Genomic DNA, 57,671 nt, shown 5'->3' with positions numbered 1-57,671 from the left:
CCCACAGAATACAACCACCTTCCAGGTATGCCATTTCCGTTTCCTAAAGGGTACTACCCCAATAAATATGAAGTGGCAGACTACTTAAAAAGTTATGTTGAAAAATTTTCGATGCCGATTGAATTCAATCAAAGAATCACCTCGGTAAAGAAAGTTGATGGTATTTTTGAAATAATCAGTGGTACGGCAAGCTATCAAGCCAAACAGCTCATTATCGCCACGGGCCCCTTCCATACGCCCTATACTCCCGCTTGCCATGTTGATATCGCGGACAATATTACTCAATTACACAGTGAAAACTATAAAAGTCCTGAACAGCTGCAAGAGGGTGACTGTTTAGTGGTAGGTGCCGGTGATTCTGGGGTGCAAATTTTATCAGAAATTGCAGATACAGGACGTAAAGTGCACTTCTCCGGTACTGATAAAATCACCGCTATCCCACAGTCATTTTTAGGTAAAACCCTGTGGTGGTGGTTCACTAAAATCGGCTTTTTATCCGTTACCCGTTTTAGCAAAATGGGCAAATGGTTGAGCAAGGGTGTGCAGCCCGTTATTGGCACTGACGTGAAGTCACTTCTAGCCAAAACTAATGTGATTCATATGGGAAGAACATTGTCAGCCGATGAAACCAGTATCAAGTTTCAAAAAGGCAGCATCAGCAGTATCAAAAATATTATTTGGGCGACAGGCTTCAAACCTAACTTCTTTTGGATTGAAGATATCTCTTTTGATGAAATGAACTACCCGAGCAATTATCGTGGGGTCAGTAAAGACGTCGATGGATTATATTTTATTGGCCTACCTTGGCTATACACCCGAGGTTCAGCGACACTCGGCGGCGTATGGAAAGATGCCAAATATTTGATGACACATATTCAGGGAAACAAATAGGGCAATAACAAAGCCCCTCAGATCATGTGGGGTTAGAGTAAGCTTTAGCAACTACAAACACTGCTGCAGGTTACAAGACTCCCCGTTGGAAACTCTTTGCTTTTCAGAAGGGGGTCGCCGGGCGTCATGGGATATTCCTTCGCGGCTAAAGCCGCTCCTACATCAAGCTTGAGCAATTATGTTCGACGAATATTTAGGGTCAAAGCAAACTTTAGCAACTCCAAACACCGCTGCAGATTACAAGATTCCCCGTTGGAAATTCTTCGCTTCTCAGGTGGGTTTCGCCGGGCGTCATGGGACTTTCCTTCGCGGCTAAAGCCGCTCCTACATCAAGCTGAGCAATTATGTTCCTCAAATATGTGGGGATTGAGCAAACTGTAGCAACTCCAAACACCGCTGCAGGTTACAAGATTCCCCGTTGGAAATTCTTCGCTTCTCAGAAGGGTTTCGCCGGACGTCATGGGATATTCCTTCGCGGCTAAAGCCGCTCCTACATCAAGCTTGAGCAATTATGTTCCACGAATATACGGGGGCAGAGCAGACATTATCAACTCCAAACAACGCCGCAGGTTACAACATTCCCCGTTGGAAGTTGCCCAAATACGTAGATGAAAATGCCGTATAGCCATCATGGATGATGGCTAAGGCTCGGGGGGACATGGATGTCCCATCTGAGCCGTTAGGTGATTTTCATTGGAGTATGAGGGCCGTACTCAATGCATGTAACTTCGCCGGGGCGGCAAGGGGAGATGCAAGAGGGGGATTGCTGTTGATCCCCTTCTTGCCCTACTCTATATTGCGAGAAGGGAATGGAATTCCACGACTTTCTCCAAACGGAGTTTGGAAAACCTACAGAGATAGATTCCGGCTAAAAGCATCGCCGGAATGACGATGTCGTCACCGGGATGATAATCAAAAATTAAAGAGTAACCCTATGATTACTCAACATCATAATCCAACACTGGTGCCAGCCACCTTTCGGTGTCAGCCACACTCATCCCCTTACGCGCCGCATAATCCTCTACCTGATCGCGACCAATATTGGTCACGCCAAAGTAACGCGACTTAGGATGGGCGAAGTACCAGCCGGATACCGCTGCCGTTGGGAACATGGCATAGCTCTCGGTGATATTAAGATCGATCGTCTCATCGGGCTTAAGCAGGTCCCAAAGCAGTCCCTTCTCCGTGTGGTCTGGACACGCAGGGTAACCCGGTGCAGGACGTATGCCCTTGTACTTCTCGCGGATCAGCGCTTCGTTATCGAGTGCCTCATCACTGGCGTAGCCCCAGAACTCCTTACGTACCCGTTCGTGCATACGCTCGGCGAAGGCTTCGGCCAATCGGTCGGCGAGACTCTTGAGCATGATGGCGTTGTAGTCGTCGTGATCGGCTTCGAAGCGTGCAACATGTTCGTCGATGCCATGACCTGCGGTGACTGCGAAGCCGCCCATGTAATCAGCAACGCCTGAGTCTTTTGGCGCGACAAAGTCGGCGAGACAGAAGTTGTCGTTACCCACACGCTCTATCTGCATACGCAGGTGATGAGTGGTCATCTCAAGCTTACTGCGGGTTTCGTCTGTGTAGAGCTCGATATCGTCATGGTTTACCGTGTTGGCCGGGAACAGGCCGATGACGGCCTTGGCGGTGAGCCACTTTTCACTGATGATTTTCTTAAGCATGGCCTTGCCATCATGGAACAGCTTACGCGCCTCTTCACCGACCACTTCATCATCTAAAATACGTGGAAAATGTCCATGAAGCTCCCAGCTTCGGAAAAATGGCGTCCAGTCGATACGCTCGACTAAGTCCTCTAATGGGTAGTCATCGAACACCTGACGGCCGAGCTGGTTAGGCACGAACGGAGTGTAGTTTTCCCAGTCGTGCTGACAGCGATTTTCACGGGCCGCCGCAATGGTGGTGATCTCTTTGCGTTTCGCCTGTGACAGACGCTTTTCGCGCATCATGTCGTATTCTTGATAGGCCTCATCTATGGTCGCCTGGCGAGTCTCGTTATTGATGAGTTTCGATACCATAGGCACGGCGCGGGACGCATCGGCGATATAGATGGCACCTGTTGGCGCATGGGGCGCAATCTTGACCGCGGTATGGATTTTCGAACAGGTCGCCCCGCCGATAATCGATGGAATGGTTAAGCCTGCTTTGTGGAACGATTTTACGTTATGCACCATCTCATCGAGACTCGGGGTGATAAGCCCTGACATGCCGATGATATCGACGTTTTCTGCAACGGCGACTTCGATAATCTTCTCAACCGGCACCATCACGCCTAAATCAATCACTTCATAGCCGTTACAGGCCAGCACCACGCCGACAATGTTCTTGCCGATATCGTGTACATCGCCCTTTACCGTGACCATCAAGATCTTACCGTTCGACTGACCAGGGGTCTTTTCGAGTTCGATATAGGGGTTGAGGTAAGCCACGGCTTTCTTCATCACCCTCGCCGATTTCACCACTTGGGGCAGGAACATCTTACCGGAGCCAAATAGATCGCCGACCACGTTCATGCCATCCATCAAGGCACCTTCAATCACATCCAACGGACGGCCTGCTGCGGCTCGCGCCTCTTCGGTATCTTCATCAATAAAGTCGGTGATGCCTTTAACCAATGCATGGGACAAACGTTCATTGACCGGCCAGCTGCGCCATTCCAGATCTTCCTTCTTCACCGTTTGGCTGCCGTCACCACGAAACTTCTCGGCAACCTCTAATAAGAGTTCGGTGTTGTTACTCGGTTCACCATTGGCATCGAGGGCTGTGCAAGCTAGGTTTTGGACGATGGCCTCGACTCTCTCCTTTAGCTCAGGGTCGATATCATCATAAATCGCCAGTTGACCGGCATTGACGATACCCATGTCCATCCCCGCCTGAATCGCGTGATAGAGGAACACGGCGTGAATCGCTTCTCGCACCGGATTGTTACCACGGAACGAGAACGACACGTTCGACACGCCGCCGGAGATCATTGCGTGGGGCAGGGTGCGTTTAATCTCGCGCGTGGCTTCGATAAAATCGACCGCGTAGTTGTCGTGTTCTTCGATACCGGTGGCAATGGCAAAGATGTTGGGGTCGAAAATGATATCTTCCGGTGGGAAGCCCACCTTGTCTACCAGCACGCGATAGGCACGGGTACAAATATCAATTTTACGCGCCTTGGTGTCGGCTTGACCCTGCTCATCAAACGCCATGATGATGGCGGCGGCGCCGTAGCGTTTAACCAGCTTGGCCTGCTGAATAAATTTATCTTCACCCTCTTTGAGGGAGATAGAGTTAACGATACCTTTACCCTGAATACATTTAAGGCCCGCCTCGATCACCTCCCATTTAGAGGAGTCGATCATTATCGGTACCCTAGAGATATCTGGCTCTGAGGCGATAAGGTTGAGGAATTTGTGCATCATCTCGACGCCGTCGAGCATGCCTTCATCCATGTTGATATCGATGACCTGTGCACCACTTTCAACTTGCTCTCGGGCGACAGATAGCGCCTCTTCATACTCGCCGGTTTTGATCAATCTTAGAAACTTTGCCGAGCCGGTGACGTTGGTACGTTCACCCACGTTCAGAAACAGCGAGTTCTCATCTATGGTGAGCGGTTCGAGCCCGGACAGGCGGCAAGCAACCGGAATATCAGGCAGTGGACGGGCCTGGTGTTGAATGACTGCGTCGCGGATAGCCCGAATATGAGCCGGCGTGGTACCACAACAGCCACCGATAATATTGAGGAACCCTTCTTGGGCCCACTCGCCAATAATATCGGCCATCTGCTTGGGCGTTTCATCATAACCACCAAACTCGTTTGGCAGACCCGCATTGGGGTGCGCAGAGACATAACACTCGGATATTTTTGACAGCTCTTCGACGTAGGCGCGCAGCTCTTTTGGTCCAAGGGCACAGTTAAGGCCGATAGAGAGGGGTTTTACATGGCGCAGCGAGTTGTAGAAGGCTTCGGTCGTCTGGCCTGTCAGGGTTCGACCCGACGCATCTGTGATGGTGCCTGAGATCATGATGGGCAGACGCGCACCTAAGTTCTCGAACACAGTTTCGATGGCAAACAGTGCGGCCTTGGCGTTCAGGGTATCGAAGATGGTTTCCACCATGATGATATCCGCGCCGCCTTCGATAAGCGCATCGATAGACTCGATATAGGCCTCGACCAGCTCGTCGAAGCTGACATTACGAAAGCCGGGGTCATTCACATCGGGGCTGATGGAGCAGGTGCGGTTGGTCGGGCCTAATACGCCGGCCACGTAACAGGCTCGGCCTGTCTCGGATTCGACCTCATCGGCAGCTTCGCGGGCGAGGCGGGCACCGACAAGGTTGATCTCCGCCGAGAGCTCCTGCATGTCGTAATCGGCCATGGCGATACGGGTCGCGTTGAAGGTGTTGGTCTCGATAATATCGGCACCGGCGAGCAGATAATCTTTGTGAATGCGCTTGATGGCGGCGCTCTGAGTGAGCACTAACAGGTCGTTGTTGCCTTTGACATCGCTTGGCCACTCTTTGAAGCGCTCGCCACGAAAGTCGGCTTCTTCAAACTTGCGGTCCTGGATCATGGTGCCCATGGCGCCGTCAAGGATCAGAATATTATCTTTTAGCTGTTGGCTGATCTGTGGGCCAATATCTCTTATTTTTCTTGAGTTACTTAGGGTGCCAGTGGCCATAAATTCTACCTGCCTTCGAATACGAGTTTTAGATGTTTATACGTGTAGATGTATAGACGTCTATAATAGAACAGACTCACACGATAGTCGAGTCGACTTTTTTATACCATTTTTATTGAATATCTGCTCCTTTTATCAGCTTAATGAGCGGCGTGTCGGTATTGATTTTTCCACTCTTTGTGGCTCTGAACTATGCTTTAAGCAGAACCTTTGCTGGAGAGAAGATGGTGTGGAGGAAGATCAATAATCAGCCTGCTTTCAGAATATTAACTTTGGTGTTGGCCATTTTTATAACTTCTTGGCCTGTCTTAACTTATTTCACTCTGAGCCTGTCAGACACGCTGCTGAGTATTACACTGATCTGGTTGTGTTTAATTCTGCTTTTGTTTGCTTTTGTTTGCTTTGGTTAAGTAGGTTTTGGTTGTGAGTTGCTTAGATGATCAGGCTCTTGCCCCGTTTGTTGCACGTTGCAGAGCTGAATTTACGGCCTCAGAAACGCTAATAGGGGGTGGCTTATGATGAGCGCCTCCAGCCTCTTGATGGTAATTTTTTCCTATGTGGCTCTCCTGTATATACTGGCATCATGGGCCGAGTCCGGCAGCGAGCGAGCCAGAAAGCTGACAACCAGTGCCGTCGTCTACGCGCTATCACTCGCCATCTTCTGTACCAGTTGGACCTTCTTCGGGAGCGTCGGCTTCGCTACCCGATCCAGCATATTGATGCTCTCTATCTATCTGGGACCCACGCTCTTGATGATCGTCATTTGGCCCCTGATGCAACGAGTGTTACTGATAAAACAGATCTACAGGGTCACCAGCATTGCCGATTTTCTCTCGGCCCGATTCAACCGCAGTATTTTCCTTGCTGGCCTTGCCGCGACCGTCGCCATGGTGGGGATCGTTCCCTATCTGGCGCTACAACTCAAAGCAATCAACACCGCTATCGATCTCGTTCTGGAGACCGAAGACGGCATCGCTGCCAATGAGATTGCCTGGTTGGTCTGGTTGGGCGTTGCCCTGTTTACCATTATCTTCGGTATTCGCCACCTTGACCCGACCGAGAGGCATCCGGGTATGATGCTGGCGCTCGCCGTCGAAGGCTTGGTTAAACTGCTGGCCATGCTGTGTGTGGGCGTGTTTGTCGGTTTCGTGATGTTTGACTCTCCCCTAGCCATCCTGGAGCAGCTGGAGCATAAGATGCCCGAGGCAGCAAAGGGGATGTCGTCTAAGCCCGAGTTTGTCACCTGGTTTAGTTATCTGCTGCTCGCAGGCTCCGCCTTTATGTTACTGCCGCGCCAGTTTCATGTCATGGTGGTTGAAAACCCCGATGCCAGACACATCAAGAGAGTGCAGTGGTGGCTTCCCATCTATCTGATATTGATGACAATTTTTATTACCCCCATCGCCGCTGCGGGCATGTTGCTGCTTGGGCCCGAAACGGCGGACAGTTATATGCTCTCCCTGCCTATGCTTGCCGGGCAGGATCTGCTCACCGTGTTCGTCTTTATCGGCGGTTTCTCTGCCTCTATGGCCATGTTGATGGTGTCAGGCATGACGCTCTCCACCATGTTCAGTAACCACTTGGTCTTGCCGCTGCTGCAATGGTTCAGCCCGGGTAGCGTCTTAAAGAGGTACCTGCTTCAGTCCCGGTGGCTCGCGGTGTTTATTGTGTTGGGCGCCGGGCAGATGTTCTATCTCTACCTGGGTGAGTCATACATGTTAGTGAACATGGGAATGATCTCCTTCGCCGCCGTATTGCAATTTCTTCCCCCGGTGTTGGCTGGGCTCTATTGGCCTAAGGTCACCACCAAGGGGGCGATTGCAGGCCTGATGGTCGGCTTCATTGTCTGGTCTTACTGTTTGATATTTCCGGCGATAATGAAGAGTGGCTGGATAGATGCGGATATTCTTGAGTTGGGGCCGTGGGGGCTCTATTGGTTGCACCCCGAGCACCTGCTGGGTACCGAGATGGATAAGATAAGCCACGGAGCCTTGTGGTCTCTGGCGGGAAATTGTATCGCCTTAGTCTTCGGCAGCCTGTTCTCGAAGGTGACGGGAGAGGAGCAAAGATATAACGCCGAGTTTATGGATGTGATGGCCGAACGTGTGGTCGAAGATCAGGCGATTATGGATACCTTACCCAGTAATATCGAGCTCAAGCCTAAACTTCAGTTACTGAAAGGGATATTCAGCCAGTACCTGTCTGCAGAGCTCGCTGAAGCTAAGGTGAGTGCCTGTTTAGTCGAGGCTGAACTCAATGACGATGAGCTGATTAATGTGCAGCAGTTAGCCTACTTAGAGAGGGCGACGGAGAGATTGCTCAGTGGTATCACCGGCGCTGCGGTGGCGCATATGGTGGTGAACCAATCGAACATCTATTCAGAGAAGGAGAGTCAAACTCTGGAAAGGTATTATGCTCAGCTGCTGGCTCAGCTAAAGATCAGTCCCGCCCAATTGAGGCAACAACTGAATTACTCGCAAGAAAAAGAGCAGTTTGCCCAGCGTTACTCGGAGCAGATGGAAAAACTGGTGGAGGAGAGAACCCGTGAGCTTCAATCGACGCTGGATCTGCTTAAGCGTGCTCAGCATCAATTGGTTGAGACTGAAAAGCAGGCCTCGTTAGGTAAGATGGTGGCGGGCATTGCCCATGAGATCAATACCCCTATCGGTGTCTGCGTTACCGCGGCGTCCCACCTTCATGATGAAGTGATCGAGATTAAGAAAATGTTTTCAGATGGCGAGCTCAGTGAAGATGAGTTTGACGGCTTTATGCAAACCTGCACTGAAGCCATGGATATCATTCTTAAGAATAATGCCCGTGCTTCGAAGCTTATTCAGAGCTTTAAACGGGTTGCGGTCGATCAATCCAGTGAGGAGTTGCGGGAATTCGATATCGATGAGTATCTCGAAGAGATATTGATGTCGCTCAGGCCCACACTCAAGAAGGTGCCCCATAAGATCAATATGGAGTGTGCATTCAACTTAAGCTGTAACACTTACCCTGGCGTTTTGTCTCAAATCATAACGAACTTGATTATGAATAGCCTGCTGCACGCATTCCTTCCCGAACAGGTGGGTGAGATCACCATAACCGCTGAAATAAGAGATGACTGGGTGCTTATGGATTATCGCGATGATGGTATCGGACTCGATGACGAGGGCGTGAAGAGCCTGTTCGACCCCTTCTATACCACCAAACGTAATCAGGGCGGGAGCGGTTTGGGCGCACACTTGATTTATAATCTGGTTACCCAGAGGCTCAGGGGAGAAGTTGAGGTCGAGACCTCACCCAATAATGGCCTTTGTTATCACATACGTTTCCCGAGGGATCTGCACAAGCTTGAACGGGATCTGGGTGGGCATATTTAGGAGTGATATTTTTCGCGCTGGGGAGAAGCTGGAGTCGCGATAGGTAAAACTATTCTCTCCGCCTCGAAAAGACGGTATAAATGAGTGAACCGATATTATTTCCGATAATCGACCTGTTCGACAGCCAGATGAACAATGACCATTAAGATGACAATGACGATGAATAACAGCGAAGCGCATCACGAATCACATCACGAAGGTTCGGACCAACCAACGCCTAATCCGGGGGTCACCACGACCTTCTACCTTATGCGTCATGGTGAGTGTGAGGGAGGACAGATCCTGAGGGGGCATACGGATGTCTCCTTGAGTGAGAATGGCCGCATTCAGATGTTTGATGCCATCGAAGTCGCGGATATCAGTTTCGACCACATTATCAGCTCCCCCCTGCGTCGTTGTTGTGAATTTGCCCTTAGGCTCTACCTGAAAAGAGAGGTGCCGCTTAAACTCGAAGATGGGTTTAAGGAGATGAACTTTGGTGATTGGGACGGAGAAACATTAGAGAGCCTGTATCAGACCAGCGCGGGGCCTATCGAAGCCTATTGGAAGAACCCGTGGGCGAGCACGCCGCCTGATGGAGAGACGATGCTGGATTTCGAGGCCAGAATCGATCGCGCCTGGGAGTCGATGCTGAATCAACACCGGGGGGAATCTCTGCTGCTGGTGACCCATGCGGGAGTGATACGTCACTTGATGGCTCGGGCATTAGGTGTCAGCGGTGCGGCGGGGTTTTATACTCAACTCTCTCTGGCCTATGCGGCGATCGTGAAAATCACGGTTTATACCACGGCCCAGGGAACACATTTTCCTCAATTGCATTGGGGATAAACTGTTCTAGGTTCTAGGTTCTAGGTTCTAGGTTCTAGGTTCTAGGTTCTTGGCCGCGGGCTAGGAGGCTGGGGGCAGGGAACAGGGAACAGGGAACGCACTCGTATCTGCCCCTGCTACGCTGGGGGAAACCTCTCTACTACACTGGGATTCATCTTAATCTGAGCGGGAGCTTTTCCTGTGACCCTTTCTTGTGACCCTTTCTTGTAAAAGAGTGAAATTGAGAACCATGAATTTTATCTCTGTCAGATGTCAGGCTTTGCCTTAAGTCATAAAAGCGGCATAATAACCGCTCTCAGACACTCTTCACTCTTAAGCCCGCTCTTGAAACATGAGCGTTGAAGCAAGAGCTAAAGCATTAAGCATTAGACATCAAGCATCGGCTGTTAAGTGGGTGGAGAGGATCGCAAAATCAGGTGTTGAGAGCCACTGTCGCTAAGACAAGGGTAACTCAAACTTAAAAGGGAACCGGGAGCTTTAGCGAATCGAAAGCATGAGCCCGGACTGTACCCGCAACTGTGAGTGTTTTAAAGAAGCTGATAGGGGCTAGAACCTAGAATCTAGAATCTAGGAACTAGGAACTAGAGCCTGGATCCTAAAACCTTCTTTAAACCATAAGTCAGGATACCTGCCTAATTTTGTCGCTAAAGAACTCGAGCGGGTAACTCGAGGGGGTGTATCATGCTATCTTTTTTGCGCTTTGTTGCTGGTTTATTCACCGCTTTACCCTGTCGTATTGATTCACGAAAGCCAGCTCGTGCAGTAGCGTCATGCCTTGAGTTTCTGCGGTATGCTTCGCGTCGCGTGTTCCTCTCCTCTCCTGTTTTTTCTTCGAAATCAGCTAGAACAGTTCGGTCCGTCAAATCATTTCAGACATTTCAGACAATTTTGTTATCGGTGAGGTTATCTGCTTGAAAAAACAGCGTGAAGAGGCTTTAACCTTGGATGAAAATAATAGCGATAAACAGAGTCGCGATGAAAAGCATAGCGCTAACAATGCGTGTGCGTTAACGGTCTGCGACCTTAGCTGGCATGCCGATGACCGGGTGATTCTATCCGATATCAGCTTTTCATTAGCCAAGGGTGAGATGTTAGGCATCATAGGGCCAAACGGTGCGGGGAAATCCAGCCTGCTGCGGTGTCTATATCGCTATATTAAGCCCGATAATGGAACGATTAACCTATTTGGGCAAAATACTTCTTACTTCTCGGCAAAAGAGTTTGCCAGACAAGTTGCGGTGGTACTGCAAGACACTCCCCATCACTTTGAGTTAACCACTGATCAGCTGGTTGCTATCGGATTAACTCCCCATAAAGGGCCGTTCGATCTCACTACCTCGGCGGATAGAAGACTCGTTGCCGATGCGTTAGAAAAGGTGGGATTAACCCATAAGGCCGGCCAAGTCTATGAACACCTTTCCGGCGGCGAAAAGCAGCGGGCACTGATCGCCAGGGCGATAGTACAACAGCCTAAGCTGCTTATCTTGGATGAACCCACTAACCATTTAGATATTCGTTATCAGATCCAGGTCATGGAGCTGCTTCGTGAGATTGGGATCTCGGTGATCACCTCTATTCATGATCTGAATTTAGCCAGTGCCATGTGCGATCAGATATTACTCCTCGATGATGGTCGATGTGTCGCGCATGGGACGCCTAAGTCAGTGCTCACTGAGGAGCGTATCAGCGAGGTATTCGGTGTGTGTTGCAGCACACAAGCTCACCCTCAGCATGGTAACCCTCAGATCAGTTATTTTTATGGGTACTCTCATAGTGAGAACGCTCATGGTAAAAGTGCTCATGATAAGAGTCAGTGGGATGGTATAAAAAGGCATAAACAAGATGAAGACTAGCCCGATAAATTCAGCCTCGACCTCCAGTAGCGGACGAGTCAATATCGGCCATCAATGGGTGGTGCCGGGATTGTCGCTATTGAGTCTGATAACCCTGCTGGCCGCAGCCAGCTTTGGCGCCGCAGATATCTCATTCAATGATGTGATTAATGTCGTATTACACAACACCTTCGGCGTGACCATATTTGGTATGACAGAGGTCTCTGGCATCGCCGAGCGTATCGTTATGGAGTTGAGGTTTCCCCGAATTCTACTGGCCTTTATTGCCGGGGCGGGTCTCTCTGTTGCCGGTAGCGTGCTGCAAACGGTGACGCGTAATCCGCTGGCCGACCCCTATCTGTTCGGTATCTCATCTGGCGCTTCATTTGGTGCCGTGATGGTCATTACGTTTTTCACTGGCTCAGGCGTGGGGGCTGGGTCAGGGCTGTTCGAGTTGCTTAGTTGGATCAGTCTGCCGCTGGGTGCCTTCCTCGGGGCCGGGGTGTCGGTGCTCATGGTGCTGAGCTTATGCGGACGCAATATGAGTAGTCAGATTGAACGCATGTTGCTTTCCGGTGTGGCGATCTCATTCATGTTCGGCGCGTTAACCAGTTTGCTGCTCTATTTTTCCAGTCCTCAGGCGGCCGCGTCTGTACTGTTTTGGAGTCTTGGAAGCTTTGCAAAAGCGAGTTGGGAAGGCTTGTTATTTCCGGCCATCGTTGTCTGTGCTGCTACCGGGATCATCTTGCTGTTTAAGCGTCAAATTATGGCGATGCGGGCCGGTGATGAAACTGCCCATACCTTAGGCATTAATGTCAGTCGTCTGCGACTGCAGATGCTACTGCTTTGCTCCCTCATTACGGCCATCTTAGTCGCTAACTGTGGTGGTATCGGCTTTGTGGGCTTAATGATCCCCCATACGGTACGCATGCTCTTTCCGGGGCGATTCCCGCTAATTACGACCGCCTTAGTAGGCGGCCTGTTTATGGTGTGGATTGATGTTTTAGCGAGAACTCTGCTGAGCAGTCAGGAGTTACCCGTTGGCATCATCACCGCCGTCATAGGCAGCATCTTCTTCCTGTTTATCCTGGGAAGCAGAAGATAGCCATTAGCCATAAGCTGTAAGCGGTAAGTAGAGCCTGCTGGCTAAACGCTCTTGGCCGTCATCCTGAACTCGTTTCAGGATCTATAGGTAAATTCTTCATGTAGGAGCGGCTTTAGCCGCGAATGCTTTATTAAAACAATAACGAAACACGAAAAATAGTTAGGGTGTAGAGATGTTTAATATCAGTCCGGCAAATCATGAGTTTGATGATGAGATTCAAAGTGAAATCGACAATAAAACCAAACCCTTGGGAGCGCTCGGAGAATTAGAGAATTTAGCTAAACAGCTAGCTCGGGTATTAGGAAAAAATAAGCCTGAGATCATTAACCCTAAGCTATTGGTCTTTGCGGCGGATCATGGGATCGCCTCATCCGGTGTCTCAATTGCTCCAAGCGAAGTGACCACACAGATGGTGATGAACTTTGTCGCCGGTGGCGCAGCCATCAATGTCTTCTGTCGCCAGGTCGGCTTGGATATGGAGGTGATCGATTGTGGCATCCTTCAACCATTAGAGGGCGTCGAAGGTGTTATCGATCAGAGATTGGGTGCCGGAACCAGGCCGATTCACAAGCAGGCTGCAATGACATTGGGAGCCGTCAAGCAAGGGATGGAGATGGCGCGTGCACGCATTGAACTTCACCATCAGCAAGGCTGTAACCTTATCGCCTTGGGAGAGATGGGCATAGGAAACACCTCTTCTGCTGCCGCAATTATGGCAACGGTCATGGGGATGAAGGGTGTCGATTGTGTCGGACGAGGCACCGGAATCGATGCCGCTACCCTTAAGCGTAAGCAGATGCTGGTGGAGCAGGCGCTGCATATTCATGAGGCTGAATTAACCGATCCCTATAATATTTTAGCCTGCCTTGGTGGCTTTGAAATAGTACAGATGACGGGGGCTATGCTCGCCGCGGCGGAGAGAAATATGCTGGTTGTGGTCGATGGTTTTATCGCAACGGCTGCGGCCATGGTCGCGGTGCAGATAAATGCGAACGTCCGTGATTATATGATATTTGGTCATCAATCAGATGAGCGGGGTCACTGCTTGATGATGGAGCACCTGCAAGCCAGACCTTTGCTCAGATTAGGGATGAGATTAGGCGAGGGCAGTGGCGCCGTATTGGCGTTACCACTCATTCGAGCCGCCGCCGGTTTCTATAATGAGATGGCCAGCTTCAGCGATGCCGGAATTGAGATCTAACGCCATGTAGGAGCGGCTTTAGCCGCGAATGATTATGGGCCCGTCATCCTGAACTCATTCTTTGTAAAGAGCAGAATCCAGCCTTAGCTTTTAGATTTGTGGGTTCCCAAAGCTGGTTCCCGGCTAAAAGCATCGCCGGGATGACGGGCCACCATGTAGGAGCGGCTTTAGCCGCGAATGTTTCAAAAGGAATTTTATACATATGTTTCGTCGAGAACTGACACTGTTTTTTGTTTCGATGGGCTTCTTTACCCGTATCCCGATGCCAGCCTGGGTAAAGGTAGACAGCGAAAATCTGAATAAATCAAACCGCTACTTCGGATTGGTCGGTATCTTGGTGGGGGTGTTAAGCGCCGCGGTCTATGCCCTGGCCGTTAACTGGTTGCCGGCATCGGTAGCCATTATATTTGCGATGATCACCAGTGCCATGCTTACCGGTGGTTTTCATGAAGATGGCTTGGCCGATACCGCCGATGGTTTCGGCGGTGGCTGGACCGTTGCCGATAAACTATTAATCATGAAAGACTCCCGTCTCGGTAGTTATGGCGCTCTGGCCCTGATATTTATTCTGTTGCTGAAGTGGCAAATATTAACTGAAGTGGCTGCCATTGATACCAACATGGTGAGCGTCATCTTGATAGTGGGCCACTGTTTAAGTCGTGTTTTTGCTGCCAGCTTTATCTTCACCGAACAATATGTCAGTGACTCAGATACCAGTAAGAGTAAGCCTTTAGCCCAGAACCAGAGTGTCAATGAGCTGGTTATCTCGCTTGGGACAGCGGTGATTATTTTACTATTGCTAAGCCTGAGCCAGGCTCTGATCCTTATCGGTGCACTTCTGTTGCTGAGGTGGGGATTAGTGGTGGCCTTTCGTCGTCAAATCGGTGGTTATACCGGCGATACTCTGGGCGCCGGGCAGCAGATATCTGAAATGCTCTGCTATCTTATTATTCTGATCTTGGTGACCTCCCTATGATCCACCTGGTACTGGGCGGTGCTCGCAGTGGCAAAACCCGATATGCGACCGATGCTGCCGCAGCGCTTAGCACGCAAGGTTATGAGTGTATCTATATCGCCACCGCTCAGGCACTCGATGAGGAGATGCGTGCGAGAATCGCACGGCACCGAGAAGACAGAGCCGAGGATACGCTTCGATGGATAACGGTCGAAACTCCACTATTATTAGCTGAGTCTCTGGCGCAATATGCCCGAAAAGACCGGGTCATTATTGTCGACTGTATGACGCTGTGGCTGACCAATCAGCTATTAGCCCATGAGCCACCGGCCGACTCCGTCACTTCTCAAGAATGTGAGAAAGAGCCTGAGAAAAAAGTTGAACAAGAGCCTATGGGGGGAGCTAACAGTGAAAACCTGGATGCCTCACCCTCTGTAGACAGGCCTTGGCCCGAGGCCAAGGCGGCGTTACTGGAGTTACTGCCGACCCTCGAAGGTGAGATCTACCTGGTGAGTAATGAAGTTGGCTGCAGCATCGTTCCTCTGGGAGCCTTGAATCGCCGCTTTGTCGATGAAGCGGGCTGGCTACATCAGGAGATCGCCAGAGTCGCGGACTCGGTCGTCCTGATCTCCGCCGGGCTGCCTATGCGATTAAAAGGCGCTTAATGTAGGAGCGGCTAGATTCTTAATGTAGGAGCGGCTTTAGCCGCGAAGGTTTCAGGGGGGTCATCCTGGACTCGTTTCAGGATCCAGATTTAGGAGTTGGTCATTCTGAACTCGTTCTTTGTAAAGAGCAGAATCTATGTTTTAGATTTGTAGCTTCCAAAGCTGGATCCCGGCTAGGGGCATCGCCGGGATGACGAGCTACTATGTAGGAGCGGCTTTAGCCGCGAAGATTTTTCTTATAAAAAATGTGAAAGAACGATATGAATACCGACAGCAGAGATATTTCAGACATTCCTGAAACGCCAAGAGCCAAAGTGCTGATGGTGCAGGGCACCACGTCCGATGCGGGTAAGAGCACCTTGGCCGCGGGGCTATGTCGGCTGTTTGCCCGTCGGGGTGAGCGGGTGGCGCCTTTCAAGCCACAAAATATGGCGCTCAATAGTGCGGTCACTATCGATGGTGGTGAGATTGGTCGTGCCCAAGCCTTGCAAGCCATTGCCTGTGGTTTGCCTGCCCACACCGATTTTAACCCTATTTTATTGAAACCCAGCTCGGATACCGGCGCTCAGATCATCGTTCAAGGTAAGGCGCTCGATCAGATGGAGGCACAAACTTTCTTCGGCCTTCAAGGGGAGCGGGGAGAAGGTAAACAGGGCTATCGGGTCAAGGCGATGTCTGCGGTTTTGGACTCTTTCTCCCGTTTAACCGATAACTATGAGCTGGTGATTGTTGAAGGGGCGGGAAGTCCGGCCGAGATCAACCTCAGAGAGGGGGATATCGCTAACATGGGCTTTGCCGAGGCCGTCGACTGTCCGGTTATCATCATTGCCGATATCGACAAAGGCGGTGTATTTGCTCATCTTGTTGGAACGCTGGCGTTACTGAGTGAATCGGAGCAAGCCAGAGTCAAAGGATTTGTAATCAATCGCTTTCGCGGTGATATTGCCTTGCTGCAATCGGGGCTGGATTGGTTAGAGGATTACACGAATAAACCGGTATTGGGGGTCTTACCCTATCTGCACGATCTACATCTGGACGCCGAAGATGCCCTTGCACCTACGTTAACTCTCTCTCCTTCTGACCCATCGTCACAGCCGGAGCTGAATAGGTTCAAAGTGTTAGTTCTGGTGTTTCCCAGGATCAGTAACCACACCGATTTAGATCCCTTAAGGCTCAACCCTTTAATCGAATTTAATTATCTCAGTGTGCAGAGCACTGAGCCCGGAAGCGTTAAAGCGTTACCGGACGTTGACTTGATCATATTACCCGGCAGTAAAAATGTACGTGCAGACTTAGATTTTATCCGTGAACAGGGGTGGGATACCGCCATCAAGAAACACCTGCGCTATGGAGGTAAGGTGCTTGGGCTGTGTGGAGGTTATCAGATGTTAGGCCTGCTTATCGATGATCCCAACGGCGTAGAAGGCAAAGTTGGCGAGAGTGAAGGCTTAGGATTACTGCCTCTGGTGACTGAGCTTAAAACCCATAAAATTTTACGTCAGGTCTCGGGTCGTTTATCTCTGTTGGGGGAGCAAGCCCCCCTCGAAGGGTATGAGATCCACTGCGGCCAGTCGCAGGTGTTGAATACTCAAAATAGTGCCGGCGCCCAGCCAATATCACTGTCGGTGAAAGAGGAGCTGAGTAAATCGAGTGCTGGTGAACCCGCTTCCAATGCATTGGCTTATGATGGATTAGTCTCGGATGATGGCCTGATACTCGGGACCTATATACATGGCATTTTCGACTCTCCGCAAGCGTGTGAGCTGATACTGAAATGGGCGGGAATGGCGTGTCCTGAACCGATTGATATCAATGCCACTCGTGAACAGCAACTCGATCGATTCGCCGATCTGATAGAGCAGCACCTGGATATAGATAAATTAGAGAGGATCCTAGATCCTAGAAACTTCTTAGCTTTAAACATACGGAAATACCATGACCGAAAAAAATAAAGTCGCCCGCTCTGCCGATAAGAATGTCGATAAGAATGCCGATAAGAGCGCCGATGAGATAAAAGCCGAGCGACACAAGGCGCGTCAGCAAAAACTTAAAGATGGAGTCGATGCAAAAATAGCTAAGGCTCAGGAGGAGAAAGGCATACTGCTGGTGCTGACAGGCAATGGCAAAGGCAAGTCGACTTCTGGCTTCGGAACGATTGCCCGCGCCGTAGGCCATGGCAAGAAAGCCGCCGTGGTTCAGTTCATTAAGGGCAACTGGGAATGCGGCGAGCGAACCCTGCTCGAAGGCGCCGGAGTCGAGTTTCACGTTATGGGTACCGGATTTACCTGGGAGACCCAAGACAGGGAGAAAGACACGGCAGCGGCACTGGAGGCATGGGAAGCCGCAGAGACGTTACTCAAAGATGAGTCTATAGATTGCATCATGCTGGATGAACTCACTTACATGGTGAGCTATCACTACCTTGAGGTCGATAGAGTGCTTGAGGCATTGATGAATCGTCCGCCGATGCAACATGTCATCGTCACGGGAAGGGCGTGCCATAGAAGTATTATTGAGATGGCTGATACCGTGAGTGAGGTTAAGCCCATCAAGCATGCCTTTGATGCAGGAATAAAAGCCCAGCCCGGCTTCGACTACTAAATTTCTGCCTGCTCAGAATGAGGGCGGTATTGTCATCGTTTTTCCAACCAATCACATAGAGCCTTCAGCGGTTTTAGGTAGAGAGCGCATATGCTCAGGGTCTGGCTCTTTATTTAAGGCTGGGGCTCGACGGCTTACCCCATGATTTTTAATGAGATAGGCGATCAGTTTGAAATTACATTTCTTCGTGTTCTTTGTTGTGACGTTATTGTCTGCGCCGGCTTTTGAACTTATAAAGAGTCCCCAATCACAGAGCCGTCAGCAGTACTTAATTAGAGAGTCTTCAACGTCTCTTAGATAAGAGCCTTCAGCGTCTCTGAGAAAAAGTCGTATGCTCAGGGGCTCTTGTGAAAACAGGGGCTCGATGGGTGGCTAAAGATAATCGTTGAGCAAAAAGTTAAATAGGCTGTTGGGAGCTTAAGATAAAAATTAAATAGAGGGGAAGTAACTTGAAAGATCTTGAAAAGATTTGAATTTTTGGTACAGATGGAGAGACTTGAACTCTCACGCCCTTACGGGCACTAGCACCTGAAGCTAGCGTGTCTACCAATTCCACCACATCTGCAACGACAAACTGTTGAATGACTTAACTAGTTAAAATATCTAGTTTTCAACTGCTTGCACGGCAGATAGTACTGCTCTATCCTACAGCTGTCAACCCGTTTTAGATGATTCTGTGTTGAGAGTGTAAAGTGTGACCAGCTTGAGATAAGCAGAGTCGCTTCCCTCAACAGTTGAACACCTCTCTGATGAGGTTGGGGCGATGCAGTAAGTGTAACTTGTTATTTTTAAACGAGAACCAGATGAAAGCGATAAGAAAAATTTTACCCATATTAGCCATCTTCCTTCCGGCTCTATCTGTGATGGCGATACCGGTAAGCGCGGCGCCTGTTAAGCGAATTATTGCTCTGTCGCCCCATTCGGTGGAGATGCTCTATGCGATCGGTGCCGGCGAGTCCATCGTTGCCACGACAGAGCATGCGGATTATCCACAAGAGGCGCTTCAAATTCCCCGTATCGGTGGCTATCACGGTATACAGATTGAGAGGGTGATTGAGCTCGACCCCGATCTGGTCGTGGTGTGGGGAAGCGGCAACAAGGCCGAAGATATCGAAAAGCTTAAGAAATTGGGGTTCAAGGTTTATAACAGCGACCCTAAGACACTAGAGGCCGTAGCCGCTGAGCTCGAAGAGTTGGGTGGGTTAACGGGGCATCAGGGACAGGCGTCTACGGTGGCCGCCGATTATCAATTGCAACTTAACGCGTTGCGCGCGAGCAATTCGGTTAAACCTAAGGTCAAGGTGTTCTACCAGCTTTGGTCCACACCCTTGATGTCGGTCGCCAAAAATAGCTGGATTCAGCAGATCATCGATGTCTGCCATGGAGAGAATGTATTCTTTGATGCCGACAGCGATTATCCGCAGCTAAGTCTGGAGAATGTGCTCTTGAAGATGCCGGAAGTGATCTTACAGAGTCAGGATAAGGGCAATATTCTCGGCGTAGACTGGAGCCCGTGGCAGGAGATCCCAGCCGTCAAAAATCACCATATTTATCCGCTGAATGCCGATCTTTTACATCGCGCCGCTCCCCGTGCCATCTTAGGAGTTAGATCTCTATGCGATGCTTTGGATAAGGCGCGCTGATAGCTGTTTGCTATCGACTATGGTTTTCTTTGCCTTATCTTGAACTCGTGACTCGTGACTCGTGACTCGTGACTCGTGACTCGTGACTTAAAACTTCATTTTTAAAAAGGATTTTCCCATGACGACATTACTCATCTGCCTGTTTATTGCCATGCTGCTTCCCTACCTTGCGAAGGGGCCGGTTGCGGTGGCTATGGCAAAATTGGGTGGCTACGATAACTCTCACCCCAGAGAGCAGCAGTCGCGGTTAACCGGTTTCGGGGCTCGCGCCGTCGCGGCGCATCAGAATGCCTTCGAGTCCCTGCTAATATTTGGCCTCTCGGTATTGGCCGTCATCGCGACACAAAACGTGACCGACACAACAGTGTTACTGGCGGTTGTCCACGTTATCGCTCGTATGGTATATCAGGTTCTGTATCTTATGGATAAGGGGACACAGCGCTCTTTGTCATGGTTTGTGGCCATCTTCTGCTCGTTCGGCATCTTCTTTCAGGCATTTTGACAGCGTTATTCTTTTGATTTGTAGGTTTCAAAAGCTGGTCGATGATGTTCCATACATCATTCGACATTTCCTCCACTGACCCATAAGGATATGGGAAATGTCTTTAAAGCGTATGGAACGCTTAAGACCATGGAGGTTAGATTCCGGCCAGAAGCATCGCCGGAATGACGGGGACTATGTAGGAGCGGCTTTAGCCGCGAATGCTTTAGGATTACGCTTAGCCGTCATTCTGGACTCATTCTTTGTAAAGAGCTGGATCCAGCCTTAGCTTTTAGATTGTTAGGGTTTAAAAGCTGGTCGATGATGTTCTGTACCTTCGTTGAGGCTTTTTCAATGTGGGTCATATTTTCCATATCGAAGCGAATTTACTTGCCCTTGATCACCTTTTCATATATCTGTTAGCTTTTTCTAATGAAATGAATTCTCATGTACTCAGCGATGTAATAAACTAGGCCGCAGATAAATTGGCTTGCTATGGTATTAGGGTTAAAGATGAAGAAGTTACTGATTATTGGTGGTGTTGCCGGAGGTGCCTCTGCGGCTGCGCGTGCCAGACGATTAAATGAAGAAGCTGAAATTATCATGTTTGAACGTGGTGAGTTTGTCTCCTTCGCCAATTGTGGACTGCCCTACCATATCAGCGGTGAAATAGCCGATAGAAAGGCCCTTATTCTTCAGACGCCTCAAAGCTTTAAGTCTCGTTTCAATGTCGATGTGCGTGTGCGCCAAGAGGTGATAGCCATCGACAGAGTCGCCAAAACCGTTACCGTAAAGAACCATGTGACCGGTGAGCAGTATCTGGAAAGCTATGATGCCTTAGTGCTCTCTCCGGGCGCAGCTCCTGTGGTCCCGCCAATTCCGGGCCTGGATACCCCGTTGACATTTTCACTGCGAAATATTCCCGATATGGACAGGATCTTAACCTTGCTCAAGGAGAGGAAGCCGGTTCATGCCACGGTTGTCGGTGGTGGTTTTATCGGTTTGGAGATGATGGAGGCGCTAGACGAACTGAATATCGATGTCACCCTGCTGGAGATGTCACCTCAGGTGATGGCGCCTGTCGATATCGAGATGGCCAATATGCTGCATCAGGAGATTGTCGATAAGGGCATAGATCTGCGTCTTAACTGCGGTCTGAGCAGTGTCGAACAGGTAGGCTCCGGCTTGAAACTCTTCTTGAGTAATGGCGAGTCTTTAGATACCGAGCTATTAATCTCTGCGGTAGGTGTAAAACCGGAAATATCCTTGGCGGTCAATGCTGGCCTGGCCATCGGAGAGCTCGGCGGTATTGTGGTCGATGAGCAGATGAGAACCAGCGATGCCTCCATCTACGCCGTGGGCGATGCCGTTGAGGAGTTTGATTTTCTCACCGGTGAGAAGGCACTGATCCCATTAGCCGGTCCCGCTAACCGTCAAGGCCGAATTGCTGCGAACAATATCTTCGGAGCAGGTGATAGCTATAATCGAACCCAAGGTACCGCAATTTGCCGGGTTTTCGATCTGGCGGTGGCAAGCACCGGACTGAACGAGAAACGTCTGGAGCGCAGCGGTATTCCTTACGAGAAAATCTATGTACATGGTGCGAGCCATGCCAGCTACTTTCCTGGCGCACACCCGGTTTCACTGAAGCTGCTGTTCAGTACCGATGACGGCACAATTTTGGGCGCTCAGGCCATTGGCCGTGATGGTATCGATAAGCGTATCGATGTAATGGCCGTGGCTATCAGGGCCGAACTTACCGTGTACGATATGCAGGATATGGAGCTGACCTATGCTCCACCTTTTGGCTCGGCAAAAGATGTGCTGAATCAGGCGGGTTTTGTCGCATCCAATAGCTTGAAAGGGGAGACCCGTCTGTGTCACTCAGCCGATATCGATGCCCTGAGCGATCAGCAAATTCTGCTCGATGTCAGAAACCCAGGTGAGCTGATGAAATCCGGAGCGGTTGAGGGGGCTGTTAATATTCCCGTGGATCAGCTCAGAGGACGACTCGAAGAACTGCCGAGAGACAAGGAGATATTGATTATCTGCCAGGTCGGTTTGCGTGGCCATGTGGCCTATCGCATGTTGGTTAACCACGGGTTTACTGCGAAAAATCTTACCGGTGGGTATAAGACCTACCAGACGGTTAACGCTAAATTCTAGTCGTTAATAGGTTCAATCGATAGCAGCTTATTTATAGGGGGATTAATCCATAATTATTAGCTGCTTATTTTGCGAGTTTGTATGATTGAACTTATTTTATTGAGTTTGTTTTTTTAAGCGTGACACCGACGACTCATCGAGTGGTCACGGCCTAAGTTCTGAGGGATAATTTTGGATTTATCATCGTTTGCAGCCGCATTTGGTGGCGGTATTCTCATCGGTCTGTCTGCCATCTTGCTCATGATATTCAATGGGCGTATCGCAGGTATCAGCGGCATTGTATCGTCGGCCATCTTTAGTGATAGAAAGCTTACCGATAAAAAGTTTACTGATAAAAAGTCGTCAGACAACACCGATGATGAGACGGGCCCCAGCTGGCAGTGGTTTTTCATCACCGGCTTAGTGCTGACGGGCGTGATATATGCCTTGGTATATGAGCAGTTAGGTTTACCGGTTTTCGAGTTCGATTCGGTATCCCGGCCTATGCTGTTAATCGGTGGCCTCCTCGTTGGGCTTGGGTGCAGTTTGGGACGCGGGTGTACCAGCGGGCATGGAATATGTGGCATAGGACGGTTATCTCTTCGCTCTATCGTAGCCACTTGCCTGTTTATTGCTGTAGCCGCCTGTACCGCAGTCTTTACCCACTGATAGGCGCTGTGATTAATAATAATGAAAGGATAATGGGCCGTTCTATGATGAAAGCCAGTTCTATGAAGAGGAAAGCATCAGCACTACTCTGTGGTGTGCTGTTTGGCACGGGCCTGTTGGTGTCAGGGCTTGCCGACCCCGCCAAGGTGATAGGGTTTCTCGATGTCAGTCGTATCTCAAACGGCAGCTGGGATCCGTCACTTATGGTGGTGATGACAGGTGCTTTGGCCGTGTATATGTCACTATTTTATCTCGTGGTTAAGCCTCGAATCGGGACTAATCAGGCACCAGTATGTGATGTTAAGTACCACCTCCCGGAAAAGAAAACCTTAGATAGCCAGTTGATTTTTGGGGCTGCTCTTTTCGGTCTTGGTTGGGGAATGGTGGGGATCTGTCCGGGTCCGGCTATTGTGAATCTTGCCACTCTCGATATTAATCTCGGCCTGTTTGTCGTGGCCATGCTGTTTGGTCTCTATATCGGTAAGCTGCTCAAGTCTGCCCAACTGGATCTGGTTAAGGTGAGTTAATTAACCGCTCCTACATGGGTCATATCAAGCTCTGTACTCGAACCTAGAACCCTAAAAGCTTCGCGGCTAAAGCCGCTCCTACATGGGTCATATCAGGCCTCGACCTCGAAACTCGCGACTCGTAACTATTGGTTTAAAAAAACCGGACACTTTCCCTATATCGGACATCTTTTCCTTAAATCGGACACTTTCCCCCTGTGTCCGCGGACACTTTCTGTTGTCTGAAATTAGCTGTTAACGTCTAAGTAGCTGACATTAAGCTGTTAATTGTTTTTGGCACGCTACTTGTAATGTAAGTGTTAATTCAGCGCTATTTAAACAATAGTGACCAAACGGACAGTTAGGGATAGATGATGATTCAGGATACGAGCGGACAGGACACGGTAATAGAGGCGAGTCTGACAAGAAAATTGAAATGGCCTCTGCTGGCAGGTGTCGCCGTGTTGCTGGTATCGGGACTGGTTTGGTCAAGTGTCGGTGGCAGTCAGGTCAGTGAGTCTATTAGCCGAAGTGAGCTTAGATTTGCCACACTGGAGCAGGGCACACTTACACGAGATATCGCTACAACGGGTAAAATCGTCGCCGCGAATGCCCCCATCCTCTATAGCAGCGACCAGGGGACGGTCACACTACTGGCTAAACCCGGTGACCGCGTCGAAAAGGGTGATGTGGTCGCGACTATCGAAAGCCACAAACTCACCAATAGCCTGAAGCAGCAGGAAGCCCTGTTAGAGGGAATGAAGAGCGCATTAGAGCGTGCTCGCCTCGATGCCCGCCGTCAACAGCTCAAGGCACAACAGACTATCGATATGGCTAAGGTCGACCTTGCCGCCGCCGACCGAGAGAGTCGTCGTGGTGATGAGCTTATCCTTAACAAGCTTATCTCTAAGATAGATTTTGAGAAAGGCAAAGACGACCTCTATAAGGCCAAGCTGCTTTCGGCTCATGCAAAGCAGGAAGCCGAGCTGATGAAAGACACACTCACTTTCGAGATTAAAAATAAAGCCGCTGAGGTTAACCGTCAGGCGCTGGTCGTGACAGAGCTTGAGCGTCAGGTTGCCGCCTTGAGTATCGAGGCACCGGTGGGAGGCATTATCGGCAACTGGTTAACGGAGCAGAAAGCGCGTATCGCTCAGAGTCAGCCAATTTTGACCGTAGTCGATTTGAGTGCCTTCGAGGCAGAGCTCGCTGTCCCTGAGTCTTATGCCGATGAGCTGGGTCTGGGTATGAAGGTTGAGCTGAGCTTCGGATCGCTGAGTCTGGTGGGGGAGTTGTCATCGATTTCGCCGGAAGTGAGAAACCGTGAAGTGACCGCCCGAGTGCGATTCGAGCAAGATGATCGTCTTCACCTTCGTCAAAACCAAAGGTTGTCGGCGCGGGTATTGTTGGAGAACAGACCTAATGTCTTGATGGTTAAACGCGGCGCATTTGTTTCAACCGGTGGTGGTAGAGAGGTGTATGCCATTAACGGTGATATCGCTGAGCAAACTTCAATTCAACTTGGTGCCCGCAGTATGAGCCATATCGAGGTGTTACAAGGCGGTAAGGCTGGAGATGTGTGGGTTATTTCGAGTATTCAACCATTTAACAAAGCACAGCAAGTGCTGGTTCGCTAAGGAGAGCAAGATGAACAGAATAAATCAAAGTATGAATGAGGGAAAAGTTCTTAGCGTACAGAAGGTTATAACGGTTACAGCCCTATTGCTGCTGCTCGTTGCGGTACAGGTTTCGACCCAGAATGTCGGTGATTGGTTTGTATTTGGCCTGAATGTTTTAGAGCTGACCGAGCCGTTATCAGAGGTCTCAAATGTCGGTGCTAATGTAGGAACTAATGTTGCTACGAAGGCCCCGGAGTTTATACAGAAAATAGTGATGGCCTTAGTCTGGTAGGACCGGCTTCAGCCGGGAAGGTCCATCGCAGCTAAAGCTGCTCCTACAATTACAAAGATAAAAGAATTAAACGATAAAAAATAGGGAATATTGACCATGTTATCGATGAAGAATATCAGCAAAGTATTTAAAACAGACTTAGTAGAGACCCACGCGCTGCGTGACTTTAATTTAGAAGTGGCAGAAGGCGAATTTGTTGCGGTTACCGGTCCATCCGGTTCGGGTAAAACGACCTTTCTCAATATTGCAGGCTTGCTTGAAGGCTTTACCCAGGGTGATTATTTTCTCGATGGCGTCAATATCTCAAATATGAGTGATAACAAGAGTGCGGCAATTCGTAATGAGAAAATAGGCTTTATCTTTCAGGGATTCAATCTGATACCGGATCTTAATTTAGCCGAAAATGTGGAAGTGCCGCTACGTTATCGTGGTTTCAATGCCAAAGAGCGTAAGCGCCGAGTACAAAAGGCCTTAGAGCAGGTTGGTCTTGCGGCGCGTATGAAGCACCTTCCTTCTCAGCTTTCCGGTGGTCAGCAACAACGTGTGGCCATTGCCCGTGCTTTAGCCGGTGAGCCAAGATTCCTCCTTGCCGATGAGCCAACTGGTAATCTCGACAGCATGATGGCGCGTCAGGTGATGGAGCTGTTAGAGGATATTAACAAGGCGGGAACCACGATTATCATGGTCACTCACGACGCAGAACTTGCCCGTCGTGCCCAGCGCAATATTCAGATTGTCGATGGCCAAGTGTGTGATTTTACTATGTACCAAAGTGGAGAAGGGCATCAAGGAGGCGAGCGAGCCAGTGAAAAGCCGCATCTGGTGACAGAATCTCATGTGTCTTTAAATCAAGACAAAGTGGCGAGCTAAGGAGAAGACTATGTTTTTCTATTATCTGGATCTCGCCTGGCGCAGCATCAAGAAGACGCCCTTGATGTCACTTTTGATGGTGTTAGCTATCTCAATCGGGATAGGAATTACCATCACCACCTTGAATGTGTATCAGCTAATGTCAGAGAATCCTGCGGGTGAACGCTCCGATAAACTGGTTGCAGTGCAGCTTTGGAGCCAAGGTAAAGATGCGTGGAAAGAGTTCAACAACCAATTGACCTACCAAGATGCCTATAATCTGCGTAAGAGTGATGTCCCAGTGCGTCAAACGGCGATGTTTATCACTGGATTAGCACTACAGACCGAGGATCCTGACTTTGTACCTTTGTTAGAGTCTGTTCGAGTGACCGATAGCGACTTCTTCGATATGTTTTCAGTGCCATTTATCTACGGTAAAGCCTGGGATAAGGGAGTCGATACCGAAGCGCTTTATCAAGTCGTGATCAATGAAGTGCTTAATAAACAGTTATTTTCAGGCGAGGACAGCATAGGTAAGACGCTATATCTGGACAGTAAGCCTTATCAAATCGTCGGCGTCACTAAGACCTGGAGCCCAAGTCCACTTTACTTTGATGTGACCACTGGAGCATTTAAAGATTCTGCGCAAATATTTGTGCCCTTTTCGTTAGCGCCTATAGAGGAGTTTCAGAGCTGGGGAAATAATCAAAGCTGGAAAAGAGAGTCAATTAATAACTACAGCCAACGCTTAAATTCTGAGATGCATTGGATTCAATTTTGGGCAGAGGTGCAAGACGATAAACAGCGTGACGAATACGCTCAGTGGTTGAAACGCTATGTGGAGCAGCAACAGCTTATAGGCCGTTTTGATAGTCCGGAAGCGGCTGCGCAGCTGTCCAATGTTGCCCAGTGGCTGGAACTCAATGAAGTAGTGCCTGAAGATAATAAGATTTTGGTTGGCCTCAGCGCCCTCTTTCTGGTGGTTTGTCTGGTTAACATGTTAGGCCTGCTACTGGCTAAGTTTCTTAAGCGAGCGCCTGAAATCGGTGTACGCCGTGCCATTGGTGCGAGCCGTGCGCAGATCTTCTCTCAACATATGGTTGAGGTGGGCTTGATAGGCTTCGGTGGTGGGGTACTTGGCTTAGTGTGGGCATGGGTTTCATTATCGCTGCTCTCTTCGCGTTTCGACTTGGAGCAATCTTTGACTCACTTAGATACCAGCATGTGGTTAATTGCACCTGTTATCGCCATCTTTGCGGCTTTAGTTGCCGGCACTTATCCTGCTTTGAGGATCTGTTCGACGAATCCTAGCGTTCATCTGAAGAGCCAATAAGTAGAGTAAGAGAAAGGAATTCATTATGTTACAGATTAAACCTATTTTGAGTACGTTAATGCGTAATAAGAGCGGCCCTATCTTGCTGCTTATTCAGATCATTCTATCGGTCGCCATCGTGGCCAATGCCAGCTTCATCATCAGTGAACGCATCGCTTTGATGGATAGAGATTCGGGCACGGCCGAAGATCAAGTTTTTAATTTCCGACTTTATACCTTCGATACCAACATTGATCTCGAGTCTCAAATTCAGCGTGATATCCGAGCCATCCGAGACTTGCCAGGTGTCATTGATGCGTCAACAACCAGTATGGTGCCATTGAGTGGTGGTGGCTGGTCATCGGGATACACCGTAGGAAGCAGTGAGGAAACGGCTAAAGATACAGAAGGTGCTGCCATCTATTATGGCGACGAACATATCGTTAATAGTTTAGGTGTGGAGTTGATAGAAGGCCGTAACTTCTATGAGGAGGAGATCTTGACTGGCAGTCCGGACTTGGCGACTCATGGCATAGTGTCAAAAGCGTTTGCTAAAGAGACCTGGGGAGATGAACCTGCGATTGGCCAGATCATGTATGCGGGTGATTTTGGTGAGATGCCAATCAAGATAATCGGTGTGGTAGATAAGTTACAAGGCGCTTGGGTTAACAGTTCATATCTGGATAACAGTGTCATCTTAAATATTCAGCTGGTTAACGTGTTTACTAAGGTGTTGGTACGTGCTGAGGTTGGGACGTTAGCTCAACTTAAAGAGGCTATTCCTGCGACGCTGCATAAAGATAATCGAAATCGCGTTATTGAAGGGTTTACACTTATTAGTGAGCATAGAAAGCGTGTTTATCGTAACCATGAGTTGATGGCGACGGTATTGTCTATGATGGTGGTACTGCTGTTACTTATCACTTCACTGGGTCTGGCGGGGATGGTGATGTTCAACATTGAACGCCGCACTAAGCAGATAGGTACCCGCCGTGCATTAGGCGCGAAGAAGCGTGACATCATTAGCTTCTTTCTGGTGGAAAACTATATTATCTGTCTTGTGGGTGGTGTGATTGGCGGGTTTGTTGCGGTTCTGCTAGGACAACAGCTGATGAGCCTATACAGCTTACCTCAATTAGATCTTATCTATCCGCTGATGACGGTTGCCGGGCTTATTGTGCTAACGACCATTGCGGTTATTTTGCCGGCTCGAAAAGCGGCGAGAATATCGCCTGCAATCGCGACGCGAAGCGTTTAATTATCTGCATGGAAAGCGAAAGAGAATTAATCTTTAATTATCTTTCGCTTTCAGTTAGTTTTAAGCTCATTGAAAACAGTTTAGACAATGTTTAACGATTCACTTTCGACGAAAGTGCTCTCGACGATTAACTATCAACTATTAAACGGGTATAGAGATTATCAAAGAAGATATGGATACGATTCTTATTGTCGATGATAACCAGGCCGTGTGTAATGCATTGGCACTGATGTTGGAGCTTCACGGTTATCGACCGCTCACCTGTTTATCCCCCGATACAGCTTTGGAGTTGATAGAACTGCATGATATCTCTCTGGTTGTCCAGGATATGAACTTCACTCAAGACACCACCTCGGGTGAAGAGGGCAAAGCGCTGTTTTATGCCATCAGAGCACTTCAGCCTCAGTTGCCCATCATATTATTGACCGCATGGACTCAGTTAGAGATAGCGGTAGAGCTGGTTAAAGAGGGCGCGGCAGATTACATGGGGAAGCCTTGGGAGGATGCCAAGTTGCTGACCAGTATCAACAACCTTATCTCGCTACATACACTTTCAAAAGCCAATACTCAGCTTAAGCGCGTCGAAAATGAGCGCATGTCCGCCATCAAGGGAGCGGAATTGTGTGGCATCGTATTTGGCAGTGGCGCCATGCAGCGCTGTGTCGATTTGGCGCTGCAGATAGCACGCTCCGATGTATCTGTACTTATCACCGGCCCTAATGGTGCCGGCAAAGATAAACTGGCCGATATCATTCATGCTAACTCCTCCCTTAAGAGTAAACCCTTTATCAAGGTGAACATTGGCGCACTGCCGATGGAGCTACTAGAAGCGGAGCTGTTTGGGGCTGAGGCGGGGGCGTTTACCGGGGCGAACAAGACCCGTATTGGTCGCTTCGAAGCGGCGGATGGCGGTACCCTGTTTTTAGATGAGATAGGTAACTTACCGCTTTCGGGTCAGGTAAAGTTACTGCGGGTGCTGCAAACCGGTGAGTTTGAACGCTTAGGCAGCCATCAAACCCGCAAAGTGAATGTGCGGGTGTTGAGTGCCACAAATGCCGAGCTGGACGAAGAGATCAGGACTGGGCGTTTTCGTGAAGATCTCTTCTATCGACTCAATGTGATTGAGTTGGCGTTACCGCCACTCAATGCCCGCTGCGACGATATTCTGCCTCTGGTCGGCCATTTTATCGGCCCGAACTTCTCACTGAATAGACAGACTCAGCAGGTGCTGGTTGAGCATCAATGGCCGGGCAATGTCAGAGAGCTCGAAAATGTCTGCAAGCGTGCGGTGATACTGGCGCAGGATAGCGTGTTAACGGTGGAAGATTTCGGCTTGATAACGAGCTCGGGAGCCAGCCTTATGCATAGACAGGCAGAGCTTAGCCAAGTTGAGCATAAGCAAACAGGGGGTGTCGATAAACCCACTGCGGATGAGGCCCACAACACCTATTCAACTCAGGCGTTGGCCGAAATGAACACAGGAAAATCCCTCGATTCGACAAGTTCCCAGCCTTTGAACAAGGAGGCTCTGAACAAGGAGGCTCTGAACAAGGAACCTTTGGACAAGGCGAGCATTGAAGAGGCTTTACTCGAGCACAGTGGCATTATCGCCAGAGTCGCCAAGTCACTCGGCCTCAGCCGACAGGCTCTGTATAGACGCATGGAAAAGTTTGGTATCGATAAATAACGTTTGCAATGGCTGCTCTCATATTAAAGGCTAAGTCGACAAGCCCTCTGTTGATAGGCGTATGGAAAAGTTTGGTATCGATAAGTAACTTGCAAGAGCAACAACATAAAGGAGTGGTTAGTCGCTTATGGCTATAGAGTTGCCTGTTAAATTACCTTTTAACTTGAGGTTGGCATTACGCACTAAACTGATACTGGGTACTGTGATTGCCAGCGTGTCGGGTGTTTTACTCTCTTTACTGTTCTTGTCTGAGCCTGTTCAAGATCAAGGTACGCAGTGGGGGGCGCTGGCACTGGTTTTACTGGCCACCATCTCACTGTCCTGGGCGATGAGTTATTTTGTTACCCGTAAATTAGCCACGAGTCTGATGGCGCTGGAAGTCGGCTTACTCAACTTTAAAGATAATGACTTCAGTGTCAGCATTCCCGTTAGCGGCGATGAGCAACTCAGCGCCCTGGCGACCCTCTTCAATGAATCTGCTGCCAGTCTGCGTCAGGAACGTCAATATATCTACCAGCGCGAACTCCTGCTCGATAAGGTTATCCAGAGTTCACCCAATGTGATGCTACTGCTCGATGATGCGCAGAGGGTCATTTACGCTAACGATGCGGCCCGTCACCTGTTTAACCAGGGAACGCGCATCGAAGGTTTGAACCTGACAACCCTGCTTGAATCCGTGAGTGATGAGCTTGCCCGGGCATTACAAAATCCCAAAGGTGGCCTGTTTAGTCTGGCAGGCCTTGATGAGGGAGAAGATGAAACCTGGCACCTATCTCGGGGTCAGTTCCTGCTTAATGGACAATACCACCACCTGTTGCTGCTGAAGCAGATGACTCATGAGCTCAACAGGCAGGAGGTGGCGGTGTGGAAGAAGGTGATACGCATCATCAGCCATGAGCTGAACAATTCGGTGGCGCCAATCGCCTCTATGGTGAACTCGGGACGTATGATCACCCGGGAGTTAAACGATCCTAAACTTAAGATGATCTTCGATACCATTGAGGATCGCACTAACCATCTGAGCCAGTTTATCTTCAACTACGCGCGTTTCGCCAAGTTGCCTCTGCCCAAAAAGTCTGTCGTAGATTGGCATAAACTCACAGAGCAGCTGGGTCAACATTATGCGTTTAAGTTGGTGGGTAAACTTCCCGAATCCCAGGGGAGTTTAGATCTTATTCAGATGGAGCAGGTACTGCTTAACCTGCTTAAGAATGCCCACGAATCGGGGTCCGCTTCAGAAGGTATAACTTTGAGTGTTGAAGCGTCGATATTGGTCGATGGCACATCCGGGATCTGTATCGAAATTAATGATGAGGGAGCGGGGATGTCTCCGGACGTTCTCAAGCAGGCCCTGTTACCTTTCTACTCGACCAAACAGTCCGGTACCGGCTTAGGCTTACCCTTGTGCCGCGAGATCATCGAGGCCCACGATGGCCGAATTAGCCTGCATAACCGCGACGATGTAGGGCTTTGTGTGCGGGTGTGGTTACCTTCGAATGAAGGTTGATTGCATTTTCTCTGTAGCTTGCTGGTATTTAATGGTGTGTTTGAAGGTCGTACCTTCATTGTCATCTAACGCCTCCGGCTAAGTATGTGCAGATACTTCAGTGAGTCGCCGCAAGCACAATCCCTGTGGGCTCTGCGATGACATCTGATGTGAATGGATCCACGAATGCCGTGGTGACATGGATGTCATTGAACGGCCCTGTCATCGAAGCTCACTGCCGCATCTGCACCGATTGATTTACAAGAAAGTTCTCTCTTCGATTTGGCTTTTGCTCGAAACTCGTAACTCGAGACTATCTTGGCTCTTTCTTAAGCTCGATACTCGAACCCTAAAAGATTCGCGGCTAAAGCCGCTCCTACATGGGGAATATCAAGCTCGTTGATGCACAGCTCGTAGCTCGTAGCTCGTATCTCGCGACTCGAGCCTCAAAACCTTTTCAGCTCTTAGCCATCGCATTCCAAAACAGTGCAAAGCTGGCTTCTTTGTGCTCTGGCTCTTGCCACTTGCAGGGATTATCTAAAAAGTAGCGGGTGGCGGCGAGGTATTGGCCGTGACAGTTATCTTGCATCAGGGTCAGTGGGTAGCTCGCGAGTAGCCCCTGTGTTTGGCCTTGCAGTAGCAGGGCGCCCATGAAACCTAATATGCCATTCATGGCCTGTTCTCGGATCTCTATGGCGATAGACGGTGACATAGAGTACTGCTGAAAAAACTCCTGCTTAAGTGGATTATCCATGGCCCACTGTATGGCACTGCACCAAAGGTGCTCGGCATCCTGCTTGAGATCGCCGCTGTCTTTTATCTGGGCCTGGATCTCGTTGGCGAACTCTTGCTTTATCGTTAAAAAAAGATGATTCATCAGTTCATCTTTCGAAGGGAAGTGATGAAATAGAGTGCCAGTCGCCACACCCGCTTGCTTGGCTATCGAGGCGGTCGAAGTCGCATAGAAGCCTTGGCTGACGAACAGGGTCAAGGCTGTGTCTAAGATGGTCTGTTTTTTATCTGGTTTGCTCATCAATTGCCTATCAATTACCTATTAACTATCTATTAATTAGCTGTGTTTTATCGCTTACGATTTCGAGCATCTTGCTAGAACCTAGAACCTAGAACCTAGAACCTAGAACCTAGAACCTAGAACCTAGAACCTAGAACCTAGAACCTAGAACCTAGAACCTAGAACCTAGAACCTAGAACCTAGAACCTAGAACCTAGAACCTAGAACCTAGAACCTAGAACCTAGAACCTAGAAGCTCTTAACGAATAAACATCTTATAAAGTATTTTCTGAATCGGGTTGCCGTAGGGAGGATGAATAAACTTTCCTGTGTTCAACTTGCCTCGGCTTAATACTGTTTTAGCATGGCTGAGTGTCAGGAACCCCTCCTTACCATGATAGTGTCCCATGCCCGAGGGGCCTATTCCACCAAATGGCGCATCGTCGGCCGCGACGTGAAACACGGTTTCGTTAATACACACGCCACCAGAGTGAGTCTGGTTAAGTATCCTATCTTGAACCTGCTCATCGAAACTCATGATATACAAGGCTAAGGGTCTCGGGCGATCGTTGATGTAAGTGACGGCCTCATCGAGAGTGTCATAGCCGATGATCGGCAGCAGCGGGCCAAATATCTCATCTTGCATCAGCTGCATATCATCACTGACATGGGTAACAAGCTGAGTGGGAATTTTTCGCTTAGCGGTATTGATGACTTCATCGTTGGCCGAAATAACCTTGGCTCCCTTAGACTTGGCATCTTCGAGTACCGAGAGCAGGCGGTCGAACTGACGCTGATTGATGATGGCGCCGTAGTCGTTATTGTCGCTAACCTTGCCATACATGGCGCTAAACTTAGCCTGATAAGCTTGGATAAATTCAGCCTGTTTCTCTTTAGGAACCAGTACATAATCCGGGGCGACACAGATCTGGCCTGAATTTAAGCATTTACCATAGATCATGCGCTCGACAGCCGTTGCTATCGGCATATCCGGCGCGATAACGACCGGTGACTTGCCACCTAATTCTAGAGTGACCGGCGTCAGGTTTGCAGAAGCCGCTCGCATCACGTGATGTCCTACGGTTGTGGAGCCGGTGAAAAGCAAATGATCGAAGGGTAAGGATGAGAACTCTGCCGCTACATCCGCTTCACCTTCCACCACGGCAACCTGCCTGGTATCGAAGATACTTGCCAGCATCTCCTCTATGACCTTATTGGTTTCGGGAGTAAATTCAGATAACTTCAACATGGCATGGTTTCCCGCGCTCAGAGCAGTTATCAATGGCCCGACGGAGAGCATCACCGGGAAATTCCAGGGGACTATGATGCCGACAACACCGACAGGTTGATAATGCACTTTCACCTTTGCGGGAGCGAGCAGTAATCCTGCATGACGTCGACTCGGTTTCATCCACTTCTTGAGGTTTTTAAGGCTGTAGTTGATGTTATTGATACAGGGCATGATGTCTGAGATAAGTGTGTCATCGGTCGAACGGGTGCCGTAATCACGATTGAGTGCATCCGCCAGAGGTTGCCGAAATTTGAGCAAGGCCAGTTTTAGCGACTTGAGCGTCTCGACTCTTTGCTCGTAACTTGGAGAGGGTTGAGATCTGTAGCTGTCTCTCTGTCGTGTTAATAGCTCTGTTAATCCGGTTTCTGAGCTGATCTCACTCTTTATGGCCATATTCATTCGTTTACTTCTCCAGCTTAAGTGTTGGCAGGGGGCATGCCGTAGCTTCATGAGTAGCAATAATATAGCTGGCCCTAAGTAACTTTTAGACCCTATCTCATCTTCATGCTGCTCAGTACCGTTACACGTCATTTGTTATAAGTTATAAACCGACTGATTAGTCGGTCTGCAGGATTTATATTAGTTTATTTAAATAATAAGATCTACCGCTGTTTGATTTTCGTTCGAATTAGGCGCGCAATGTGATCGGGATCAACATCCATTTCCGGACAAAAAACTAGACTTGAGCTGTCAGTGCCACTGATTGGGATTAACCCTAACCCCCAAGGAACCGATTACGTAGTTAATGAATTAATTAATGAAATTGGTATAAGGAGCGGTAGATGAGTAATGAACGACATGGAATTTCGATTGGAATCGAACGTAACGGGGATGATTTTTACCTGTCATTGATTGTGACGGGTAGTTTGACCCATGAAGATTATGAGCAGATGGTCCCCTTGTTAGAGTCGGCATTAATTGGGATAAGAGAGCCTGATATTCACGTGCTTACCGATATGAGAGAGTTTAAAGGGATGTCGCTTCATGCTGTATGGGACGATCTTAAGTTAGGCATCTCTCATGCTAAAGAGTTTAAGAAGATGGCGATATTAGGTAAAGGTGGCCTGCAGGAGTGGATGTCTAAAATGGCGGATTGGTTTACACCCGGGGAGATCAGGTTCTTCGAAGAGAGAGATGAAGCGCTGGATTGGCTAAAGTAAAAGATTTCCAGACCAGGTTTTAGGCTGTTTCCAGATAAATATTGGGTAAAATCACCAATATATTGGTGTGCATGGGTGTAAATTTCAATATGAAAGCTATGCTTTAATTAATGGAGGTATTATGAGAACTCGTCAAATTTTGTGTCCAACAGATTTTTCAGAAACGGCATCACACGCGCTTCGTTATGCGATTGAGATGGCTAATTTTTATCATGTCAGTTTTCGCTTACTGCATGTGATAGATCAGCCATATGGTGATGCGAACTTCCAAATTTTAGCTATTACTCCGGAAGAGTTGGCTCAAAATATGGAGGAGGACGCCGCCGAGAAGATGAAACAGCTACTTTCTGGTCTTAAGAGTGAACTCAGTATCGAAACGGTCATAAGGCGTGGTTTGCCCGTGGAACAGATCCTCGAAGAGGCAGAAACAAATGATGTTGGAATGATAGTGATGGCCTGCCATGGCCGCACCGGTATATCTCACTTTCTGCATACTAATGTTGCCGAAGGCGTGGCCAATGGTGCTAAGTGTCCTGTGTTGGTAGTGAAATAAACGGCCATAAAGTCTTATGGAATGATATGAGCGATTCATGAGTAAAAAAAAAGGAGTTAATAATTATGCGTACTCGTCAAATTTTATGCCCTACAGATTTTTCAGAGACAGCGTCGCATGCCCTTAGTTATGCCATCGAGATGGCAAATTTATATCAGGTAAATATCAGGCTGCTGCATGTTATGAGTAAGCCTTATGGTGAACACAATTACGGGATAATTGTTGAGAGTCCTGAAGAGCTAGAAAAGCAGTTAGAAGCCTATTCAGAGGAAAAACTCACTGAGCTGGTCGCTCAAATTGAACCCGCTTTGGATAACGTATTGAGTGTGACACCTGTGATCAGAAGTGGCGATATTTTCGCTAACATATTAGAAGACAGCGTTGAAAATGAGGTTGGAATGATTGTTATTGCCAGTCATGGTCATACAGGCTTGTCTCATATGTTGAACCCTAATGTGGCCGAGGCGCTGGCGAATAAGGCTAAGTGTCCGGTACTGGTCGTTAAGTAATTGAGTGACCCGATACCCGCTCAGAGTTCAGTAATCTGAATGAACTCTGGCGTGTCTGAAAGAACAGTATTCCTGAAAGAAGAGTGTGACTTAAATAATAGTATGCCTGAGGGACCTGCCCTCAGGCATCAGGCTTGAATGCCCCGAAGAGCCCGACGAAATAGTTTAACTCATTTCAAAATCAACTTCGTTCAGCATCAAATCCTTATAAAATGTATAGAATCAAGGTTAACCCTGTCTCGCCGTAGATCTGCACACAGATATCACCGAGGCTATCAGTGGCTCTTCCATCCTGCTGGCATTATAGGCCAGCCCTATCCGCTTCATGAGTTTCTCGTTTGCAATGGGACGTAACACGAAGCCATCGTTATGCTTTATCTCCTGCCAGTCCGGTAGTAGGGCGGCGCCGACACCGGCACTGACCATAGGCCAGGTATATTCTATGGTTCGGATATTGGCTCTGGGCTGAAACTGAACGCCCAGAGCCGCCATGGTTTGTTTGAGTCTATCCAGCGCATCGCATGGAGTGCGGTTAATAAAGGGGATACCGTCGAGATCTTCGACAGAGACAAGTGGTTTAGTGGCGAGTGGCCAGCCATTAGGGATGGCTAGCTGATAACTGTCTTCCCAGATTGGAATAAAGTCCTCACAACTCGATGCAGACTGAGATAAGACCACTCGCGCATCGCAGGGCTCATCGGGTTCTACCAAGGTTAGTTCCAGATTATCTATGCGTTTAGTCAGCTCGGTGAGAAGTTCACTCATGCGCTGGGCCCCCAAGGAGCGCATAAGTCCCAGACGAAGGGGAACAGGTGTGGGTCCATCGCTGAATAGATGCAGAATTGACTGTTCGTTATCACTCATCTCTCTGGCAAGAGGGTAGAGTTTATCCGCCGCCGAAGTTGGCCTGACACCCCCCGCATGACGAACGAAAAGCTCGATATTGAGCTCTTGCTCCAGCTGTGAAATCGCAGCCGTGATCGAAGGCTGTGAAACGAAACACTGACGCGCCGCGCCTGTGATGCTGCCCTGCTCATACACTGATTGAAAGTATTTAATCGATCTGAGCTTCATTTTAAAATCCTATTAAGCTACGGGCTACGGGCTACGGGCTACGGGTTACGGGCTACGACATGCTTTATGTAGGAGCGGCTTTAGCCGCGAATGTCTAAAAGTCACGGGTCACGAGCCTGCCTTTGTTTCTGCCTGTCCTCGATACTCGACCCTTTCTTAGCCTTGTCTTATTCTCGCGGCTTCTCTGTCTTTCAAGTCTACTCAGGCTTTTCTATGCAAACAAGCTTAAGTCATAGGTTTTAACTATGTGTGACATAAAAAGATTGTATTTCATCAATACCCATAAAAAATGTATGGTTAATAATCAACCGCCGAGAGCTGTCGTTTTATCTTTTTGTTTAAAAGCTCTTGTTTAGAAATCTGTTAAAAACTCTTATTAAAACTCATATTGAAAAGTGTTTAAGAAGAGCATAACGCCCCTTTCGATAGGGGAGATAAGTCACTGATAGGACATAATAATGAGCAATAAGAACTCTGCCGAACGTATTATCACCACCTCAGCCCCTCAGAAGCATTTAGTCGTCAACACTGCCGCTGTCGAACAGACAATGACCCGATACGGTTACAGTGATGAGACGATGAATATCATCAACCAGGAGAGGTTGTTGCCGGCAGGATTGCTTAGCAGGTTGCATGCCTCCTATCCCCAGCACTCAGGTTTTCTCGAAAGCCGTGAGTTTCTCTTTAATGAGAAAGATCACTACACGGGCTTGTCCGGATTTCGTGAAGTCTGCGCGATACTGAATAAGAATGGCATAGATATCGGCGTCATCGATGAGCGTGAACTATTTGTCGAGGTGTACCGTTTCCTGGCGACGCGCCACACACTGAACAGCATCAACTGGGATGATTATCCAACCGACTCTGTGTTTCAGCTGGTGTTCCCGCAACCAGGGATGATCGATGAGCAGACGACGCAGCAATATGTCGGGAGCCCGGATGCTAAGGCCCGCACTCAGGTCGCTATCGCTTACATGGAGAAGACGAACCCACATGATGGCAATCAGCAGTTAAATAAGCCCTGGTTTGTGAACGATGAAGGCGTGCTGGAGTTTCTCGATGGTAGCCAGCACAAGTATCCTCAGTGCCAGCTGGTGTTTGATAAGACCACCCAAAACTGTTTCTCCTTCTGTACTTACTGTTTCCGTCACGCACAGGTTCGTGGTGATGAAGATTTGTTTATCCAGAAAGATATTGCCCAGCTGCATGAATACCTGAGACGACATCCTGAAGTGACCGATATTCTGATCACCGGCGGTGATGGCGGCTATATGCCGGTGAGCCGTTTACGCCAATATGTGATGCCGCTTATCGAAGATCCCTCTCTGCTGCATGTTAAAAATGTCCGCCTGGCTACCCGGGCACTGACCTTCCAACCTGAGATGGTGTTAACTGAAAAGTATGAACCTATGTTGGAGCTGTTCGACACTATGCGTGACAACGGCGTACAACTGGCGTGGATGGCTCACTTCTCTACGCCTCGCGAGCTGCTCAACCCCAGCACCATAGCGGCTATTCGTCGTCTGCAAAATCACGGAGTGAATATTCGTAGTCAGAGTCCGATGATGAACCATATCAGCCTGTTTAAAGATGAAGCCGGTAATGTCGATGTCGAACGCTCCTCTCAAAATTGGATCGATCTGGCCACGATTCTGGGCATGATGTGTGTGGGCTTCCACTCCATGTATTGCGCACGCCCAACCGGCGAGCATCATTACTACACGGCGCCGCTGGCCGATATGAGCAAGATATTTAATCGTATCTACCGCTCACTCGCCTCTATCAACCGCCCATCCCGCCATATCTCTATGACGATATCGGCAGGTAAATTAGCCATCCTGGGGACCTCGGTGGTTAATGGCGAGAAGTGTTTCGCCTTGCAGTTTACCGAGGCCAGAAATATGGAGTGGATGGATAGAGTTATCTTGGCTAAATATGATGAGAAGGAGAATAAGATCGACTTCCTCACGCCACTGGATACCGACAAGTTCTTCTTCGAAGATGAGCTTAAAGAGATCGAGACGGGTCTGGCAGATGCGCTGCAGCAGCGTTTAGGCTAATAAGGGGTTGTAAGTATGATAGATAAACGTATAGCTTCATGTCGAGATGCGGTGGCCGATATTTTCGACGGTGCGACTGTGATGATAGGTGGCTTCGGCGAGGCCGGCAGTCCGATAGAACTAATTCATGCCTTGATCGATCACGGTGCCCGCAATCTTACCGTGATCAATAACAATACAGGTAGCGGCCATGTGGGCCTCGCGGCCCTGATTGAGAATGGCCAGGTGGGTAAGATGATCTGCTCATTCCCCCGAACCGCGAACTCGACGGTCTTTCCCGATCTTTATCGGGCCGGCAAGATTGAGCTCGAGCTCGTGCCTCAGGGCACCCTTGCCGAGCGGATCCGCGCCGGAGGCGCCGGGATCCCGGCCTTCTATACGGCGACGTCTGTGGGTACGCCGCTGGCCGATGGTAAGAAACATGAAATGTTTGATGGGCAGGAGTTTGTACAGGAGCGCTGTCTGACAGCCGATTTTGCCCTGATAAAAAGTCTCAATGCCGACCGTTATGGCAACCTGATATACAACAAGACGGCGCGAAACTTTGCCCCCATCATGGCGATGGCGGCCAAGTGCACCATAGTGCAGACGCAGGAATGTGTCGAAGCTGGCGATATCGATCCCGAGGTTGTCGTCACCCCCGGCATCTTTGTTAATCGTATCGTGACCGTCGAAAATCCGGCTCAAGAATCGAAGCTAGTCAATGCCGGAGTCACCTATCCATGAGTAATTTAACCATGAGTAGTCTATTTATGAGCAAGATAAGTCAACACAATCATGAAGATGCATCAGATCGGATCGGTTGGGATCGTGAGCAGATGGCTCAGAAGGCCGCTCAGGATATTCCCGACGGTGCCTATGTCAACTTAGGTATAGGGATCCCGGAAAAGGTCGCCCGTTACGTTCCCGAGGGGCGTGAGGTGATCTACCACACCGAGAATGGCTTGCTTGGCATGGGGCCAACGCCAGAAGATGATGAGATAGATTTTGAGCTTATCAATGCGGGTAAGAAACCTGTCAGCGCAATAGCGGGTGCAGCCTATTTTCATCATGCGGACAGTTTTGCCATGATCCGTGGCAAACATATCGATGTGTGTGTGTTGGGTGCGATGCAGGTCTCGGCTAAGGGGGATCTGGCGAATTGGTCGACGGGTGCCGTCGATGCTATTCCGGCCGTAGGGGGCGCCATGGATCTGGTTGCCGGTGTTAAGACTATTTTTGTCATCACTCAGCATACGACTAAGCAGGGGGAGCCTAAGTTGATCGAGCATTGCAGCTACCCGCTGACTGGACGCGGGGTGGTGAGTCGCATCTATACCGATCTGGCCGTTATCAAAGTCACGGAGCGAGGTTTAGAGGTGGTCGAGTTGGCACCGGGTGTCGATTTTGACTATGTGCAGCAGCGCACCGGTTGTGAACTGCTTCGCCCATAGTTTAAAGCCGCCATGGTTTAGATCTAAAGTCTAAAGCCATAGTGCCAGCTAATAGCAAGAACCCTACAAAGTTTGTAAATTGGAATATGAAAAATGGAAGATAACCAGAACATTATCCATAACACTAATAGCAAGAATAATAACGACAATAAAAAAGTCTCTCCCGACCGTAGCGCCGAACTTTACAGGAAGGCACTAACCTTGATGCCGGGCGGCTGTAGCCGTAATACTGTGCTCAGAAGCCCGAATCCTCTCTATGCCGAGTCGGCAAAGAGCTGTTATGTCACCGATATCGAAGGTGTGACGCGTGTCGATTTTGCCAATAACATGGCGGCCCTTATCCATGGGCATGCTCACCCTAAAATTGTCGCCAATGTGACCGAGCAACTCAATAAAGGCAGTGCATTTACCTTAGCGACCGAAGTCGAGATCGATTATGCCGAGCACTTGTGTAGTCGCAACGCGGGTTTCGGGAAGATCCGTTTCGTTAACTCTGGCACCGAAGCGGTGATGAGCTGTCTGAAGGCGGCGAGAGCCTATACAGGAAGGCCTAAAATTGCCAAGGTCGAGGGGGCTTATCATGGCCTCTATGATCATGCCGAGGTGAGTCAGACTGCCAGTCCTGCTAATTGGGGAGATGAGTCAAATCCCAATAGTGTGCCTGTTGCCTTCGGTACACCCGAAGCCACGCTCAAGGATGTGGTAGTGATCCCGTTTAACGATGCTGAGCGGGCCATCACCATCTTAGATAAGCACAAGGATGAGTTAGCCTGTGTGCTGGTGGACCTTCTGCCTCATCGTGTGGGGCTTATTCCTGCTTCACAGGAGTTTGTGGTTGCGCTTAGGGAGTGGACGACTAATCACAATGCTCTGTTAGTGTTCGATGAGGTGATCACCTTCCGTAACGGTTATGGCGGCGCGCAGGATAACTATCCCGTGACTCCCGATTTGACGGCTATGGGCAAGATGATTGGTGGCGGTTTCCCGGTCGGCGCACTGGCTGGCCGCAGCGATGTGATGGATGTGATGAATCCTCTCAATGATAAGGTGCTGTTTCCTCACTCTGGCACATTCTCCGCTAATCCAGTCACTATGGTGGCGGGTTTGACGGCTATGACACTGTTCGATCGAGAAGCGGTGGCTAAATTGAATGCCTTAGGTGAGCAGCTTAGATCTCAAATCAGTGAGGTGATTGCGATAGCCGATGTTCCCGCCTGTGTCACCGGTGACGGCTCCATGTTCCGAATTCATATGAAGGCTAACCCGCCGAAGAACTATCGTGCCTCCTTTGCCGACGCTAAGGAGAGTCGTATCAGAACTGCGCTGGTGGACTACCTGTTTGATAACGGATTTATGATGATCAACACCTGTTCGGGTACGCTTTCGACCGAGATGACAGGTAAAGAGATAAACCAATTTACTCAGGTCTTACTGGATGGGCTTCGTAAGATTAAACCACTGTTTTCATCTGTAGAAGGTCATTAACATGAGTTCAAATAAGCTGAAAGATGTCTATATCTGCGATGCGGTCAGGACACCGATAGGTCGCTACGGTGGGGCATTATCTTCCGTTCGGGCCGATGATTTAGCAGCCTTACCACTTAAAGCGTTGATGGAGCGAAATCCGGGAGTCGATTGGCAGGCTGTCGATGATGTGCTGCTTGGCTGTGCTAACCAGTCTGGCGAAGATAATCGCAACGTTGCCAGAATGGCGACTCTGCTGGCCGGCCTGCCTCAGGAAGTGCCCGGTTGTACGGTTAACCGCTTGTGTGGTTCGGGTCTTAATGCCATTGGCGATGCGACTCGCGCGATCAGCTGTGGTGAAGCCGAGCTGATGATCGCGGGCGGCGTCGAGAGTATGTCCCGCGCTCCCTTCGTCATGCCCAAAGCCACGACACCCTTCTCACGCTCAACCGAGTTCTATGACACCACCATGGGGTGGCGTTTTATCAATCCTAAACTCGATGCCGACTATGGCACAGAGGCGATGCCCCAGACGGCAGAAAACTTGGCCAATGACTTTGGCATAAGCCGGGAAGATCAGGATAAGTTTGCCCTCTGGAGTCAGCAAAAAGCGGCGGCGGCGCAGGAGGATGGGCGATTTGCAGAGGAGATTATCGAGGTGAGCATTCCTATGCGTCGCGCCGATCCTGTGGTCTTCAGTCAAGATGAGCATCTGCGCGGGACGAGTCTGGATAAGCTTGCCAAGTTAAGGCCCCTGTTCGATGGTGGCTCAATCACGGCGGGTAATGCCTCGGGGATTAACGATGGTGCAGCGGCCTTGCTGCTTGCCTCTGGTGATGCGGTTAAGCGATATAACCTTAAACCCAAGGCGAGAATATTGGGTATGGCGGTTGCGGGCGTACCACCAAGAATTATGGGGTTAGGCCCGGTTCCTGCGACCCGCAAGCTACTAAAGAGGCTTTCACTCACTCTGGATGATATGGATATTCTCGAATTTAATGAAGCCTTTGCCGCTCAGGCATTAACCTGTACCCGTGAGCTCGGGCTGAAGGATGATGACCCCAGGATAAATCCACAGGGCGGCGCCATCGCACTCGGTCATCCTTTAGGCATGAGCGGAGCGCGTCTGGCTACCAGTGTGACCTATCAGCTAGAGCGAACTCAGGGAAAGCTGGCGTTATGCACCATGTGCATCGGTGTGGGGCAAGGGATCGCTATGGTGATTGAGAGAGTGGATTGATAAAAGGTGCTGGTTCTAGGACCTAGGCGCGAGGTTCTAGGTTCCTCGCTCCTCGTTCCTCATGGATAAGAGAATTAGTTTCAGATTAATTAGGTGTTTATGATCTTTTACCTGAGGTGATGAAAGCGAACAATTGGTAATTAAAATCCATGAATTCTTAACTTTAAAACTGGTTGCATCGGTGAAAGTCATCTAGATTTAAACTAACTAGTACTAAGTCGTTAATAACAGGGTTAAAGGAGAAAAATAATGCGTACTCGTCAAATACTCTGTCCCACAGATTTTTCCGAGACAGCATCTCATGCTTTAGGTTATGCCATGGAGATGGCCCGACATTATGAGGTCGGTATCCGTTTATTGCACGTCATCGATAAGCCTTTTGGTGATAAACACACGCGGGTCTTGTCTGTTACATCCGAAGAGCTTGCGACCCGGTTGGGGGGAGAGGCTGCTGAAAAGATGCAAAAGCTGATAGATGACCTGGATACCGAGGTAAAAATTGAGGTCTTGATCCGCCACGGACATGCCACTAAACAAATTTTGGATGCGGCCAAAGAGGTTAATGCCGGGATGATAGTCATGGCCAGTCATGGTTACACAGGTCTGAGCCACTTTCTTCACCCGAATGTAGCTGAAGCCATTGCCGGTGGGGCCGAATGTCCTGTGTTGGTGGTGAAATAATATTATACCGTTTGCGCTAGAGACTGGAGCTACAGCTCTTTAGCGCAAATATCTCAGATAGAGCAAATGGTCGGCAGACAAGCGTCAGGCGGTGGATCCATGCGGGTGAAAGTTGTCGAAACTCACTCTTAACAGTAAGCCCCATTTAACAGTAAACCTCTTAATTATCAGCTTTTAATCGTGCCAACAATATTTTACCTCTTCTGTTTAAACCTTAGTGAATAGAGTAATCCTTTGTCTTGCATTCATTTTTACACTTAAATTAGAATTATCTGTTGCTAAGTGACTGTTGGTTAGTACAAAATTTGTCCAGTATTTTTTATTGTTTGTTATGCTTAATAATAGGGCTCGAAAAATGGAATGGCTGAGCCGGAACAAAGGAGGCGATAAACCTGACTCGGTAGGCAGTGTGATGGTCAACTTACAGATTAAACAAAAAATGACACTGGGATTGTTAGTCCCGTTAATTCTATTAATCAGCATCTGCGTTTTAGCAGTCAACATGATGGAGGAGATTGAACTTGGCGTTGTAAGCATATACAACGACAGGGTCGTGCCTCTTGAAGACCTTAAGATTATCGGGGATGACTACGCGGTCTCGGTTATCGATGCGGTCAACAAGGCCAATGCCGGAATGTTCAGCGCCGCAGAAGCCAGTCGTGCAATGACAGACTCCAGCCGAAATATCAGTGAGAAGTGGGATGGCTACATGGCGACAACCTTGACCGAAGAGGAGGGCAGGTTAGCTAAGGAAGCCAATCGATTATTCACCCCGGCCAATCAAGAAATCTCTCGGCTTGTTAATAAGCTCAACGGCATGCAAGGTGCGCCTACGGGTCAGTTGAATGATGATATCGCGCCTCTCTATGATGTGATAGATCCTATCAGCGGAAAAATTGCCGAGCTGGTCAGCCTTCAGTTAAGGGTCGCGGGTGAGGAGAAAGACAGGGTCGATGAAATTTACGTATCTTCTGTGAAGATTTTTATCGTCTTGACGCTGATCGCCATAGTGGCGAGTGTCTTGATCGGGCTCTGGGTGACCAATGCCGTGATGCGTCCCATAGATAATATTGTCACCACACTCAATACCGTCCGGGTCGATTCTGATCTGACCGTTAAATTTAAGACCTTTAACGACGATGAACTGGGGCAGATCTCGACTAACCTGACACTGGTGATTGAGCATCTGCGTGGCATTCTTAACTCTATCGCGCTCGCCGCCAATACCGTCGGAGATTCGACTGTAAAGTTGAGTGAGTTTACTCAGCAGACCAATGACAGAATGCATCAGCAGCAATCGGAAACGGAGCAGACTGCAGCGGCGATGAATGAGATGACGGCAACCGTTGCCGAAGTCGCCCAGAGTGCGACTAATGCCGCCGATTCCGCAAAAGATGCTGAAGGCAATGCGACTAAAGGTAATGGTATCGTTCAGCAATCGGTTTCCAGCATGTCTCTGCTCTCTAAGCAGATAGATCAGACCTCTGAGGTGATCACCCATCTGGCCAGTGAGAGTCAAAATATCGGTAGTGTTTTGGATGTGATTAAGGGCATTGCCGAGCAGACAAACCTGTTGGCGTTAAATGCTGCCATCGAGGCGGCCCGTGCCGGTGAACAGGGACGAGGCTTCGCTGTGGTGGCCGATGAGGTGAGAACCTTGGCACAGAGAACCCAGGAATCGACTCAAGAAATTGAATCTATGATCGATGGTTTACAAAAAGGAGTTCAGGAAGCCGTAGGCGCCATGAAGGTTGGTACAGAGCAGGTTTATGATGCTAATGAGAAGGCGAACATGGCCGGTGAAGCGCTTAATGAGATTGTACTCTCCGTCGATAATATCAGTAACATGAATACTCAGATCGCCACCGCAGCCGAAGAGCAAAGTAGTGTCGCCGAAGACATAAACCGAAGTATCATTGCCATCAGTGATATCGCGCAGACCTCTACCATGGCGGCGCAAGAGCTGACGAGTTCGGTGGAAGAGCTATCCAGCCTGTCGGAAAGTATGCGTGAACAGGTGAGCCAATTTAAGCTCTAGGGCTTTAGACTCTAGGGCAGCTGACCGCTATCAAGTCGAGACGGAACCTTTACCTAAGGTAAGGGTTCTCTCTTTTTTGCTTAAATTGTCATTCGTTGCTTGAAGCCGATACTCGCGCTACAGCTAAAAACTTGAACCCGGTTGTGACAAAAATTCCAACTCGACCGCTGTCGATGCTCGTCCTAGGATCTCGTTCCTGTGAGGGTATCTACCGAAGCGATCGATTATGACTTTATGGCGACGTTCGAACTCCAGGTTCCCCTTGGCCGATTCCCGGCTAAACAAGATCATCGCAACCTCGTGGATGCGAGGGGATTCACTGTGCATATAGGGCATAAACAGAAAAGGGATCTGTTTGCCTTTAAGCTCGCTATCGATATTTAGTGCCACAGCCTCTTGGGCTAAGGTCAGTGCTATGGGATCGGCGGCGAACGCCTCTGGTGTATCACGATAGATGTTGCGGCAGAATTGATCCAGCACGATGATCTCGGCGAGCCGCCCTTCAGGTGTCGTGCGCCAGTGGTATAGCTCTCCTCGTTTGGCCTGTTCGACCAATTCGCTAAAACGATCCCTAAGCAAGCAATCGAACTGGGTGTCTTTCACCCACCAAAGTTTTGGATCGATCTCTTCAAACCAGAAGTTAATGATGGTATCGGGGGTCATATTAATAATGCTTTGACTATTAACTTGATTGCTGGTGTTCAATGTCTGACTCTCCTTGGCTGGCACGAACCGTAACCGACATAAGAAAGTTTCCCCTTCCTGTCGATTGCGATATGGCTACTTAATTACTGGTGTTCATTGTTTTCTGTTACTGACAATAATTTAGCAATTTAAGTTTAGGCTATTCAAGCGCTTGTTTGTTTTTTTATATCGAGTGTTTCCATATACCAATTAGTATTAGATCCAGTTCGTATGATCTTTGGCTGTTATCGCTAATGCCCGTTCGGCGATACCTCTGGCATCATCCAAGGGCATATAGGGGATGGTCAGGGCTCCGCTGGCAAGTCCCAGTTCCAGGCTGGCCAGCTGTTTTCGTTTTTGGCTTGGTGATTGGGTAATGGCTACATGTTGGACTTTTTTCAATGCGATAAGATGCCAGGTCTGTCCGAGCATACCGGTATGGACCCAGCAATCATCTCCCTGATGCAGATAACCCCATTGTCGGCATCTCAAATAGAGGCCAATCACAAAGCAGATGGCCGCAAACCATAACAGGTCAGTGAAGGGGTTCAGACCTAGAAATAAGGTATTTACCATGGGGATGAGTAGCGGCAAAAAGCCTCGACGCCAAAACCAACCAAGATGGATCCGAGAGTAGGAGTGAGGAAGCCTCGAACTCATAGAGACTAATCCCGACAGTTTAGGCATTAATGCTTCGATGGCCTCTCTTGTCATGCTGGGGACCAGCATATGCTTCTTTGCGACCTGCTCAACTTCGGTTCCTTTGACTTGCTTGAAGTTAATTGTCCATAGCTTGAGAAAGCGTCCGATAACGGGCTGAGTAAAGCGTATGGCCTGTATTCTATGTTGTGTCAGAGCATCGTTTTGCTTAGCTATTATCCCGCCGGTTCTATGCAGTGTATCTCCACTTAAACTCAGCCGATAGGGATAATACTTGAGTACGGATGCCGCCATAGAGATTAATGAAAGTAACAGATAAAAGCCGATAATTAGTGAGCTGGCGAAGAGAAACTGGAGCAGCATATTGACGGCGATGGCTTGCTCATACCAATGCATCACACCCAGGGCTTGGTCGGTATTTGCCAGCGCTTCCCAATCAAACTGACCGATAATAGGGCCTGCGATAATGGCAAACCAAAATAGATTATTTTGATAGAAGCCGAACAGTAATAGTGACTTCATTCTTTTCAATACCAAGGGGGCTTGGTTATTCGTCTGACTCGCCTCTTTCCCGGTTTGATTTGACGTTGAGTGCTGGTGTGTTTCGGTCCTGCTGTCTGACCCTGAATCGAAAGAGTGTTGTGGGTTAACCAGTCGCTGTTTGAGTTCAATGGCTTGTTGGTAACTGACCGCGGCTAACACGGCTTCATCTTTCTTCGACCCCGCAGTTTCAACCACTAAACTATAGAGGCCCATCGGCCTGAAGTAGAGGGGCTGTTCCAGGCGGATGTTTTGAATTTTGCTTAGGGGAATTTCATGAGCCTTCTTAAAAATGAGTCCTTGGCGTATACCAAACTTGTCATCGAACAGGCGATAGCGAAACATGGCCCAGTCTATAATAGCGCTGGTGAGAATAAGTAAGCATACACCGACAAAGCCAATGAGCATCCAGGGAGAATCAAACCCCTGCTTCCAACCTGTATAGACGAAAGGCACCATGGCGTAGCCGTTCGTGACCAGAATACGAATGGTGCTAAAGGTAAAGCTCACGATCGACCATGGAGACAGGCCCTTCCACTGAGGGAGTAACGGACTCATATTATTGCTCTGCCCCGTCGACTGTGGGCTCCTCTCGTTTCACCTCTTCTTCATTCACCTCCTTCTCATTCACGATAGCAGTGGTTTTGATGGCGATTGCCGCCATGCTGAGCAGGTGTTGTCTGAGCTTTTCTGCGGTCTTACTTTCTAACCCGGGCAGTTCGATCTCTGCACTGCCGCTTCCGGCGCTAAAGCATTTCAGGGTCCGCAGGTAAAACTTTCGCTCTAGCGGGCCTTGAGACAGGCTGATATGTTGCAGTCGGGTATAGGGGAGTGAGATCCGCTTTACCCAAATGATCCCGGTCTGCATCACGAGTTCATGGGGACAGACCGCATAACCTATTGCCTTGGCATTGAGGTACCTAAGCCAAGTGATAGCCGAGCCTATCAGTAATAGAGCGGGAATGACGATTGCCGCGATGGGCAGGGGAATGGTCGCGACAAAAATGAGAAATACCGACAAGATAGAGATAAAGGTTATTGAAATGGCCGCCGTTTCAATGAGTATTTGTGTGTAATGGCGCGGCTCAACCGGCGACAATGGGATTTGGTCGAAGCTTTGCCACTGCTCCTGAGGCTGTGGCCTGTGGTCTAATAGACCGTGCTCTAATGAATAGGGATCTAATGGCTCACTCTTTAAATTAGAGATCTCATCGACAGAGTCAATCGAGGGCGTCAGATCCGTAATCACCGCAGAATCTCCTTCCAGAGCTGGCTCTTTCATTGAGGTATAGGCTTTGGTATCAAGTAAATTGTCTTTTATTTCAGGCGTTTCATGGGGCATGTGCCAGTATCCGTTTCTGGTTTTTTATTCATTTTCGAATATCACTATATCAAGAAGAGGTTATCTTTCTCTATAGACTGACATATTTCACAACAATTTCACTCTGTGGTATTTTTATAGGGGCTATACCTACTAGTATTCGTTATTGATAATTGATTTATTTAAATAAAAGGTGCCGATTTGGACATTGAAGTTTCAAAACAGAAAAAAGCATTTCTACGAAAGCTATACCTTGCGCATCATATCGATAGTGAGCAACATAACCTGTTGTCTTTGAATAAGTTAACAGGTATGCCAAGACGAACGCTTCAAGACGCTATTGCAGCGCTTTCGGACATAGGTATCGAGTGTCAGTTTATCCAGGACGGCGAGCGCAATAACGCCGGGCATTATCGTATCAAGACCTGGGGACCCATCAGCAGCGCCTGGGTAGATACTCACCTGGATAAGATCACCGAAATCTTGGCTTGATAAAGCCTCGAGCTACGAGTTTTGACATTCTCCATGTAGGAGCTGCTTTAGCCGCGAATGTTCAAAAGCTACTACGAGCTGCGAGCTTGATATAACCAATGTAGGAGCGGCTTTAGCCGCGAACCTTTCAGGGCTTGAATCTTGTTAACTCTTGGTTGTCGTCCTGAACTGGTTTCAGGATCCAGCTTTTTATTTTAGTGCTTTAATCTTTTACCTTTTACCTTTTACCCTATAGCCATCTTTTTCTATCTTGAGGATTCTTGCTTTATAGCCATCCTGCTTTATAGCCTACATTGACTACTCTCAGCCCCGGCACCTTAGCCTTTTCATTTTTAATAAAAATTTAAGCTACTCCTGCTAGAGTCCGCCGGCTGCGGAAGAGGCCGGAGTTTAGCTTTTTGTTTCTCGAGTCATCCTTATACCGATTGGTATTTTACCTCTGCTGCTCCCATTAGTTTTTCAACCCTTTTTATATAACCAAATACCAATGTAGAGGAGAGTGCCGTGCTGGCAAACGTTTCTGGCATACAGGACAAACTTAAGCTGATTGACAACAGCAAGGCCTTTCAGGGCTTCGTGATTTTCGTGATCATAGTGTCAGCCTTGTCGATCGGTGCACACACCTATCATCTGCCATCTTGGATGGAGAAGAGTCTGGTGGTGCTGGATGTGGGTATTACCCTGTTCTTTGCCATCGAAATTGTGATTCGATTCTTAGCGAGTGATGGCCCTAAGAAGTTTTTCAGTAATGGCTGGAATATTTTCGATACCCTGATTGTGATTGGCAGTTTAATCCCCGCTGGTGGAGCTGGAATTCTCATCGCCCGTTTGTTGCGCATCTTCAGGGTGCTACGACTAGTCTCTATGATCCCAGAGCTGAGAATGTTGGTGAATGCGCTTCTGAAGGCAATTCCGCGCATGGGTTATATCGCCTTGCTGATGTTTGTGATCTTCTATATCTATGGTGCTATCGGCAGCATGTTGTTCGCCCATATCAATGACTTTCTCTGGGGCGATGTATCGGTCGCTATGCTAACCCTGTTTAGGGTGTCGACGTTCGAATCATGGACCTCTGTAATGTATGAAACCATGACGGTCTATCCGCTGAGTTGGATCTATTATCTTAGCTTTATCTTCCTGACAGCCTTCGTATTTCTGAACATGATGGTGGGTGCTGTACTCGATGTGATGACCCAGGAAACGCAAGCGATGCGAGCGGAAGAAGAAGCTGATGAGGCGAAAAACTTGGCTGCAGTCGCTGAGCCTTTAGAGGATAGCGAAAAACCTGCCAGCGCCGCCGATGTGGTGGAGCTTAAAGCGCAGATAGCAGAGCTCAAAGGCTTGCTGGTTCAAAATGCGCAAAGTGCGCAGAGGGCGGGATAAGCTTAGTAGCAAAGTTCCTAGGATCTAGAACCTAGGAACTCGCTTCCTGTGTTTTAGCCTTATCTTTGACTCGTGACTTGATGCTATCTCTCACTTCAAATTCTTATTTTAAACTCTTACTTCAAGAGATAGAACCCGATAAACCCAATCCAGCTGACAACCAGTAATCCCCAGGGCAGCAGCTGGACGTTTGATTTGGTCTCAATCTCTGCCGTATCGCTGTCTAGCGCTTCTGCTGCGCGTGCCTTGGTTTTAATCTCCTGCTTGCGGGACTTGTCTCTGTCTCTGGCCTTACTTTTCTGCTGTTTCTTGTATTCCGCTATCCCTTTCTCAATGCCTAAGGCGATAAGCTTAGTCTGTTCCTTAGCCTGCCCAGGCTTCTGAGTGGCTTTTGCAACTTTCATCGCCTCGTTTTGGGTTTCGTTCGAGATGTTCTTTGCCATAAGGTTTATTGCTTGCTCTGAATTAGTATCGATTCTGAATTAGTATCGATTCTGAATGAGAGAAGACTATATACTTTAATTAGGATAAGTTCAGTCAAACGACACTCATTTTTTGATACAAACAAAACCGACTTTCATATACGGGTTTTGATATTCTCTCTTTATTCGAAGAGCTTGTTAAATGAACGGGTTCGATAAACTAATTCCAAGCGCTTATTCGAAGCACTTTTTCAATGAGCGAGTTAGATAAACTTATTCTATCTATTTTAGTTGTTGCTCCAAGTAAGGAACACCCATTGAGTCAAGATACGACCTCGGCTTCACCCATGACCGCTAGCTCAAAACAGAGTACGCCGCTCTCTTCAGGTTCCTACGTAGCCAGAAGGCCGGTGTTACCTTGGATCGGCGCCTTTCTTCGCCCCTATAAGTTACGAGTCATCGCGGCCATTATCTTCTTGTTTATCGGATCGCTGGCTTGGCTTTCACTTGGCCAAGGGGTTCGCCTGATGGTCGATGAAGGCTTCTTGCAGGATAACGGCGACCGGCTCAATGAGATCATTTTTCTGGTGATCGGTATCACCGCCATAAGCAGCTCCGCCATCTTCTGCCGCTTCTATCTGATGACCTGGCTCGGTGAACGGGTGAGCGCCGATATACGCTTGAAGGTCTACGACCACCTGCTAAAACTATCTCCGGGCTTCTATGCCAGATTGCGGACCGGAGAGGTGATATCTCGATTCACCGCCGATTCAACCTTGTTGCAGTCGGTCGTTGGTTCGAGTCTCTCCATGGCCCTACGCGCGAGCGTTACCGTTGTAGGGGGCATAGTGATGATGGCCATCACCAGCCTTAAATTGACCGGACTGGTATTGTTGGCTGTCCCTATGGTGTTAGGTCCCATCTTCTTTTTTGGCCGCAAGGTGAGGGACCTGTCCCGTCAGAGTCAGGACCGGGTCGGTGATTTAGGGGCCTATGTCGATGAGACCCTGCACGAGATCCATACGGTGCAAGCCTATACCCATGAAGATCGTGATAGAGCCCTGTTTAGTGATCGCGTCGAAGCGGTAATGGACGCGGCAAAGGGGCGAATTAGATACCGCTCTATTTTAATCGCATTAGTGATGTTTCTCAGCATACTCGCAATCGCCCTGGTCACCTGGGTCGGGGCTCAGGATGTCATGACCGGGAGTATATCCGGTGGTGAACTGTCGGCCTTTATGTTCTATGCGGTGATGGTAGCGGGGTCGGTGGCGACCATCAGTGAGGTTATCGGTGAGATCCAACGAGCCGCCGGCGCTTCTGAGCGCTTGATAGAGTTAGTCGAAACGCCTATCGACATTCCAACCGTTGCCGAACCTAAGGCTTTACCTGAACCCGTGACGGGTGAACTCACCCTTAAACAGGTGCGTTTCTCCTACCCAAATATTCAGGAAAATGGTGACTCAATTGTGAGTGATTCTCAGGTCATACGCGGGCTGGATATCGAGATAAAATCCGGCGAACGAGTGGCGCTGGTGGGCGCGAGTGGTGCCGGAAAGAGTACTCTGTTTGAGCTGTTACAGCGCTTTTATCGGCTCGATAGTGGCACTATCGAGCTCGATGGCATCGATATCGCGATGCTGGCCCCTCAGACGCTGCGCCAACAGTACGCATTAGTCCCGCAAGAGTCGGTCATCTTTGCCACCAGTGTGCTGGAAAATGTGCGCTATGGCAGATTGGACGCGAGTGAGGAGGAGGTCATCGAGGCCTGTATCGCCGCACGCGCTGATGAGTTTATTCAGGATTTCAGCGAGGGTTATCAAACCTATCTGGGTGAGCGGGGGGTCAGGTTATCGGGTGGGCAGAAACAACGAATCGCCATCGCCAGAGCCATCTTAGCCGACAGGCCTATCCTGCTGCTGGATGAGGCTACCAGTGCACTCGATGTGATCAGCGAGCAGAAGGTTAAGCAAGCCCTGGATAGCTTGATGGCAAGCAAGACGACCTTGATTATTGCCCATCGGCTGGCAACCGTGCTCAATGCGGATCGTATTTTAGTGTTAGACAAGGGGCTGTTAATCGGCAGTGGCACTCATCAGGAGTTGATGGCCTCGAGTGAGCTGTATCGCGAGTTTGCCAGCCTGCAGCTGATCACCGAGACTGTATAGCTAGGAGCTAGGAGTGTAGGAGCGGCTTTAGCCGCGAAGGCTCAGAAGCTCTGTGTTAAGAGTCACGGGGTACGAGCGAGCGTAATGGGCCGATATGAATGAGGAGGATTGGATGCCAAAACTACTAAAACGGGTTTTTACCTCGGTGATTATCTCTATTGTCATCTATCTGGGGATAGCCTTTGGGCTTACCTACTTTGGTGACCTGAAAGAAGAGGCTGTAAAACCTGAGACTGTAAATCAAGAGAGGGCAGAAAAGCAGGAACATGTTGTGAGCAGAGGCATCGATTTTTCTGAGATGAAGCTCGACTATGCCGATATGCCGCCACTGCAAAGCTATGGCACAAGAGGGGAGGGCCAACTTCAATATCGGTATTACTCTTCCGATTCCGATAAGGTGTTAATTTTACTCCATGGCTCCGGCTGGCACAGTCAGCAGTTTTATCCGCTGGCCAAATTTATCAGTGAGCAGGGCTTGGCTCAGGTCTATACACCGGATCTGCGCGGGCATGGCGTCAATCCGCAGAGACGTGGCGATATCGATTATATCGGCCAGTTCGAAGATGACCTTGCCGATCTGATTATCGGGATAAAACAGGACTCACCCGAGTCTAGCATCATCATGGGCGGGCACTCATCGGGTGGAGGCTTAGCGATACGCTTCGCTGGTGGACAGTACGGAGAACAAGCCGATGCTTACCTGCTGCTTGCGCCATTCATTTTTTATAATGCGCCGACGACAAGGCCTAATGCGGGCGGCTGGGCAACCCCCTATACGGCCAGAATTATTGGTTTGAGCATGCTCAATAACATCGGCATCCATAGTTTCGATAATTTAATCAGTATCGAGTTTAATATGCCTCAGGCCTTTCGAAACGGCACCGAAACTTTAGCCTACTCGTTCCGTCTCAATACCTCGTTCGCCCCACGGGATTACGAAGCCGATCTTAGTGCGATATATCAGCCATTGTTAGTGTTGGCGGGCACTGCCGATGAAACCATGTTTGCAGAGAAATATCAGCCTGTGATTGTGCAATCGACTCCCGATAATAAACAAGTGCAGGTAACGTTAATACCGGGTATCAGTCATATGGGAGTGGTGGTTAGCCCGGATGTCAGGCCTGAAATTAAGGCCTGGATTGAAGGACTGTAGAGGTGATGTAGGAGCTGCTTTAGCTGCGATCTTGGATTTTCATCTTATCTCTCAGCTAAAACCGTCCCAATTCCCGGCTAAAGCCGGTCCTACTTTCTCAACTCCCTTCGAAGGATCTTACCCACGGTAGATTTTGGCAGAATAGGCACAAACTCGACTATCTTAGGGATCTTATAAGCGGTTAACTGCTCGCGGCAGTAGGCCAAAATGGTTGATTCCACCTCGGTGGTGTCTGCCTCATTATTGGCGAGTACGATGACGGCTTTCACCGCTTCACCACTGCGTTCGCTGTCTATGCCAACAACGGCACATTCGAGTACGGCGTCATGGCTGGCCAGGACCTCCTCCACTTCGTTAGGGTAGACGTTAAAACCGGAGACTATGATCATGTCTTTCTTACGGTCGACGATCTTATGAAAACCGTCTACCGTCTCTATGGCGATATCGCCGGTTTTAAAGAAGCCATCTTTGGTCATCACATTTGCGGTGTCGCCCGGTTTGTTCCAATAGCGGCTCATCACCTGGGGGCCTCTTACTGCCAGCTCACCACGTTCACCCAATGGCACTTCGTTGTCATCGTTATCGAGGATCTTTACCTCAGTTCCAAGCACAGGCTTACCGATGGTGCCCAGCTGTTCATGTCCGGGAGCATTGAGTGAGACGACCGGTGATGTTTCAGATAAGCCGTAGCCTTCGGAGATGGTGCATCCCGTGGTTTGTTGCCAGACATTGGCCGCGGCCTGTGTCAGGGCGGTTCCGCCGGAGATGGTGATCTTCAGATGACTGAAGTCTAACGCCTTAAATTCAGGCTGATGGCATAGGCCGACGAAGAGGGTGTTGAGACCAGCAAAGCCGGTAAATGGATATTTAGAGAGGGTAGCGATTAACGAGGAGATATCTCTCGGGTTGGGGATCAATACCGAGCAGCAGCCACGCTCGAAATAGAGCACCAGATTCACCATGAAAGCATAGATATGATAGACGGGAAGCGGCGCGACAAATATCTCTTCGCCCTCTACAAGTTTTTCCCCTAAACGAGATTTAATCTGCATCGCGTTGGCGATTAAGTTGCTGTGGCTCAGCATGGCGCCCTTAGATAGCCCGGTCGTGCCTCCTGTATACTGTAGCGCCGCCAGATCATCGATATGACTGGTGACCCGGTTAAATGGTGATTGCTCCCCTATTGCCAATACGTCATTAAACAGCTTGGTGTCGAAGGGCACCTCTGGTTGCGCCTGAGGGGATATCAGATCTAAGGCATGGGTGGAGATCACGGTTTCGATGCAAGTATTGGCGACAACATTGGTGAGTGTAGGCAGTAGATCGGAAAGGATAACCACAGCCTTAGCACCACTATCATTAAATTGATGGGTCAGCTCTCGCTCTGTGTACAAGGGGTTGGTGTTAACCAGCACCATGCCGGCCCTGATGGTACCGTAGGCGGCGATAACGAACTGGGTAATATTTGGCAGCTGTATCGCGACGCGGTCGCCCGTTTCCAACCCGGTATGATTTTGCAGGTAAGCGGCAAAATAGCGTGAGTCGCGCTCAATTTCAGAAAAAGAGGTGTGATGCCCAAGGCAGGCATAGGCAGTCTTGTCACCGTATCGGGTGGCGGCCTGCTCAATCAGGTCGATAAGAGAGGTGTATTGTGTGAGGTCAAGTTTCACATCTGAATCATATGCCATAGGTACTGCCCTTGTTCAATAAATTGAATACTCGTTGATCTGAATGTTTAGTTGTTTTTTATTTTTATAGAATTAAACAGGCGTTTAGATTAGTGCTAAAAACAGTCACAGGTCAATCAAAAATGAGAAATAGATCACATTAATTTTAAAGGCTATCATCTTGTTAAAATTAGGGTTTATACTCTAGTTACTATTTTAGGTAGCGACTTTTTCCATCTGCCGCCTCGTTATTAACAGATGATTTTTATCACTCTTTTTAGCCTTTTTTTGATGGTAAGGTTATGAAAAAGCCCCGTTTAGTTTGTGGTTTTTTATCGAGTTTATTTGCGATTTTTCAGATTAGATTCGGAGCTTTGAGGGCCAAATTAGAGTGAGACGTTCGTTAGTCATTTGATGAACTGAATGGAGATGGCGCCCAACAGACTCGCTCAGGGGAGAAGATCCCGAGAGCGAGAGTTGTGTTTGCCAAGGTTTTATTCGTTTTAGGTCGGTTAGCTAAGCTCAGATAGTTAAACTTAAGCCAGAATAAAGCATGTCAGTTTACCTGCAACTGGCCGTAAAAATTGG

At 49.0% G+C, this 57,671-nt stretch carries 47 protein-coding genes, 1 tRNA gene and 1 riboswitch (2 of these 49 running past the window's edge); of the genes, 37 read left to right on the top strand and 11 right to left on the bottom strand.

The annotated features are described in order from the left end of the window. Positions 1-891 carry the 3' portion of a flavin-containing monooxygenase gene (locus EKG38_RS04780; protein ID WP_126519088.1) on the top strand. The gene continues 153 nt to the left of window position 1, outside the view, so only the last 891 of its 1,044 coding nucleotides appear in the window; its start codon lies beyond the left edge, outside the window; its stop codon occupies positions 889-891. A gap of 938 nt (positions 892-1,829) precedes the next feature. Here EKG38_RS04780 and metH read toward each other — a convergent pair. Continuing rightward, positions 1,830-5,576, bottom strand: a complete 3,747-nt coding sequence (metH, locus tag EKG38_RS04775) for a methionine synthase (RefSeq protein WP_126519087.1) — start codon at positions 5,574-5,576, stop codon at positions 1,830-1,832. 515 nt (positions 5,577-6,091) lie between these two features. Here metH and EKG38_RS04770 point away from each other — a divergent pair. From EKG38_RS04770 to cobO, 9 genes are all read left to right on the top strand, one after another. Further along, on the top strand, positions 6,092-8,944 hold the full coding sequence (locus EKG38_RS04770; protein ID WP_126519085.1) for an ATP-binding protein: 2,853 nt from the start codon (positions 6,092-6,094) through the stop codon (positions 8,942-8,944). 135 nt (positions 8,945-9,079) lie between these two features. After that, positions 9,080-9,772: a histidine phosphatase family protein gene (locus EKG38_RS04765; RefSeq protein WP_246033090.1), complete on the top strand. Its 693-nt coding sequence runs from the start codon at positions 9,080-9,082 to the stop codon at positions 9,770-9,772. Between the two features lie 402 nt (positions 9,773-10,174). Next, positions 10,175-10,422, top strand: a riboswitch (cobalamin riboswitch). 261 nt (positions 10,423-10,683) lie between these two features. Further along, complete coding sequence (locus EKG38_RS04760; RefSeq protein ID WP_439332640.1) at positions 10,684-11,625, top strand: ABC transporter ATP-binding protein; 942 nt, start codon at positions 10,684-10,686, stop codon at positions 11,623-11,625. Continuing rightward, positions 11,615-12,709, top strand: coding sequence for a FecCD family ABC transporter permease (locus EKG38_RS04755; RefSeq protein WP_246033089.1), 1,095 nt, complete (start codon positions 11,615-11,617; stop codon positions 12,707-12,709). The genes EKG38_RS04760 and EKG38_RS04755 overlap by 11 nt, the downstream gene beginning before the upstream one ends. Before the next feature lie 172 nt (positions 12,710-12,881). Beyond that, on the top strand, positions 12,882-13,910 hold the full coding sequence (cobT, locus tag EKG38_RS04750; RefSeq protein ID WP_126519083.1) for a nicotinate-nucleotide--dimethylbenzimidazole phosphoribosyltransferase: 1,029 nt from the start codon (positions 12,882-12,884) through the stop codon (positions 13,908-13,910). Positions 13,911-14,112: 202 nt separating this feature from the next. Further along, positions 14,113-14,886 carry an adenosylcobinamide-GDP ribazoletransferase gene (locus EKG38_RS04745; protein ID WP_126519081.1) on the top strand — a complete coding sequence of 258 codons (774 nt, stop codon included), beginning with the start codon at positions 14,113-14,115 and terminating at the stop codon, positions 14,884-14,886. Further along, positions 14,883-15,530 (top strand): bifunctional adenosylcobinamide kinase/adenosylcobinamide-phosphate guanylyltransferase, encoded by a 648-nt coding sequence (cobU, locus tag EKG38_RS04740; RefSeq protein WP_126519080.1) that lies wholly within the window; start codon positions 14,883-14,885, stop codon positions 15,528-15,530. Before EKG38_RS04745 ends, cobU begins: the two co-directional genes overlap by 4 nt. Before the next feature lie 260 nt (positions 15,531-15,790). Then, on the top strand, positions 15,791-17,482 hold the full coding sequence (locus EKG38_RS04735; RefSeq protein ID WP_126519078.1) for a cobyric acid synthase: 1,692 nt from the start codon (positions 15,791-15,793) through the stop codon (positions 17,480-17,482). Continuing rightward, a complete protein-coding gene (gene cobO / locus EKG38_RS04730) occupies positions 17,466-18,131 on the top strand; it encodes a cob(I)yrinic acid a,c-diamide adenosyltransferase (protein ID WP_246033088.1) in 666 nt (221 codons plus the stop codon). Before EKG38_RS04735 ends, cobO begins: the two co-directional genes overlap by 17 nt. Before the next feature lie 478 nt (positions 18,132-18,609). Here cobO and EKG38_RS04725 read toward each other — a convergent pair. Further along, positions 18,610-18,696 (bottom strand) — tRNA-Leu (locus EKG38_RS04725). Between the two features lie 298 nt (positions 18,697-18,994). On the opposite strand from EKG38_RS04725, the gene EKG38_RS04720 reads away from it, so the two are divergent. The 13 genes from EKG38_RS04720 (at position 18,995) to EKG38_RS04665 (ending at position 32,099) form a co-directional block, all read left to right on the top strand. Further along, on the top strand, positions 18,995-19,774 hold the full coding sequence (locus EKG38_RS04720; RefSeq protein WP_246033104.1) for a cobalamin-binding protein: 780 nt from the start codon (positions 18,995-18,997) through the stop codon (positions 19,772-19,774). Between the two features lie 118 nt (positions 19,775-19,892). Further along, positions 19,893-20,276 (top strand): MAPEG family protein, encoded by a 384-nt coding sequence (locus tag EKG38_RS04715; RefSeq protein WP_126519075.1) that lies wholly within the window; start codon positions 19,893-19,895, stop codon positions 20,274-20,276. 97 nt (positions 20,277-20,373) lie between these two features. Further along, positions 20,374-20,544 (top strand): hypothetical protein, encoded by a 171-nt coding sequence (locus EKG38_RS24875; RefSeq protein ID WP_185826773.1) that lies wholly within the window; start codon positions 20,374-20,376, stop codon positions 20,542-20,544. Positions 20,545-20,768: 224 nt separating this feature from the next. Next, a complete protein-coding gene (locus tag EKG38_RS04710) occupies positions 20,769-22,421 on the top strand; it encodes an FAD-dependent oxidoreductase (protein WP_126519073.1) in 1,653 nt (550 codons plus the stop codon). A 171-nt stretch (positions 22,422-22,592) separates the two neighbouring features. Continuing rightward, positions 22,593-23,069, top strand: coding sequence for a YeeE/YedE family protein (locus EKG38_RS04705; protein ID WP_126519071.1), 477 nt, complete (start codon positions 22,593-22,595; stop codon positions 23,067-23,069). 44 nt (positions 23,070-23,113) lie between these two features. Continuing rightward, positions 23,114-23,596 (top strand): DUF6691 family protein, encoded by a 483-nt coding sequence (locus EKG38_RS04700; protein ID WP_246033087.1) that lies wholly within the window; start codon positions 23,114-23,116, stop codon positions 23,594-23,596. A 353-nt stretch (positions 23,597-23,949) separates the two neighbouring features. Continuing rightward, the gene (locus EKG38_RS04695) at positions 23,950-25,212 is read left to right on the top strand and encodes an efflux RND transporter periplasmic adaptor subunit (protein WP_126519391.1); all 1,263 of its coding nucleotides are present in this window, start codon (positions 23,950-23,952) and stop codon (positions 25,210-25,212) included. A gap of 10 nt (positions 25,213-25,222) precedes the next feature. After that, complete coding sequence (locus EKG38_RS04690) at positions 25,223-25,486, top strand: hypothetical protein (protein ID WP_126519070.1); 264 nt, start codon at positions 25,223-25,225, stop codon at positions 25,484-25,486. 96 nt (positions 25,487-25,582) lie between these two features. Then, positions 25,583-26,356, top strand: a complete 774-nt coding sequence (locus EKG38_RS04685) for an ABC transporter ATP-binding protein (protein ID WP_126519068.1) — start codon at positions 25,583-25,585, stop codon at positions 26,354-26,356. A gap of 10 nt (positions 26,357-26,366) precedes the next feature. Continuing rightward, complete coding sequence (locus tag EKG38_RS04680; RefSeq protein ID WP_126519066.1) at positions 26,367-27,668, top strand: ABC transporter permease; 1,302 nt, start codon at positions 26,367-26,369, stop codon at positions 27,666-27,668. A 25-nt stretch (positions 27,669-27,693) separates the two neighbouring features. Next, on the top strand, positions 27,694-28,905 hold the full coding sequence (locus tag EKG38_RS04675; protein WP_126519065.1) for an ABC transporter permease: 1,212 nt from the start codon (positions 27,694-27,696) through the stop codon (positions 28,903-28,905). Positions 28,906-29,077: 172 nt separating this feature from the next. Then, positions 29,078-30,592: a sigma-54-dependent transcriptional regulator gene (locus tag EKG38_RS04670; protein WP_126519063.1), complete on the top strand. Its 1,515-nt coding sequence runs from the start codon at positions 29,078-29,080 to the stop codon at positions 30,590-30,592. A gap of 127 nt (positions 30,593-30,719) precedes the next feature. Further along, entirely contained in the window at positions 30,720-32,099 is a 1,380-nt protein-coding gene (locus tag EKG38_RS04665; RefSeq protein ID WP_126519061.1) for a sensor histidine kinase, read from the top strand. A 436-nt stretch (positions 32,100-32,535) separates the two neighbouring features. On the opposite strand, the gene EKG38_RS04660 is transcribed toward EKG38_RS04665, so the two are convergent. Both EKG38_RS04660 and EKG38_RS04655 read right to left on the bottom strand, forming a co-directional pair. Continuing rightward, positions 32,536-33,111, bottom strand: a complete 576-nt coding sequence (locus tag EKG38_RS04660; protein ID WP_126519059.1) for a TetR/AcrR family transcriptional regulator — start codon at positions 33,109-33,111, stop codon at positions 32,536-32,538. A gap of 238 nt (positions 33,112-33,349) precedes the next feature. Further along, entirely contained in the window at positions 33,350-34,780 is a 1,431-nt protein-coding gene (locus EKG38_RS04655; protein ID WP_126519058.1) for a coniferyl aldehyde dehydrogenase, read from the bottom strand. A 383-nt stretch (positions 34,781-35,163) separates the two neighbouring features. Here EKG38_RS04655 and EKG38_RS04650 point away from each other — a divergent pair, with 383 nt between their 5' ends. From EKG38_RS04650 to EKG38_RS04640, 3 genes are all read left to right on the top strand, one after another. After that, positions 35,164-35,541 (top strand): SpoIIAA family protein, encoded by a 378-nt coding sequence (locus EKG38_RS04650; RefSeq protein ID WP_126519056.1) that lies wholly within the window; start codon positions 35,164-35,166, stop codon positions 35,539-35,541. A gap of 121 nt (positions 35,542-35,662) precedes the next feature. Beyond that, positions 35,663-36,094 carry a universal stress protein gene (locus EKG38_RS04645; protein WP_126519054.1) on the top strand — a complete coding sequence of 144 codons (432 nt, stop codon included), beginning with the start codon at positions 35,663-35,665 and terminating at the stop codon, positions 36,092-36,094. Positions 36,095-36,159: 65 nt separating this feature from the next. Then, positions 36,160-36,603 (top strand): universal stress protein, encoded by a 444-nt coding sequence (locus EKG38_RS04640; RefSeq protein ID WP_126519053.1) that lies wholly within the window; start codon positions 36,160-36,162, stop codon positions 36,601-36,603. A 228-nt stretch (positions 36,604-36,831) separates the two neighbouring features. Here EKG38_RS04640 and EKG38_RS04635 read toward each other — a convergent pair whose 3' ends face one another. Next, complete coding sequence (locus EKG38_RS04635; protein ID WP_126519051.1) at positions 36,832-37,677, bottom strand: LysR family transcriptional regulator; 846 nt, start codon at positions 37,675-37,677, stop codon at positions 36,832-36,834. A gap of 458 nt (positions 37,678-38,135) precedes the next feature. On the opposite strand from EKG38_RS04635, the gene EKG38_RS04630 reads away from it, so the two are divergent. The 7 genes from EKG38_RS04630 (at position 38,136) to EKG38_RS04600 (ending at position 46,593) form a co-directional block, all read left to right on the top strand. Beyond that, the gene (locus EKG38_RS04630) at positions 38,136-39,737 is read left to right on the top strand and encodes a hypothetical protein (protein ID WP_185826772.1); all 1,602 of its coding nucleotides are present in this window, start codon (positions 38,136-38,138) and stop codon (positions 39,735-39,737) included. 15 nt (positions 39,738-39,752) lie between these two features. Continuing rightward, positions 39,753-40,463, top strand: coding sequence for a 3-oxoacid CoA-transferase subunit A (locus EKG38_RS04625; RefSeq protein ID WP_126519049.1), 711 nt, complete (start codon positions 39,753-39,755; stop codon positions 40,461-40,463). Continuing rightward, the gene (locus EKG38_RS04620; protein ID WP_439332639.1) at positions 40,460-41,170 is read left to right on the top strand and encodes a 3-oxoacid CoA-transferase subunit B; all 711 of its coding nucleotides are present in this window, start codon (positions 40,460-40,462) and stop codon (positions 41,168-41,170) included. Before EKG38_RS04625 ends, EKG38_RS04620 begins: the two co-directional genes overlap by 4 nt. A gap of 93 nt (positions 41,171-41,263) precedes the next feature. Then, entirely contained in the window at positions 41,264-42,655 is a 1,392-nt protein-coding gene (locus EKG38_RS04615; RefSeq protein WP_126519047.1) for an aspartate aminotransferase family protein, read from the top strand. Between the two features lies 1 nt (position 42,656). Further along, complete coding sequence (gene pcaF / locus EKG38_RS04610; RefSeq protein WP_281276943.1) at positions 42,657-43,874, top strand: 3-oxoadipyl-CoA thiolase; 1,218 nt, start codon at positions 42,657-42,659, stop codon at positions 43,872-43,874. Positions 43,875-44,123: 249 nt separating this feature from the next. Beyond that, entirely contained in the window at positions 44,124-44,555 is a 432-nt protein-coding gene (locus EKG38_RS04605; protein ID WP_126519046.1) for a universal stress protein, read from the top strand. Between the two features lie 412 nt (positions 44,556-44,967). Then, the gene (locus EKG38_RS04600) at positions 44,968-46,593 is read left to right on the top strand and encodes a methyl-accepting chemotaxis protein (protein WP_126519387.1); all 1,626 of its coding nucleotides are present in this window, start codon (positions 44,968-44,970) and stop codon (positions 46,591-46,593) included. 123 nt (positions 46,594-46,716) lie between these two features. On the opposite strand, the gene EKG38_RS04595 is transcribed toward EKG38_RS04600, so the two are convergent. From EKG38_RS04595 to EKG38_RS04585, 3 genes are all read right to left on the bottom strand, one after another. Next, positions 46,717-47,256: a DUF924 family protein gene (locus EKG38_RS04595; protein WP_126519386.1), complete on the bottom strand. Its 540-nt coding sequence runs from the start codon at positions 47,254-47,256 to the stop codon at positions 46,717-46,719. Between the two features lie 237 nt (positions 47,257-47,493). Further along, positions 47,494-49,035: a PH domain-containing protein gene (locus EKG38_RS04590; protein ID WP_126519045.1), complete on the bottom strand. Its 1,542-nt coding sequence runs from the start codon at positions 49,033-49,035 to the stop codon at positions 47,494-47,496. A 1-nt stretch (position 49,036) separates the two neighbouring features. After that, positions 49,037-49,819, bottom strand: coding sequence for a PH domain-containing protein (locus EKG38_RS04585; RefSeq protein ID WP_246033086.1), 783 nt, complete (start codon positions 49,817-49,819; stop codon positions 49,037-49,039). A gap of 180 nt (positions 49,820-49,999) precedes the next feature. Between EKG38_RS04585 and EKG38_RS04580 the strand changes: the two genes are divergently transcribed. Next, on the top strand, positions 50,000-50,290 hold the full coding sequence (locus EKG38_RS04580; RefSeq protein ID WP_126519043.1) for a winged helix-turn-helix domain-containing protein: 291 nt from the start codon (positions 50,000-50,002) through the stop codon (positions 50,288-50,290). Positions 50,291-50,794: 504 nt separating this feature from the next. After that, positions 50,795-51,673, top strand: a complete 879-nt coding sequence (locus EKG38_RS04575; RefSeq protein WP_126519041.1) for an ion transporter — start codon at positions 50,795-50,797, stop codon at positions 51,671-51,673. A 116-nt stretch (positions 51,674-51,789) separates the two neighbouring features. On the opposite strand, the gene EKG38_RS04570 is transcribed toward EKG38_RS04575, so the two are convergent. Continuing rightward, on the bottom strand, positions 51,790-52,116 hold the full coding sequence (locus tag EKG38_RS04570; protein ID WP_126519040.1) for a DUF2956 domain-containing protein: 327 nt from the start codon (positions 52,114-52,116) through the stop codon (positions 51,790-51,792). Positions 52,117-52,442: 326 nt separating this feature from the next. Between EKG38_RS04570 and EKG38_RS04565 the strand changes: the two genes are divergently transcribed. Then, entirely contained in the window at positions 52,443-54,263 is a 1,821-nt protein-coding gene (locus EKG38_RS04565; RefSeq protein ID WP_246033103.1) for an ABC transporter transmembrane domain-containing protein, read from the top strand. A 112-nt stretch (positions 54,264-54,375) separates the two neighbouring features. Continuing rightward, a complete protein-coding gene (locus EKG38_RS04560) occupies positions 54,376-55,416 on the top strand; it encodes an alpha/beta hydrolase (RefSeq protein WP_126519038.1) in 1,041 nt (346 codons plus the stop codon). Positions 55,417-55,505: 89 nt separating this feature from the next. On the opposite strand, the gene EKG38_RS04555 is transcribed toward EKG38_RS04560, so the two are convergent. Further along, on the bottom strand, positions 55,506-57,104 hold the full coding sequence (locus tag EKG38_RS04555) for an AMP-binding protein (protein ID WP_126519037.1): 1,599 nt from the start codon (positions 57,102-57,104) through the stop codon (positions 55,506-55,508). Positions 57,105-57,644: 540 nt separating this feature from the next. Next, positions 57,645-57,671 carry the final stretch of a cytochrome c oxidase accessory protein CcoG gene (ccoG, locus tag EKG38_RS04550; RefSeq protein WP_126519036.1) on the bottom strand. It continues 1,419 nt past the right edge of the window, so the window shows 27 of its 1,446 coding nt (coding positions 1,420-1,446); its start codon lies beyond the right edge, outside the window; its stop codon occupies positions 57,645-57,647.

This window comes from Shewanella canadensis, from assembly GCF_003966225.1.
Taxonomy (GTDB): Bacteria; Pseudomonadota; Gammaproteobacteria; order Enterobacterales; family Shewanellaceae; genus Shewanella; species Shewanella canadensis.
The sequence above is the reverse complement of the archived record's forward strand: the minus strand, read 5'-3'. Positions and strand labels throughout refer to the sequence as shown.

Coding starts and splice junctions, on each gene's coding strand:
- metH (WP_126519087.1), bottom strand. CDS start 5,576: ATGGCCACTGGCACCCTAAGTAACTCAAGAAAAATAAGAGATATTGGC.
- EKG38_RS04770 (WP_126519085.1), top strand. CDS start 6,092: ATGATGAGCGCCTCCAGCCTCTTGATGGTAATTTTTTCCTATGTGGCT.
- EKG38_RS04765 (WP_246033090.1), top strand. CDS start 9,080: ATGACCATTAAGATGACAATGACGATGAATAACAGCGAAGCGCATCAC.
- EKG38_RS04755 (WP_246033089.1), top strand. CDS start 11,615: ATGAAGACTAGCCCGATAAATTCAGCCTCGACCTCCAGTAGCGGACGA.
- cobT (WP_126519083.1), top strand. CDS start 12,882: ATGTTTAATATCAGTCCGGCAAATCATGAGTTTGATGATGAGATTCAA.
- EKG38_RS04745 (WP_126519081.1), top strand. CDS start 14,113: ATGTTTCGTCGAGAACTGACACTGTTTTTTGTTTCGATGGGCTTCTTT.
- cobU (WP_126519080.1), top strand. CDS start 14,883: ATGATCCACCTGGTACTGGGCGGTGCTCGCAGTGGCAAAACCCGATAT.
- EKG38_RS04735 (WP_126519078.1), top strand. CDS start 15,791: ATGAATACCGACAGCAGAGATATTTCAGACATTCCTGAAACGCCAAGA.
- cobO (WP_246033088.1), top strand. CDS start 17,466: ATGACCGAAAAAAATAAAGTCGCCCGCTCTGCCGATAAGAATGTCGAT.
- EKG38_RS04720 (WP_246033104.1), top strand. CDS start 18,995: ATGGCGATACCGGTAAGCGCGGCGCCTGTTAAGCGAATTATTGCTCTG.
- EKG38_RS04715 (WP_126519075.1), top strand. CDS start 19,893: ATGACGACATTACTCATCTGCCTGTTTATTGCCATGCTGCTTCCCTAC.
- EKG38_RS24875 (WP_185826773.1), top strand. CDS start 20,374: ATGTCTTTAAAGCGTATGGAACGCTTAAGACCATGGAGGTTAGATTCC.
- EKG38_RS04710 (WP_126519073.1), top strand. CDS start 20,769: ATGAAGAAGTTACTGATTATTGGTGGTGTTGCCGGAGGTGCCTCTGCG.
- EKG38_RS04700 (WP_246033087.1), top strand. CDS start 23,114: ATGATGAAAGCCAGTTCTATGAAGAGGAAAGCATCAGCACTACTCTGT.
- EKG38_RS04695 (WP_126519391.1), top strand. CDS start 23,950: ATGATTCAGGATACGAGCGGACAGGACACGGTAATAGAGGCGAGTCTG.
- EKG38_RS04690 (WP_126519070.1), top strand. CDS start 25,223: ATGAACAGAATAAATCAAAGTATGAATGAGGGAAAAGTTCTTAGCGTA.
- EKG38_RS04685 (WP_126519068.1), top strand. CDS start 25,583: ATGTTATCGATGAAGAATATCAGCAAAGTATTTAAAACAGACTTAGTA.
- EKG38_RS04680 (WP_126519066.1), top strand. CDS start 26,367: ATGTTTTTCTATTATCTGGATCTCGCCTGGCGCAGCATCAAGAAGACG.
- EKG38_RS04675 (WP_126519065.1), top strand. CDS start 27,694: ATGTTACAGATTAAACCTATTTTGAGTACGTTAATGCGTAATAAGAGC.
- EKG38_RS04670 (WP_126519063.1), top strand. CDS start 29,078: ATGGATACGATTCTTATTGTCGATGATAACCAGGCCGTGTGTAATGCA.
- EKG38_RS04665 (WP_126519061.1), top strand. CDS start 30,720: ATGGCTATAGAGTTGCCTGTTAAATTACCTTTTAACTTGAGGTTGGCA.
- EKG38_RS04660 (WP_126519059.1), bottom strand. CDS start 33,111: ATGAGCAAACCAGATAAAAAACAGACCATCTTAGACACAGCCTTGACC.
- EKG38_RS04655 (WP_126519058.1), bottom strand. CDS start 34,780: ATGAATATGGCCATAAAGAGTGAGATCAGCTCAGAAACCGGATTAACA.
- EKG38_RS04650 (WP_126519056.1), top strand. CDS start 35,164: ATGAGTAATGAACGACATGGAATTTCGATTGGAATCGAACGTAACGGG.
- EKG38_RS04645 (WP_126519054.1), top strand. CDS start 35,663: ATGAGAACTCGTCAAATTTTGTGTCCAACAGATTTTTCAGAAACGGCA.
- EKG38_RS04640 (WP_126519053.1), top strand. CDS start 36,160: ATGCGTACTCGTCAAATTTTATGCCCTACAGATTTTTCAGAGACAGCG.
- EKG38_RS04635 (WP_126519051.1), bottom strand. CDS start 37,677: ATGAAGCTCAGATCGATTAAATACTTTCAATCAGTGTATGAGCAGGGC.
- EKG38_RS04630 (WP_185826772.1), top strand. CDS start 38,136: ATGAGCAATAAGAACTCTGCCGAACGTATTATCACCACCTCAGCCCCT.
- EKG38_RS04625 (WP_126519049.1), top strand. CDS start 39,753: ATGATAGATAAACGTATAGCTTCATGTCGAGATGCGGTGGCCGATATT.
- EKG38_RS04620 (WP_439332639.1), top strand. CDS start 40,460: ATGAGTAATTTAACCATGAGTAGTCTATTTATGAGCAAGATAAGTCAA.
- EKG38_RS04615 (WP_126519047.1), top strand. CDS start 41,264: ATGGAAGATAACCAGAACATTATCCATAACACTAATAGCAAGAATAAT.
- pcaF (WP_281276943.1), top strand. CDS start 42,657: ATGAGTTCAAATAAGCTGAAAGATGTCTATATCTGCGATGCGGTCAGG.
- EKG38_RS04605 (WP_126519046.1), top strand. CDS start 44,124: ATGCGTACTCGTCAAATACTCTGTCCCACAGATTTTTCCGAGACAGCA.
- EKG38_RS04600 (WP_126519387.1), top strand. CDS start 44,968: ATGGTCAACTTACAGATTAAACAAAAAATGACACTGGGATTGTTAGTC.
- EKG38_RS04595 (WP_126519386.1), bottom strand. CDS start 47,256: ATGACCCCCGATACCATCATTAACTTCTGGTTTGAAGAGATCGATCCA.
- EKG38_RS04590 (WP_126519045.1), bottom strand. CDS start 49,035: ATGAGTCCGTTACTCCCTCAGTGGAAGGGCCTGTCTCCATGGTCGATC.
- EKG38_RS04585 (WP_246033086.1), bottom strand. CDS start 49,819: ATGCCCCATGAAACGCCTGAAATAAAAGACAATTTACTTGATACCAAA.
- EKG38_RS04570 (WP_126519040.1), bottom strand. CDS start 52,116: ATGGCAAAGAACATCTCGAACGAAACCCAAAACGAGGCGATGAAAGTT.
- EKG38_RS04565 (WP_246033103.1), top strand. CDS start 52,443: ATGACCGCTAGCTCAAAACAGAGTACGCCGCTCTCTTCAGGTTCCTAC.
- EKG38_RS04560 (WP_126519038.1), top strand. CDS start 54,376: ATGCCAAAACTACTAAAACGGGTTTTTACCTCGGTGATTATCTCTATT.
- EKG38_RS04555 (WP_126519037.1), bottom strand. CDS start 57,104: ATGGCATATGATTCAGATGTGAAACTTGACCTCACACAATACACCTCT.